Source organism: Thermodesulfobacteriota bacterium (assembly GCA_040757775.1).
Classification (GTDB): Bacteria; Desulfobacterota; UBA8473; order UBA8473; family UBA8473; genus UBA8473.
Genome location: JBFLWQ010000010.1, coordinates 57,672 through 102,650, shown reverse-complemented (window position 1 = coordinate 102,650; position 44,979 = coordinate 57,672). Strand labels below are relative to the sequence as shown.

The following is a 44,979-nucleotide window of genomic DNA, read 5'->3' as shown; positions in this document are numbered from 1 at the left end:
CTCAAAAGAAAAGTTTCCATTATATTTAAAAGAACTCGAATTCCGTTATAATAATAGAAAAGAATCTATCTTTAATCTGATAACAAAATATATCACAAATTTGGTGCCAAATCTTTTATAATCACCATAATTTGTAATAACACGACAAAAAACAAACCAAAAAGGAAATAAATGGAAGAATCTTCATGGTCATCCAAGTCCCCTGAAAAGTCCAGCCCTCTGCGCATCCTTTTGGCAGAGGACAACGCTACCGACCAGATCATTACCCTGGAAATTCTGAAACAGCTAGGATGCCAGGCCGACGTGGTGCACAACGGGCTAGAAGCTCTGAAGGCGCTGCAGTGCCAGGACTACGAATTGGTGCTGATGGATATTATGATGCCCGAAATGGACGGCATGGCTGCAGCACGTGAGATTGTGCGCCGTATTCCGGCGGAAAGACGGCCGTGGATTGTCGCCATGACAGTCGATACGGGATACGAAGACCGCCGTAAATATTTTGAGAGCGGCATGAACGATTTTATCGCAAAGCCTGTTGCCAAACAGGATCTGGCAACAGCACTTTCGCGGATACCTTCAAAATGCATGGCCGCAACTCCCGGACAACCCCTGCTGGATACAACCGCGCTCAAACGCCTGAAAGAAACCCTAGGCCGTCAAGCCGATAACATGTTCCCGGCCTTGGTGGACGATTTTTTCAAGGACGGGGACAGGCTTTTAAAAGAGGCTTGTCTTGCGCTGGAGCAGAAAAACATGGAGGCGTTGCGACGGGCGGCGCACACGCTCAAATCGAACAGCGCCACCTTTGGCGCAATGGCGCTCTCTGCCGCGGCAAAGGAGACGGAATTACTTGCCAAACAGGGAACCTTCACGGGCGCACAGGCGCTTATCGAACGTTCGCAGCAGGAATTCCAAAAGGCAAAAACCGAACTGGAACGGTACCGGAAGGGCATTTGACATGGCACCTTGTAAAACGCTACTGGTCGTTGACGACGAAAAACTCCCACGCACCCTCCTTTGCGTCAACCTTAAGGAAGCCGGCTACCAGGTCTTGGAAGCCGAGGACGGCCGGGCCGCTCTTTCCCTGCTCCGCGAACAGGCCATAGACGTTGTTCTGCTGGACCTGGTCATGCCCGAGATGGACGGCTTTCAGGTGCTGCGTAAAATGAAAGCCGACAACGAGCTCAAAGACATTCCCGTGGTCGTGGTATCGGCCAGCGACGACATGAACAGCGTGGTGAAATGCTTAGAAATGGGGGCCGTTGACCACCTTTCCAAGCCGTTCGACCCGGCCCTTTTGCAGGTGCGCATCCGCTCGGCGCTAGCCATCAGCCAAGTAGAGGAAATGCGCGCCTCGGGAGAGGCGCCTAAAAGATCCATCCCTGGCCCGGGCCGGCACTGGGGTATGGAAGCGGCAGCAGACAAAAAAACAGAACCGGGAATGAAAATATCGGGTTTTTTAAAAGCCCTGTTGGGATGGAGCAGGCCGTACCGCAATCAGATGAGAGTGTTTCTGCTGTTGATCCTCGCCTGCCTGGGCGTTGAAGCAGCGCTGCCCCTGGGATTCAAGTTCATTACCGATGATGCGCTTATCCCGCACAATTTCCGCGTCCTGATGCTGACGCTCGGCATCCTAGTTTTTGCCATGGTTGCTGCGGCCCTGATGCAGGTGGTCACGGACTGGCTGTATGCCCGCCTTGCGGTAAAAATCCTCAACGATCTCCGCTTCAGTATGTACCGCCACCTGCAGAGCCTTTCCATGAGCTTTTTTGGCCGGATCTCGGCAGGTGAAATCACGTCGCGGTTCACTACCGACCTGGCTGCCGTTGAAAACACGGTCATGCTTTGCCTGCCCCTGGCCATCAGCCAGCTGATGATGGTCCTGTTCACACTGGGTCTTTTGTTCGCCCTGGAATGGAAGCTTGCGATGTTTGTCATCTTTGGCATTTTTGTAAGCTACCGCGCCGAACAGCGCATCGAAAAGCCCGCCGCGCAGGCCGATGTCCGCATGAAAAGGGAACAGGCGCGCATTACGGCCATACTTCAGGACGTGATAGGCATGCAGCAGGCGATCAAGGCGTTCCGGCTGAAAAACATGGTGGCCGAGCGCTTTAAGTTGCAGATGGTGAATTTCTTCCATTTAACCATGCGAGCGTGTTTTCTTTCCTACCTCACGGACCGGGTGCCCGGCCGGTGCGCCGCCATATTCGGCATGCTCACCATAGCGGGCGGCAGTCTGCTCACCTTTTTCGGCTACCTGACCATTGGCGGTCTTGTTTCGTTCCAGGTACTGCTTTCGGGTCTGGTTATCGCTATCAACGAGCTGACCTGGAGCATACCATACCTGGTGCGCGCCACCGGCGGCATGCAGAAAATCGAGCAACTCCTTCAAGAAAAGCCCGATATCACGGACGCGCCAGACGCTGTTCCGCTGCCCCGCCCTGGCCACGAGATATCATTTAACAACGTGTCGTTCGGCTATACGGAAGGCCAGGTGCATCTTAAAAATGTGACCTTTTCCATTCCCATAAAAAGTTCGGTGAATTTTATAGGACCGAGCGGAAGCGGCAAGAGCACGGTGCTCAATCTTCTGATGCGGTTCTACGATCCGCAGGAAGGCACCATCTGCATCGACGGGGTGGACCTGCGGAAGGTGACGCTGGATTCCCTGCGCCAGCACATGAGTATTGTATTCCAGGACACCGTGCTGTTCAATACCACAATCCGCGAAAATATCCGCGTGGGCAAGCAGGGTGCCACGGACGAGGAGGTCGAAGCAGCAGCCAGAGCAGCGGGCATACATGAGACCATTACTGGCTTTCCCGGGGGATACGAAACAATTGTAGGGGAGCGCGGCGGAAAACTTTCCGCGGGCCTGCGCCAGCAGCTGGCCATTGCCCGGGCCATTCTACCCGACCCGGCCATTTTGCTGCTTGACGACGTAACCTCTGCCCAGGATACCACCACCACCTCCCAAATAGACCGTCTGCTCGAACAACTCGGCAGGGACAGGACTGTAATTTCGGTCACGCACCGTCTGGAGGCTGCCCCCCGCGTTCGTTCAGTATTCGTTTTTAACGAAGGCCACCTGGTGGAGCAGGGTCCGCATACAGAACTGCTACGCAACGGCGGAACCTATGCGCAGCTCTGGCAGAAACAGACCCCCGCCGGCATATACAAAAAATTCGAAACAGGGCACCATGCCCCCTGAACCAGAACCCGGAGTAATACCATGAAACAGAACATCCGCAAACTCATTTTATCCCTGCTGGGCGAGGTAAAAGACGCCGAACCGCTGCGAAGCCTAAATTCCGTTGAGCAGAAGGAATTTTCCCGGGATGTTGCCCACATGAACCTTGCCCGCATACGGATGCTTTGTTTGCTGGTTGCTATTGTTGAATCGCTGGCACTGGTGCTTAGCATGTTCGGCCTTATGAAATACGGCGCGGGCGTATTGAGCCAGAAAGGAATTTTGATGGCTCTTTCCGCCAACATTGTTGTTTCGCTTGTATTTCTTCTTGCCGTAAAGCGGCCGGCACTGCCGGCAGACCTGCGGCCATGGCATGCCATTGCAAGCTTTGGCGTTGTCTTTGCGTTGCTGTCAATCTTCGGGCTGATTTCCGTGTTCCGCCAGGCCATGAGCTCCAATATTTCCCCCTACATGATTGCGCTCCTTGTCTGCGCCACGGCGCTGTGCCTGTACCCGTGGCAGAGCCTGGTGCTTTTTACAGGATCGTTCTGCGTGCCGGTGGTCACCCTTTTGCTGATGACCCGTTTCCGCGTCGATGTCCCCATGCTGTTCAACAACACAGCAATGGTTGTGTTTGCCTATGTAGTCTCGCTTGCGGTGTTCCAGAAGGAAAGACGCGACTTCAAGCGTAAATGCCTGCTGGAGGCCACCAACGAAAAGATGCGTCTTTCGGAGCAGAATTTCCGGCAGATGGTCGAGAACGCGCCCGTGGGGATCTTCCGCACTACCCCGGACGGGAAAGTGCTTGAGGCCAATCCCGCGCTGCTAGCCGCGCTGCATTTTAAAAACGTAGAAGGGATTAACCGGTACGGCCTGATAAACCTGTATACCGACTACAAGGAGCGCGAGCGCCTGCTTTCCCTTGTCCAGCAAGGTCCTGTTTCGGCGTTTCATACATGCTTTCGCCTGCCAGATGGCGAGGTTATTGTTGTGTCCCTGGGTGCGTACCTTGCGCGCGACGCCGAGGGAAAACCGAAATACCTGGAAGGGACCCTGGAAAACGTGACGCAGCAGAAAAAATCTGAGCAGGCAGTAAAAGAATCCGAGCAGCGGCTTGCCTACGTGATAGATTTTCTGCCCATCGCCACAGTGGTCATCAATACCGAGGGCATCGTGACTGCATGGAACCATGCCGCCGAGCAGATAACCGGGGTCAAGGCAAAGGACATGCTGGGTAAAGGCAACCAAGAATACGCCATTCCCTTTTACGGCGAGAGGCGGAAAATTTTAATAGACCTGGTGTTTGCGTCGCCCGAAGAGCTGAAAACAAAGTACATGCATATCGAGCAGAGCCATGGAGTGATCACCGCAGAAGCTGTTTGCCCTGCCCTTCCCGGAGGCGCACGGCACCTGCTGGGATTTGCAACGGCCCTGTATAATTCGCAGGGCACGGTGGTGGGGGCCATTGAATGCCTGCGTGATATCACCGATTTCCGGCAGACCGAGGCGCAGCTCAAGGAGGCCAAAGAGGTTGCCGATGCGGCCAACCAGGCAAAGAGCATCTTCCTGGCAACCATGAGCCACGAAATCCGTACACCTATGAACGCCATCATCGGGATGACCGGGCTGCTACTGGACAGCACGCTCACGCCCCAGCAACTGGATTTTGCCCAGACTATCCGCGACAGCGGCGAAGCCCTCCTGACGATCATCAACGACATCCTTGATTTTTCCAAAATAGAAGCGGGAAAGCTTGACCTGGAATGCCAGCCCTATGACCTGCGCGGATGCGTGGAATCCACCTTAGGGCTTCTGGGCCACCGGGCAACGGAAAAGCACCTTGAAATGGTATATCTTATCGATCCTGGGGTTCCCGGTATACTGATCGGCGATTCCACGCGCGTGAGCCAGGTGCTCACCAATCTGATGAGCAACGCCATCAAGTTCACGGAAAAAGGAGAAATCGCGGTCATGGCAAAAGCACGCATGCTGGAAGAGAAACCCTCATATGCCAGCAACCATTGCGAAAACTTACCGGAATCGGTCCGCTCGGGCCAGTGGTACGAAATAGAATTTTTGGTGAAAGATTCCGGGGTCGGTATCCCGGCCGACCGCATGGACCGCCTTTTCAAATCGTTCAGCCAGGTGGACTCCTCCATGGCGCGCAAGTATGGCGGCACCGGCCTGGGGCTTGCCATCAGCCGGCGCCTGTGCGAAATGATGGGCGGAAAAATATGGGCCGAAAGCGAACTGGGCAAGGGATCTACGTTCTATTTTACCCTGCAGGCAGAAAAGGCAAAGACCGAAAAAAAGCAGGCGTACCTGAGCGAGGAGCAACCAGATCTGCAGGGCCGGCGGCTTTTAATCATTGACGACAATCCCACCAATAGGAAAATCATTGCCTTGCAAACCAAGGCCTGGGGCATGCAGCCGCAGGAGGCCACCTCGGCAACCGAGGCTCTGGCCATAATCGGCCGCAATGAGCCGTTTGACCTTGCCATTCTGGATATGCAGATGCCCGAAAAAGACGGGCTTGCGCTTGCCGAGGAGATCAGAAAATACCGCGACGCGCAATCCCTGCCGCTGATTATGCTGTCATCTATTGGCACCGCTTTTCGGGATGCGCGCGCCAAGCATTTTTCTGCGCAGCTTTCAAAACCCGTAAAACCTTCCCAGCTTTACAATACGATCATGGAGGCGCTGGCGCCCTCTGTGCCGAAGACGTACCAGAAGGAATATGATATTGAGAAAAAAGTAGACTATGATGCGGAAATGGGCAGGCAATACCCCCTCCGCATTCTGGTGGCCGAGGATAACGTAATCAACCAGAAACTGATCCACGCGATATTGGAGCGTATGGGGTATTTGCCGGAAATCACAAGCAACGGAAAAGAGGCCATTGCCTCCCTTAAACGGCAGCACTACGACGTGGTGTTGATGGATGTACAGATGCCGGAAATGGATGGCCTGGAGGCTACCGGCCATATCCGAAAGGGCTTCAGCCCAGAGCTGCAGCCCTACATTATTGCCATGACCGCCAATGCCATGCAGGGAGACCGGGAACAATGCATTGCCGCGGGCATGGACGACTATTTGAGCAAGCCGGTCCGGCCCAACGAGCTGGTTACCGCGCTGAAAAAGGTTAAGCCGAAAGCGATAAATCATCCTGCCGGAAACCAGCCCGAGAAGGAAAGGTGCAGTGCTGTTCCTGTTTTTGACCCGGGGGAATTTGGCCGCCTGAAATCAAGCCTGGGCGACCAAGCCCTCGCATTGATTCCCAGGCTCGTGGATCAATTCGCTAAGGATGGACCCGGTCATATTGCACGGGCGCGCGCGGCGCTTGTCGCAAACAAAATGGCCGACCTGCGGCGTGAGGCCCATACGCTTAAATCAAACGCGCTCAATTTCGGTCTTGCGGCTTTGGCCGAGGCATGCAAAACGCTCGAATACCAGGCGCGCGAGAACAAGGCAGAAGGCGCAAGCACGCTTATCGATGCCATGGAAATGGAATTTAAAAAGGCAGCAGCAGAACTTGAAAAAGCACGGGCAGAATTGTAGCATCGACTGATAGGTAATTGCTTTTTTCGGGAGCGATCGGGTATATATAATATTTTTCTTTTACACCCGGCATAATTATTCGCTCTTTTCAAGCTTCCGCCGACCGTGCTTGCGATGTTCCCGTTAAGAAAAATATGCATTTCGTCTGTTAAAAACCAACAGTAATTTCCCGACGGTTTGGACTGTAAGAGAAATTTCGTCCGTCTCTTCGCTTGAAACCAAGCCAGGGGATCGCTATTTTTTTCTGGTGTTATGAAACTTCCTGGGTGTATCTTAAAGAAAGCGAAAGCAAATAAACCCATGCCTAACACTTATAAGGCCTCCTCTTGTCAAGAGAAAAAAGGGTATTAATCGGTAATAAAGAGACTTCCCTTTTTTCTGTTGTTAATCATACCGCTTTGCGGCCTCCTAAGGGAGGCCTTAATGAGCATCAAATCGATGCAGCTGACTCATTAACAAAAATATTCTTAAAATGGTTGAACAAATAAAAACATTACAAAAAATAAGAAAGTTAATTGGTTGGTCTACTAAGGAGTTAGCCGATAAGACACGATTGTCTCGTAATGTAATTTTGCGATTAGAGGCTGGCAAACCTCTTGAGAATGAAAATGATTTTATATGGAATATAATTACTGCATTGAAACGAGAAATAAGATATCGTAAGAAGAAAAACAAAATGAATTATGACCAGAAGAATGAACAGGAAAGAGTAGATTTGAAAGAATATTTCCCAAATCTATCTAAAGGCGAGATCAAACATTTGTTTAGTAAGGAATGGCTGCAGAATAATGCGAAAGGCTATAAAGGAGCTAAATCTAAATCTCCAGACGATATTAGAGCGGCCATAATCGATTTGAAAAACCAAAGTTCTGAAATTCAGTCAGATCAATTAAGTAGAAAAATTTGCCAGAAATACGGTCATATCATCTATTACTTGAAATACTCTAAAAAGGAAGCTGATGACAGATTAGGTATAGCCATCTCATATGCAAAAGGATTGATGGATTCAATGTCTGATACTCAGCGTCAGAAATATTTTAAAGGCGATTTTCAGCCTCAATATAACCCTAAAGCATGTAGATGGTTTGAAATATTTGATAAAACAAACAATACGAAAGGCATGTATGCTACAAATGGTGGGGAATTTTTCATTGAAACACTTGGTTATTTCCTTGACTACATTAACCATGATTTGAAATTAATAATGGATTGGGATGAGGAATTTCACTATGATATTAATGGGTCTTTATATGAACGTGATAAAATCAGACAACAGAACATAGAAAAATATTTCCCGAATTACAAATTCATAAGAATAAGAGAAAAGGAATTCGAAAAATATCTATAATACTTAAAGTATAAAAATGAATGTTGGCCATTAAGAGAAGAACATGAAGCCGTGTTTTCCATTCCTGACGGGGAATTAATTGATGGCGAAATACCTTAAAACAAGGCACAGCTTGTTCAAGCATGGATAGAAATACATAAAGAGGAGTTAATGGCGGACTGGGAACTTGCTTCATCAGGGCAAGAAATGTTCAAGATAGAACCTCTCAGGTAATAGGGGTAATAAAATGAATCCAAGAATTAAAGAAGTACATCCAAATGATGATTATACATTGAGTATTGTATTTGAAAATGACGAAGAGCGAATCTTTGATGTAAAGCCTTATCTGGACAAAGGCATTTTTACTCAACTGAAAGACCGCCGCATATTTAATTCTGTTAAGCCATTTCTCGGCAGCATACAATGGCAGAATGGGTTGGATTTCTGCCCCGATACATTATATTTAGAAAGCAAAAGAGCTAACAAATCGCCAAAGTAGACACGATATAAAGTCGCTGTGCCCTTTAGCTTTGTCGTTCCCTCCCTTGCTCCGCATTATCCTGATAACTCCCTTTTTATCCATTTATGGTAGGAAATAGCAAATAGTCAACCATCTCACATATGGTATGACCGATGGTTATATGTACCTCCTGGATACGAGGGGTGCTGTCCGAAGCAACGTTTAATGAATAATCTACTATCTTTGCAATCTTTCCCCCGTTCTTGCCGGTTATCCCGACTGTCTTAATCCCCATCTCTTTTGCAATCTGGAAAGCTTTGATGACATTAAGCGAATTGCCGCTTGTACTAATGCCAATAGCCACATCTCCCTTTACTCCCAATGCTATTATCTGTTTATAAAAAATATCAGAAAAATCTGCGTCATTACCTATACTTGTAATTATAGAAGTATCCGTAGTTAAAGCCAATGCCGGCAATGGGGGCCTCTCAATTAAGAAGCGATTTACAAACTCGGCAGCAATATGCTGAGCGTCAGCAGCACTTCCGCCATTACCAAAGAGGATGATCTTGTTACTCTGTTTAATAGCATTGGTAATCACTTCGACTACAGAGATTATCCTGTCCACATTCTCCCTGGCAAATCTGACCTTTAAATCAGCACTGTCCAAAAAGCTCTGGATGATCTTATCCTTCATATAGTACCTTCTAATATGCTTCCGTATCTATGTCTTAGAATTCTAGGATAATTGAAATTTATATACATCTTGATAACCCATGTCAAGCAAATTTGACGGCTTCGTAAAAAGTCCATCTGTCAGCCTGAGGCGGATTGCACTGCATCCTTCGTCGTTGCGGCGTACAGGCAAGTACGCCTCATTCCTTCGGATTTGCGCGCCTTGCATCTGGAGCTTTTTACTGTGCCGTCTGATTTTTGACTTTTTACGACTTCATCAAATTTAACCCAACCTAGAAATGCCTTGACACAGGATTTTTAATTGGGTATTTTTATTTTTAGGACAGATTATTTAACCGGCAGATTGAGGTTCCAGCCTAGGATTTGGGAGTTAGGAAAAGAGATGGAAGAGGTTAAGGTTCAGGTAAAAAGGGTGAGAGAGGGTATGGATGACGATGTACCTCTACCCTGTTATATGACCGAGCACTCAGCAGGTATGGACCTTTATGCCGCAGTTGGCGAGGATATTCTTATCAAACCGGGAGAAAGAAAGCTAATACCTACAGGTGTTGCTGTTGCAATTCCTAAAGGCTTTGAAGCGCAGATCCGCCCCCGCAGTGGAATAGCTTTCACGAATGGGATAAGCTTGATAAATTCACCTGGCACTATAGATGCAGATTATCGAGGAGAGATAGGGGTTCTGCTTATAAACTTTGGAACTGAACCATTTGCCATAAAAAGAGGTGACCGGATAGCTCAAATGGTAATAAATAGGGTTTACCGCGCCTCTCTCGAGCTTACCCGGGAACTTGATACGACAGAGAGAGACTCCGGAGGGTTTGGGCATACTGGAAGGTAATTATATATGGTTTATCTCCCAAAGAGTTGGTCGATGAAAAGGATTCAAGGGGTCAAGGGTTCAAGGATTCGAGCGAAATACTTAAGTATACTCAGAGAGGCTGGTAGTGAAAGAGATATATAAGAGGATGATGAGGGAGTCAAAAAGAATAGCCTCCAGTTCGAAGTGCCCCAGTTTTTATATAGAACACGAGAGCCTTCTTTTAATTTCAAAGGAGATATATAATAGCAATGCAGAAGTGTTAAAGTGCCGGGACATTGTGATCAAAGAATTAGTAAACAACATTGGACACGGTATGAAACATGCCGAAAAGGTAACGATTGATATTGGTGCCATTGTCCTTATTGAGGGAGAGAGGCAATCCTTAAAATCAGACCAGATCAAAAACGCAATTGTCATTGCCCAACTTTCAGGGTTACTGCACGACATCAAGAGAAAGGAACCAGATCACGCCAAAGCCAGTGCCAGAGAGGCAAGGAGCAAACTCAGGGATTTTTCATTAAAAGAGAGAGAAAAGGAGATTATAGTTCAGGCTATCTCCAATCATGAGGCATTTATTGAACCAAAAAAAGTCTCCACTCTTCTGGGACAGTTGATCAGCGATTCTCTTTACGATGCGGATAAGTTTAGATGGGGGATAGACAACTTTACGGAAACCCTCTGGTACATGGCAGATTTTCGCAAGACCCCCATTGAGTCGATAATTGAGTACTTCCCCAAGGGATTGAAAGGGATCAGGAAAATAAAAGACACTTTTAGAACTGACACCGGTAAGAAGTATGGTCCGGAATTTATTGACCTGGGATTGGAGGCAGGAGAAAAGATTTATGACCATTTATTATCACATGCTTCCTCCCTATAACTCTTTATCTTATGGATATTTCTAATAATAACAAATCGATTGATAATATGAAGGACAGGATTAAAAAGGTCCTATCTCAGAGAACAAAAAAGACCATCGTCGATGATAGCTTTAAGCCTTCAGGGGTACTTCTTCCCCTCTTTTACAAAGATGATAAGTACCACATTTTGTTTACAAAGAGAACGGAAGACGTGGAACATCATAAGGGGCAGATTTCTTTCCCAGGAGGGGCTTATGATGAGGGAGATGAGACATTAATGACTACTGCCCTTAGAGAGAGCTATGAGGAAGTAGGCATCAAGAGTGAGGACGTGGAGATACTGGGTGAATTGGATGATATAGTGACTACGACAAAATTTATTATCTCCCCATTTGTGGGTTTTATCCCGTATCCCTATGAATTTGAGGTAAATACCCACGAAACAGATGAGCTCATAGAGGTACCCATACAGGCGTTGCTGGATAAAAAAATATACAGAGAAGAGCTTATGATTCATGAAGGTGAGACTTCCCCGGTTTATTTCTACCACTACAACAGTCATGTTATCTGGGGGGCTACTGCCAGTATATTGAAACAGTTTCTGGATCTGGTCTTTTAAGTCCCTACCCATTTAATTTTGACTGACTGACCAGCTCATTGAATCTCTTATCCACATCATTCTGTATCTCTGCTATCTGTTCCGATGTGAGGTGTGAGAACCTTCCCTGTTTTGAGAGATATTCTTCTACAGGTTTCCTCCTCTTTGGCATCCTGCTTATAGTTCTCTTTCCATCTTCATATTCATAGAGAACGAGAAAACCCGTCTCCACGGCAAGACGGGCAACCTCTATGGTTAACGATGCATCGAACTCCCATCCCGTTGGGCAGGGGGCGATAACATATACAAAAGACGGGCCTTCATGTTCCCGCGCTTTTTTGATTTTACGCAATAAATCCTTGGGATAGGCAGGAGAGGCTGTAGCAGTATATACATTTTCGTGGGCTTCTACTATCCTCATTATATCCTTCTTACGAGTTCTTTTCCCTGATGGTGTTGTTTTTGTACGTGCCAGGTAAGGGGTGGCGCTGCTCCTTTGAACACCTGTGTTCATATAGGCTTCATTGTCATACAGGAGGTATGTTATATTATGACCCCTTTCCAACGCCCCAGAAAGGGTCTGTAAACCGATATCAAGGATGCCTCCATCTCCTCCATAGAGAAAGATATCCGTATCCATCCCCTTTCTCTTCAATGCAACCTCTACCCCGCTTGCTGCACCTCCAGCGCTGCTGAAGCTAAAAAATGCTCCGGGGACCTTAAGACAGGTTTGAGGAAAAGCCGCAGGTATGACCCCGAGACAGCCGGCATTCGCAGTAACAAAAGTATTTTTATCGAATACACTCAATGCCAGTTTTATGCAGATTAGCCCCCCACATCCAGGGCAAAATGGGTTTCCAAACGCCTGTATATGCTCACCTTCCTCAATCTGCCTGTCAACGTCCTCAGATCTCTGCAGCCTCTCATAATTATCATACCCAATAACATCGAGAACCTCCTCTTTGAATCCCTGGTTATACCATTCAACGAATTCATCATCTCTGTTCAAAGTGGTATCCACGATAGTTGCAATATCCCCCTGAAGCATATCCTGGCTCCCTATAATAAAGTTAGATACAATAGCAGGGGAATGATGCAGGGCTGCCTTTGTCTCCAGATACGTTATGCCGTCAGAGCCAGGAGAAGTTGCCCTGTCCAGAACTAATATCTTTTTGACACCTTTCAGCGCTTCAATAATTTCTTCTTTAGGAAAAGGTCTAAAACATCTTAGCTTCAACATTCCTATCTTTTGCCCCTTTTCTCTGTATTCGTCTACCATATCTCTTGCCACACCCGCTACAGAGCCCATAACTATTACTGCCATTTCTGCATCATCAATCTTATAGGATTCGGTTAACCCATGGTAGTTTCTACCAAAAAGACCAGCAAATTCCCTGCAGGTTTCTTTGATGATTCCTTTTGCTGCCTGCAGCGCCATATACTGCTGATACTTCAAGCTATCAAAAAGGGATGCCGAAAGGGCTGGTCCTCCCTGCATTATAGGATATTTTGGATCTATGAATGCATGCTTTGGGTTATACCTGGGTAAGAATCGATCCACCACCTCTTGATCAGGAACATCTACCAGTTCATAGGTATGGGATAAACGAAACCCCTCTATTACCACGAAACTGGGAAGGAGGACTTGTTCATTCTCACTTATCTTATATGCCATAATTATAGAATCAAGGGCTTCCTGGGCATTTTCACAATAGAATTGAAGAAAGCTTGCATCCCTTTCGGATAGTGAATCAGAAAAATCCGACGCAAAGGTCTGAGGGGAACCGATTGCACGACTGGTAACGGCTACAACCACGGGTAATGCCATCCCCGAAGCCATCCATAGCATCTCTTTCATATATGCTAAACCCTGAGCACAGGTGCATGTAAAGGCTCTGACTCCAGCTGCAGTTGCCCCAGCACAGATATTCATAGCTCCCATCTCTGATTCAGCATTAACAGAGTCAGCATCTAATTCCTTGTCATCAATCATGTTTGACAATGCCTCTAAAACGAGGGAATTTGGTGTAATAGGATAAGCAGATACAACATCTACCCTCGAGAGCCTTACACCATGGGCTACACTTTCAGAACCTGACAAATACATTCTCATAGTTTTTCCCTTTCCATTTCAATTGCATCTTTCGGACATTCATAGGCACAAATACCACAACCTTTGCAGTACTCATAGTTTATTGCAATATTATCCTTTTCCCATATTACCGAATTATCAGGACAGTACCAGTAACACAGCTTACAGTTATTGCACTTAGATTGGTCAAGAATGGGTTTAAAGACCCTCCATCCACCGGTCTTATAAACTACAGAAGTTCCCGACTTATGAATGCTTCCTCCTCTTATGTATTCTTTTCGCATCATCTTATTACCTCATTAAACGCAGCTTTAACGGCATTTATATTGTTGTTAATAACTTCCTCCGGAAATTTTTTCCCGAGTATTTTTCTGACTCCCTTTTCAGCAGAATCCAGGCTTACGAGTCCTGAAACTCGTGCAAATGCTCCCAACATTGCAGTATTCGTTATAGGAGCCTTCAGCTTATCGAGAGCGATAGATGTTGCATCGACACAGAACGATGGGTTCTTAAACTTGAGATTAACAGGTGAATTGACAATAATCTTCCCATCATCCTTTAAACCTGCCTCCAGGTTCACTCCGCCTACTATTGTTGAGTCTAATACGACCACATAATCAGGCTCAATAATGAAGCCTCTCTCTGATATAGGCTTATTTCCTATTCTGGCGTATCCCTCCATAGGAGTACCCCTCCTATCCCAACTCTGTCCCTGGGAAGACTGCCCAAACTTGCCCTCCTCAGTAGCAGCCAAACATAACATATGGGCAAAGGTAACGGCACCCTGTCCACCTCTCCCGTGGATCCTTATTCTAATCATTCTTAGATTAACTCCTTTCTCTTCAATCTTTCCCTGTCGTCTTTGTCAGAGATATGAAAACCTTAGTGAGTAAAGCAATGCGCCTTTTTACAAAACCTGTATGACAGCAAAATTACTACAATGCCGTTATATTACCTTTTCCTCCTTCAGCTTGGCAAGGTCGTCCTTGGAAAAATTCATCATAGAAGCGTATATTTCCTCATTATGCTGACCAAGGAGGGGAGCGGGCTGGATTTTTATCTCTGATTTTGATAACTTGATGGGTGACCCAAGGATAGCGACTTTACCTCTGGTAGGATGTTCAATCTCGGTAACCATACCCCTCTCTCTGAGATGAGGGTTATTTAAGAGCTCTGTCATGTCCAGAACGGCACCACACGGGACACCTCTCTCAGCTAAGTACGACATAGCCTCCATCTTCGACCTCTTTGATGTCCAGTCCTCGATCATACTATCCACCGCATCACAATTCGCCCCGCGGATTAATGGATCAGCAAACCTTGGGTCTGGAAGGGCATCTTCCCTCCCTATAGCTTTCAGGAGGTTTTCCCACAGGGGGTTTGTCAAAAGCCCTATAACTACGTATCCATCTGTAGTCTTGTAACTGTTCCACGGTGCTATCATCTTCGTCTTGTTACCGGTTCGCTCTATGGGTTTGCTGCCACCGACATAATAAAAGTTGTAAACTGGTCTTAAGGTATTGAATATGGCATCCTGCATAGCAACCTCCACCTCCTGGCCTTCACCGGTCTTCTCCCTCTGGTACAACGCACCAAGTATACCCACAGCGAGGTTAATAGCACCTATACTGTCGCCTAGACCTGTCCCGACCTTGGTAGGAGGATTCTCAGGGTACCCAGTTACACCCATCAGCCCCCCGGTTGCCTGGGCCACTATGTCAAAGCAGGGAAAGTCCTTATAAGGTCCATAGGTTCCGAATCCGGTAATGGATGCATATATAATCTTGGGATTTACTTCCTTCAGCACCTTATAATCTAGACCGAGATTCTCCATGGTTCCGACGGTAAAGTTGTTGACCACTATATCCGCTTTCTTAACCATCTCCTTGAATATCTCTTTCCCTTTCGCACTCTTTAAATCCAGGGTTGTACTCTTCTTGCTCAGGTTTAAAAGGATAAAGTAGAATGAGTCAATCCCTTCGGCTCGCTTCTCTGAAAAAGAAAGTCTCCCCAAATCTCCTGTTGCCGGGTTTTCAACCTTTATTACATCTGCTCCCAGGAACGCCAGTAATACTGTGCATGTAGTCCCTGCCTCGAATTGGGTTAAATCCAACACCTTAACGCCTTCTAACGCCTTTTTCATACTCTCCTCCTTCTTTAATTACTCTTTTGATTTGAGTATTGTTCTGATGTATTGACCAGACTTTATTTCCGTGCTCAGAATAATACATATTTTGACTTATACGGTCAAGAAAAAAACAATTTATTGACAATGATTAATCGATAAAATAAAATCGATCTGGTTTTGCGTTTTCTGTTATGCAGGGGCTATATGACGCATAGAGACCTTGAAAAATGCCCAATTTGTCATTGCGAATCCGCCAGAAGCGGATGAAGCAATTTCATAACATGTTGATTATCAAAGAGATTGCCACGGCGTGCACACGCCTCGCAATGACTGAAAGCGAGTTTTTCAAAGGTCTAGCATAGAGAAGAACAACAATATAAAGAGTTTTGTAGATAAACTGTTTTAATGGAGACTTTGTATGGATTTCTTTTTAACAGAAGAGCAGAAGGCTGTAAAAAGACTGGCACGAGATTTCGCTGAAAAGGAGATCATACCAGTAGTGGCTGAAGATGATTGCGCCCACAGGTTTCAGAGGGAGATTATACTGAAAATGGCAGATCATGGTTTTTTTGGAGCGGCGTTCCCTGAGAAGTACGGAGGTTCCAACCTTGGTTTTGTAGCTCATGCCATAATAGTAGAGGAGATTTCCAGAGCAGAGTCCTCTCTGAGACACTTCTTTAACATGCAGGCACTTACCTGCCCTTTGACTATCCTCAACTGGGGTACAGAAAAACAAAAGGAGAAGTATGTACAAAAGCTGATCCGATGCGAGATATTTGGTGTAAATGCCATGACAGAGCCAAATGCAGGTTCTGATTTTGCATCTATCCAGACAACTGCCACAGAGGATGGTGATTCTTTTATCATCAATGGCTCCAAGATGTGGATCAGTAATGCCCCTATAATGGATGTAGGGGTGGTTTATGTAAAGACTGATCCCATGATTGTACCCAAACACAAAGGGATCTCGTGTTTTATTGTTGAAAAGGAGATGCCCGGCATCACAAGAAAAGAGATAAAGGATAAACTGGGGCATCACTGTGCACCTACAGGCGAACTTATATTTGAAGATTGTAGGGTGCCAAGAGAAAACCTGGTTGGAGAGTTGGGGCAGGGTTTTAAAATAGCAATGAATACCCTGGACTACGGGCGTATAAGTGTAGCGGCAGGTGCTGTTGGGGTTGCCCAGGCATGTATAGATGAGAGTATCAGATACTGCAATGAAAGAGAGGCATTTGGCAAGAAAATCGGCGAGTTTCAGATGAATCAGCAAAAGATCGCCGATATGATAGCCGGCACAGAGGCTGCCAGGATACTCCTATACAAGGCTGCCTTTCTGGCGGATAAGAAAGTCAGGAATACCCTTGAGAGTACTATAGCAAAGCATGTGGCATCAGAGACCTGTGTGAGGGCAGCTCGATTTGCAGTAGAGATATTTGGCGGTTACGGATATTCAGAGGAGTATCCGGTAGCCAGGCTCTATCGTGATGCCATCCTTTACCAAACAGGAGAGGGGTCTTCCAATATTACCAGTATGATCATTGCATTAGACAGTTTGGGGTGGAAGAGGGTAAGGGTGGAGTATTAAGTTAGAAAGGGCATTGGTTTATGATACCCATAGTCTCAATAGTAGGCAAATCAAATAGTGGAAAAACAACTCTGATAGAGAAAGTAATCCCTGAGTTAAACAGGCGGGGCTATAAGGTTGCCACCGTTAAGCATGATGTTCATGGTTTTAATGTTGATAGAGAGGGAAAGGATAGCTGGCGCCATAAGATAGCAGGTGCTCATACTACTATAATATCCTCACCGCAAAAGATAGCCATAGTCAGGGATGTGGAACAGGATTTGCCGCTGGACGATCTCAGAGGAAGATTCATCAGTGATGTGGACATAATAATATCAGAGGGATACAAGAAAGATCGGCACCCAAAAATAGAGGTTTGCCGAAAGGATACCCATGAGGAACTTCTATGCTCAAAGAAGGATATCCTTATAGCTGTGGCAAGTGATAAGGAGTTCGATGTTGGTGTTCCATGTATAGATATAGACGATGTAGAAGGTATAGTAGATATAATAGAGGATCGGTTTCTCAAGAAGAAAAGGAAATCTTCCATCATTCTCAGGGTCAATGGGAAGAATATAGTCCTCAAACCCTTTATCAAGGACATGATGATTCGGTCAATAACAGGGATGATCTCTGTTCTTAAGGATTGCGAAGACCCAAAGGAGGTAGAGATAAGGATATCCTCATAACCTTTAGCTTTCAGGAGAAACTATTGACAGGCGTCATTCTAGCAGGTGGTAAGAGTAAAAGGATGGGAATGAACAAGGCGTTCCTGGAAATCAACGGTCAAAGGATGATAGATCAGATAGTTGGTATCTTCAAGGATACTTTTGAAGAGGTAACCCTGGTAACAAATTCCCCCAGTCAATATCTATATCTGGATCTTCGAATAGTAACTGACCTTATCCCTGACAAGGGTGCTTTAGGTGGGGTTTATACGGGGCTTTTTTACGCCTCTTCTCAGCATATCTTTGTAACGGCCTGTGATATGCCATTTTTAAATAAAGGATTCATCCATTATATGGTATCAAATGCGGACAATTTTGACGTGGTTATCCCGCATTCTAGTGATGGTCTTCAGCCCCTTCATGCCATTTACTCAAAGAGGTGCATAAAACATATAGACGCCCTGCTTCAGCTAAATGACTTAAAGATTACCAGCTTTTATCCTAAAGTAAGGGTAAGAGAAGTTGGTCCCCGTGAAATAGTTTCCTTCGATCCGAAGCAGTCTCTCTTCTTCAATATAAATGCACCCGAGGATATGGAAAAGGCTAGGGGAAAAAAGATGATTTCGCCGGAGTGACGGCTTTGGGGACTTTTTACGAAGCCGTCAATCTTGAAAGGAAAAGAACGTGGAAATAATGAAAAGGATTTACCTTGTGCGTGTTCCTGTTCCCTTTGTTCTGGAATTCGTTAATCTCTATCTGATAGAAGGAGACTCTGGACTTACACTTATTGATTGTGGACCAAAAACAAAGGATACCTATGAATATCTGAATAACTACTTGCAGGGTATCCATCGGAGCTTTCGTGATATCAAAAATGTGATTATCTCCCACTATCATGTTGATCATTATGGTTTTTCAGGGGAACTGAAAAAGCTTTCTGATGTCTCCATTATCATGCATGAAATGGAAGTTCCCCTTGTGGATTCTTACGATTCTACCTTTACCTACTGGGTGGATGAGGGGTTGAAATATGGGATGCCGGCGGGTTTTGTTAAAGATATAAAGAGACTGTATAAGCTTGTTCCTGGCATGATTTCCCATGCCAGGGTTGATGAAGGAGTAAAAGATGGCCAGAAGTTCTCAAATAATGGAGATTCTTACGAGGTTATCTGGACCCCAGGCCATTCACCTGGACATATATGTCTCTATAACAGGGAAAAGAAGATAGCATTTACCGGTGACCATCTCCTCGGGGACATTACCCCTAACCCGGGAGACCCTGCCTTCGGGAGTGTTATGAGAGAAAACTCATTAGAATATTTCATGGACTCTCTGAATAAGTTGAAGAAATATGATATTGAGCGCGCATTCCCTGCTCATGGAGGGATAATTGAGGATCCAAAAAAACGGGTGGATGAGATCCTGGCACATCATGAGGAGAGATTGGAGCACGTTTTGGATGTTATGGGAAATGATTATAAAACAGCATACGATATATCCCTTAAAATGAAGTGGATTGAAGATACTGTCCTGGGGAGTAAATTACCTGATTCCGAAAAACCTCTGGCTCTTGTTGAAGCCGTGATTCATCTTGAGCTTCTGAGGAAAAGAGGAAGAGTGGAGAGGATATATGAAGCTCCTCATCTACTTTTTAAAAGGGTTTAACGTCTACGTTGGGGTTTTTAGCTTCAAAAGTTAAATTCTGTCTGCTATAGGAAAGGAAATTTGCCAATGGAGGCGGCACCCGGATTCGAACCGGGGAATAAAGGTTTTGCAGACCTCTGCCTTACCACTTGGCTATGCCGCCTGTATATATGGAGCGGGAAACGGGATTTGAACCCGCGACTTCAACCTTGGCAAGGTTGCACTCTACCACTGAGTTATTCCCGCTAAAAGACTTTTTTAACTTTTTGTAAAATTATAACAAATCCTTCTGCCTTGTCAAATAAAAAACAGGACTATCCATTTATAGTAGATTGAGCCTCCTTGAAAAATCTGTAAAAGTAATCAAACCCTGACCATAATGTCACTATTAATGCAACCCACAAGAAAAACATTCCAACTGTATGTAAATCTACATATATGTATTCATAGTGTAAAAGTAGGGCAATCAGTGCAGTGTCCTGAAAGATTGTTTTGTATTTCCCTAAATTGGAGGCACTTATAATTGATCCTTCCATAGCGGTAACGCCCCTTAACCCTGTCACAGCAATCTCCCGAGAGATGATTATTACCGCCATCCATGCCGGAACCCTCCCAAGAGGTATAAGCATAACTAAGGCAGCAGTAATTAAGAGCTTATCAGCCAGGGGGTCAAGAGCCTTTCCTAAAAAGGTTACGGCATCTTGCTGACGGGCTATATAGCCATCCAAAAGATCGGTAATGGCTCCTATGGAGAAGAGCAATGCAGCAAAAAAAGCCGCCAACTTTCCAGGGAAAAACAGAAATATCATCACAAAAGGGATTACCGTAATTCTCAGGATGGTCAGATAATTAGGTAAGTTTAACATTATTTAATACCTTGAATTAGTAAAAAATTCTACTTCTTGTATTCTTTGAAATATTTCAGTACCTGTTTAACATATTTCTGAGTTGAGTCGAAAGGTGGAATGCCGCTATATCTTATCACTGCATCTCCTCCAGCATGATAGGCAGCGATAGCCAGAGGTAAATTGTCTTTGAATCTGTCCAGGAGCCATTTAAAATACCTGACCCCCCCTTCTATGTTCTCTTCGGGGTCAAAAGGGTTGTTAACATCCATATCCTCTGCTGTTCCAGGCATCAGCTGCATCAGACCCATTGCTCCCTTATTTGAGACTGCTTTATGATTAAAATCAGACTCTGCTTTTATAATTGCCCTTACTAGCGTATCGTCTACCATATATTTATCCGATATTTTTGATATAAGGGATCCGTAGTTTATAGATCGAGAGTCGAAATGTTTTTCCTTTATGATTAATTTGTATCTGGGATCAGTGGGGACATTGGTAAAATGAACCACACCATTTTTATCTGTGAAGCTGTAAATATCTGCCAGGGATATAGAATAGGATATCGATAGAATCCCTAATACTAGAATTAAATTAAATAGATTTGCCTTTTTGGTAGAGCACTTCTTAAACATTTTTGTTTGAGGCTTTTTCCTGTTTATATTTTTCAAGGCATTCGTTACTGCAAAAATATAAAGACTCCCCGTTTATCTTTGCTGAATAAGAATTTCTTATGGGTACATATGTCTCGCAATAGGGGTCCTTTACCATTTCATCTTCATCAGGTCTTTCTTTAGAAGGTATGGTGTCGATATTTCTTTCCTTAGAGGAATAGAAAAGTCCCCTTATAAGTCTGTATAAAAGGTAAGACAGAATAATCAGGAATACAAAACGCATAAAAAACTCTCTTTATTAATCTTTTTTTTCTATTCTTATAACCTCTTTGTCATCTTTAGTTTCTTCTAGCAGCTCCATTACAGATTTATTTAATACTGGATGGATTAGTTCAGGACAGATTTCACTAAGAGGCACAAGCTCAAATTTTCTAGCCTGAATCATGGAGTGGGGAATACGAACCTCTGGTTTGTTTATCACCTCATTGTTAAAAAACAATATATCAAGGTCAATGGTTCTGGGACCCCATCTGTCTCTCTTAACCCTTTTTAATTTTGTCTCAATTTTCTGCAGTACCTTGAAAAGCTCAGGTGCACCTAAAAGGGTTTGGAGTTTAATTACACAGTTGATAAACCAGTCCTGGTCTTCTTTTCCCCATGGTTCTGTTCTATAAAAAGAAGACCGGTCTAAGATTAGATTTCCCTTGTATTTAGAAATCTCCTTTATCGCCTCATTACAGTACTTGATTTTATCACCCTGGTTAGACCCAAGCCCGATATAGGCAATATTCTTCATTTTGCCCTGTTAAATCCCCACATCTTTAAGCCGTTTAACTCCTTTGATAATTCTATCTTTGGATACAGTTAATGCCATACGTATATACCCCTCTCCTTCTTCACCAAACCCGCTCCCCGGGGTAGTTACAATCCCTGCTTTGTTTAGTAAATGTGCGCAAAATGCAGTAGAGGTATATCCGTCTGGAACCGGAACCCAGAGGTAAAAACTCGCCTTTGGCACTTCTGGTTTCAAACCAACCTCCATAAGCCCATTAACCAGTGCATCTCTTCTCTCCAGATATATCCTTCTCATTTCTTCTACGGGTGATTGATCACCCTCTAATGCCTCAATCCCGGCTTCCTGGATTGCCTGAAACAGACCAGAGTCAATATTTGTCTTAATCTGCCCTAACCCTTCCAGGACATTGGCATTGCCAACTGCGAACCCTATCCTCCATCCAGTCATGTTGTATGTTTTAGAGAGAGAGTGGAATTCTATTCCCACCTCCTTTGCCCCTTCTACTTCTAAAAAACTGATGGGCTTATCACCATTATAGTATACTTCTGTATAAGGGGCATCATGGCAGACAATTATGTTGTACTTTTTAGCAAACTCAATAAGATCTCTGAAAAAATCTGTATTAGCTATTGCAGCAGTTGGGTTATTAGGATAATTTGCGAAGATCATTTTCGCTTTTTTTGCAATGTCTTCCGGCACTTTTCCTAAATCGGGTAAAAATTTATTCTCTTTAAGAAGAGGCATAGTGTAAGGTTCTCCTCCTGCAAATTTCGTTCCTATGCTGTAGACAGGATAACCCGGACTGGGAACCAAGACCATGTCGCCTGGATTAACGAATGCCAATGGAATATGGGCTATTCCCTCTTTAGACCCGATTAAAGAGAGAACTTCTGTAACAGGGTCCATATCTACATTGAATCTCCCTTTGTACCAGTTGGATACAGCTTTTCTAAATTCAAGCATTCCCTCATAAGAAGGGTAGCGGTGATTTTTTTTATCTTCTACTGTCTTTTTCATCCTGGCTATAATATTTGGAGGGGTAGGAATATCAGGATCACCGATGCTAAGGTCAATAACATCTACTCCTTTAGCTATTTGTTCGGCTTTCATCTTATCGATTGTTGCAAACAGATAAGGTGGTAATTCCTTAATGCGATCGGCTTTCTCTATTCTAAACATATCTAATTATTGCCTCCTCATTTTAACCCCAACACATCCTGCATATCGTACAGTCCGTTTTTTTGATTAACAATCCATTTTGCAGCTCTAACAGCCCCCCTGGCAAAGGTCTCTCTACTGTGTGCCCTATGAGTAACCTCCAGCCTTTCACCTAAACCTCCAAAGATAATAGTATGGTCACCTACAATATCCCCGGCTCTAATGGCCTGGACACCAATCTCTTTTTGTGTACGTTCTCCAACAATACCCTTTCGTCCATAAACCCCTACCTCATCCATGTCTCTTTTCAGGGTTTGAGCAAGTATTTGTGCAATCCTCATAGCTGTTCCGCTGGGAGAGTCTTTTTTAAACCTGTGATGAGCCTCAATAATTTCAATATCAAACTCGTCTCCCAGAACCGTTGAGATATCCTTTATTACCTTAAATACCAGATTAACTCCTACACTCATATTTGGAGAGAGGACACACCTAGTATTCTTGGATAATCTTTCAACCTCCTCCATCTCTTTTGCCGAAAACCCCGTGCTACCTATTACTATTGATTTCTTACCGTTAGCAACAATCTCTAAATTAGTTAAGGATGCAGTATGGTTTGTAAAGTCTATGATTACATCCCCTAGACTGAGGATTGTGCTCAGATTATCTTTTAATTCTATGTTTAATTTGCCTAGTCCAACAATATCGCCTGCATCTTTGCCTATCGCCGGATGGTTCTTATATTCCACCGCACCAACAAGTTCAATTCCCTCGGTTTCATTTATTGTATTGATTATTCTGCTACCCATTCTACCTGCGGCCCCGACAACAATGGCATTTATCATCCTTTTTCCTCCTCAAACTATATTATACACAAAGCCTCATCCATCACGGTTAAAGGTTCTGGATTGTCCTTATTAATTAGCCAGGTATTTTCGATACAAACGGCCCCAATGCCTGGAAAGATAATCTTAGGTTCAATGGCCACGGTCATTCCTTCCCCAAGGGGCATATCAAATCCCTTGGCAAATATTGGAAGTTCGTCCACCTCTATGCCTATCCCATGTCCCACAAACCGCACTCTATCCTTTCCGTATCCCATGAAGTTATCGCCGTATCCAAGGCTCTTGGCCATTTCTTCAGCAATCTGGTACAGTTCCGAACATGTCTTACCAGTTACCAGTTGCTTTATTAATTGCTCTTGTATCTTGAGGATTGCTTCATATGCATTGCTCAAATGCGAAGACACATTACCAACAGAAAACGTTCGAGTCGTATCCACTGAATAGCCATTGTATGTTGCCCCAATGTCAATTACAATTGGTTCGTGTGCCTCTATTTTTTTGTTAGACGGACCAACAGGAATAAGGGAGTTTACTCCTTTACCCCCGAATGGGGCATCGTTGGACGATGCCATAGCCCCGTTTCCTCCTGAAAGAACAAAGGGAAGAGGAGATAGTGCTTGATTCCACCCTCGACTGGCCGTAAATCCCTGCGATCCAAGTCTAAAAGCAATGTCGGAAATACATGAGGCGATTTCCACTTCAGTTCGTCCCACTTTTAACTCGTTTTTCGCCTCTTTCAGAATAGCATCAGAAATCTTACCAGCATTACGCATCATATCGATTTCATAACCCGACTTGGCCATTCTGATGTTTCTTATGTCCATTGATATATCTCCAAAACTAGCCTTTGGGAACATCCTCTGGTATGTGAAAAAGAGAGACGTGGGTATAACATCAAATTCCATGCCAATATGATCTAGATTCGTAATCTTATGATTCCTGAGAAAGAGTGGCAACTCTCCAAAGGAAGGAAGATATACGATATTTTCTAAAGCTGACTCTTTGCAGGCTCGTTCGTAGCTTTTCCTTACTATTAATAAAGGAGAACCTTCGGCTGGAATGCAAAGTACTGAAGACTGACATGTTCCTGCAAAATAGAATAGATCAGCCTTCTGGATGATGAATACTGCATCCAGACCTTTTCCCATCATGACTTTCTGTAACCGATGTGTTCTAGAACTCAATTCTTCTTCAGGTATGCTGTCCATAAATTATTCGCTTCCCTTTATTTAGTTACTGCCTCTTGCCAGAGCCGTCCCTCGTATATAACTCTGGCATCCCCTTCCAGGAATACCTCCTCAAATCTGTCCATGGCGTATTTAAAATGAACAGTTAAGATTCCTCCACCTCTGGTCCTAACAGCTACTGGAGATGAAACCATATCTTTTAGATATGCAATCAGGACTGAGGCTACAGCTCCGGTCCCGCAAGCCAGGGTCTCATCCTCCACGCCTCTTTCATAGGTACGAACAGCCATACTGGACCGACCATTGACATAAGCGAAATTTGCGTTGGCCCCTGCCGGCTTGTATTGGTCATGATAACGTATCAGCCTTCCTGTTTTAAACACTTCACAGTTGTCTATATCGCCAACAAATTTCACAACATGGGGTACCCCTGTATTTATGAAGCTGACAGTATGTTTTTCTCCCTCGATTAACAGTGTTTGATTGCAAATAATACTTTCGGGAGAAGGCATCTCGAGCTTAACCCTGCCATCCAGGATTTCAGCTTTAATCAATGCAGCCGTGGTTTCAAAAGACATCTTTTTGCCTGCAATTCCTTTCAGATAAGCGAACCTGGCGGCACACCTGCCACCATTTCCACACATCTCAGCCTCACTTCCATCAGCATTGAAGAACCTCCACTTAAAATCAGCCTTATCTGATTTCTGAAGCAATATAAACCCATCAGCCCCCACTGATATTTTTCTCTGGCAGATCTTCTTAACAAAGTCGCTGATGTTATCTCCCGTTATGATACCGTTACGGTTATCTACAATAATAAAGTCGTTTCCAGTTCCGCTCATCTTGAAAAAATCTATGTTGTACATATATGTATACCTTGTAGGATGTTCCCTTAAACAGCGCACTTAAGTGCGCTGTTGTAACTATGCGCTGTTGTTGCTATGGATTGCTACAGTCCCTGTTTAAGAATTCAGGGATATTCTCTCCCTTTATAAGGTCGTCGTATTCTTCTCTTTCCCGGATTATATGAAATTCATCCCCAGCTACCATGACTTCAGGGATACGGGGACGGGAATTGTAGTTAGATGACATAGTAAAACCATATGCCCCGGTACTCATAACGGCCACTAAATCTCCCCGTTGAAATTGAGGCATCTTTCGATCCTTTGCCAGGAAATCACCAGACTCGCATATTGGGCCTACCAGATCAGCTACAAACTCACCTTTCTTCATTAACTTTACGGGTTGAACCCCCTGGAAAGAATCATAGAGGGTAGGACGGGTTAGATCATTCATGCCCGCATCTACAATGACAAAGTTTTTCTCTTCACTCTTTTTTGTATAGAGTGCTTTTGTTACCAATATCCCGGCATTCCCCACAATTACCCTACCAGGTTCTAAGATAAGCGTGCAATTGAGATTAGAAACCTCCTTAATAATAGCCTGTGCATAGATATTTGGATGCGGGGGGGTCTCCTGGTCATAGGTAATCCCCAGGCCACCGCCCAGGTCCAGGTAGTTTATATTTATTCCCTCTTTTTGCAATTCAACGACCAGTTCCTTTATCCTTTTGAGGGCATCAACAAAGGGTTCAACATCCGTAATCTGAGATCCAATATGGCAATCTACCCCCACAATATCAATATTTTTGAGCCTCATGGCATGTCTGTACTCTTCCAGAGATTTTTTTATATTGATCCCGAATTTATTCTTCTTAAGCCCTGTAGAGATATAAGGATGGGTCTTAGGGTCTATATCGGGATTTATCCTGAATGAGATTCTGGCTCTATTACCAAGTTTCTCTGCTACAGAATCTATGACCTTCAATTCCTGGGTCGACTCGATATTAAACATCAGGATGCCTGTCTGAAGAGCGAACTCTATCTCATCGACTCTCTTACCCACACCGGAGTAAACTATCTTTTCAGGATCAGCTCCAGCCATTAATGCCCTGAATAACTCTCCTCCCGAAACGATATCCACCCCGCCACCCTGATTGATAAATGTTTTAAGTACAGCAATATTTGAGTTGGCCTTTACGGAAAAACAGACTAAGTGCTTTACTGAAGAAAAGGCAGAGTCAAAGACCTTAAAGTGGTTCAGAAGAGTATTGTGGCTGTAGAGATAAAAGGGGGTTCCAACGCTATCTGCAATAGCTGAAATAGGTATATCTTCGCAATAGAGCTCATCATTCTTGTATTGAAAATCATGCATGGCTTCTATTTTCCCTCTTCACTTAATTGAGATAAATCCCATGAAATCTCAGCATGATTTGAATCTTCACTGAAAACACCGCCAGAATTATATGATAGAACCTTATATGTGTAAATTGTCCTGTAACGCAGGTTTTTGTCTGCAAACTCAATAGTTTTGTTTACTATGTTTACGTCTTTAGGAGGACTCTCCCTGTACTCAATATCAGCCAATTCTTCGAACCTTTTGGGGCAACCATGACATGGCTTGGGGTCAAAAGGAGACTTGCTCCTGAAGACCTTGAAGCCAGCTAGATTAGTGAGTTTTGATCTATCAGTATTCCTATCAGGAATAGTCCAATGGAGTAAAACTTTTCCTTTTATAACGGTAGCTTTTAAATCGTTAACAGCCTTTGGAGCAAAACTTTTAGGAGCAACAGGTAGCGCCTTTTTACCACATCCAAATCCACCGATAACCATTGAAAAGACCAATGCAATTAAGAGAATCGGAATTGGAACCAGAGGCTTCTTAGTTCTCTCGAATAAAAGTTGAATCATAACACCCGATCTTATACTCTCAAAATTTACCAACGATGTCATTAACCTGAAAACATGATCTGTCATTCCGTGCTTGACATGGAATCCAGTAAGCAATTGGTTCTGGATAACTGCTTTCGCAGGCATGACGATTTCCATGTTCCTTTGCAAGCCAAGTGCTCATGTTAATTCCCGTAGAGGCAGGAATAGGAATCCAGATATTTTCAAACTAATTATTTATGATGGGTTCGTCACCCACGAACTATGAAAATTGAACCTTTCTATTTTCAAACTATTTAATGTTATGGCACATGTTACCTAAAGGTTAAGGCTAAAAGAAGTACGGTAGCATTTCAGCAATGCCTTTTGCTTTTGGCCTGTTGTTATGCGCCAGTGGTCACATACTGATTTGCAGCAAAATCATACACGGGCACTTCAATTTTTCTTGTAGGTTTGAATTCATTCCTGGCGAAGCGCAAGAGTTCATCAGTAACTTCAGGGGAATACATTTTTTCCCCGCATCTTTTGCAAACCTCTGCAGGAACATGTTCGATAATGAGATGCTTGTCATCTTCTTCGTAAGTGAAGGTGACCTTGCTTTTCACCAGCTTACCTCCACAGAATATACACTTCATGACATTTACCTCCTTACCTTGCAGTTAACCCATTCTTCCGGGTCCGGCTCATAAACTGTAATGATTACCACAATTGGCGGACGTGATATTTGAATATGTAAATCCCTTCCATTTTCGGTTTTCCCGTAAACGAGGCAACTCGGAGAATATTTATCATCAGGATAATATTCAAGGATTTCTCCTGTGAGTATGGCACTCTCTACCTCTTGACGGGTTATGTTTCTTTTGATCATTCGCTTCACGGAATGATCGGAGAATCTGTACTTCCTTTGTGTTATTTTATTCTGAATTTCTTTAATTGTCATCCGCTTTCCTCATCATGTCTCTAAGGAAATCACTGAGCATATAACGTTGTTCTAACTGCACTTGGTGCTTTTAGCATCCCTATTTTTAAAAAAGCATAGCCTTTAGGTGCTGATCTCAAAACTCTATTATATGCTGTTGCGGGCAACAAGGATCATCTCCTCTATGAAAATTGAGCATTTCTATTTTCAAGGTATTTAATGTTATGGCATATATTGCCTAACGTTCCCAAAGTAAAAGAAGTTTTTGCGAAGCAAAATATTTAGACAAGTCTGCTTGAGTCAGACGAACCTTTTATGCTGTGTTTTATAAAGTTCCGCCATCTTAATCATTCAATTGTCAGTATATTTGGTGAAACTCCAAATTTCTCTAATAGCCGCTTAGTAGAGTTTATGTGACCAGCAGTGCTATTATGTGCTTCTAACCATAACCCATTGGAAAGTTTTTTGGGAGCTCTAAAATTGTCACCGTACTTATGCTTCGGTTCCTTGTTGACAAGGCTCCTTTTACCTTTTCCAATTCCTACTGGGCAGTCCGAGGGTTTCAACTTACCGTTCTTTATGAGCCAATTGGCAGTGTTTAACAAAATTTCAAATGAATTGCGGAGTTCAAAGACCTCACCTTTTAGTTTCATTTTTCGTGGACTTGTACCTCGCCATGATATGGGTTCTATGGGCATCTCAATCGGAGTTACCTCCTCCGATGGACCGGAAATTATTTCCTTGACCCTTTCTTTCAACAAATCCTCAATTTCTGCATCTTCAAACTGATAATCTGGATAACCTTGACTGATAAGCAGCTTGACTACAGGCATTAAACCTTTTATCATTTCTTCAGGTTCATCTAAAAGAGATTGCCAAATTTCATCCAATATTTGAACTTTCTTCACTAAAACTTCTATATGTTCGATGTTAGCTTTTGAGATTGTTGTTATCTTTCTAAGCACCGCTGGCAGTTCTTCATTTTCTAAGTCTGTTTTCCAAACGATTCGTTCAGTTAATGTTGTTCCTTCTTCGAATGACCTAATTAATACCCAGACTGCACCGTTGGTCAATACACCGTATTTTGTGCCTTCGCTAAAAGAGTACTTCGCTAATTGTCGAATAACTTCTCTCCGTTCAATGTCAACACCTAGCTTTTTGGATTCAACAAATAGGAGTTTCTTTCCATTCTTGATTAAAGAGTAGTCTGGTATACCTTCTTCTGTAGATACATTAGGCAGAATTTCCTCCGGATTCTCAGGATTCCATCCCAGATTCCTCAAAATGGGATTTACTATTTGATCCCTCACTGCCATCTCGTTCTGTTCGTACAGGGGACGAAACTTCTTTATTTTCTCTACTATTGGCGCTAACGCTTCGTTAAGATTTAGATTGTTCATTTTTTACGCTCCCTTTATTGGCGTAATTTTAATATAACGTTGTTTTTCTAACCCCACTTGTTGCAATTTGAATGAAGTTAAAAATACCCTTTTACACCGTGTTATACACCTGTGCCAGCCTGTTTAAACTCTCGCTTCTTGTTTAAACTTAATCGCAGGGACGGAGATTCTCGGCGATTTAGCAATTTGTTCAGAGTTTTCAATTAGCTTTGCAATCAGTCGCCCCACGTCAGCTTTAACAACCTTCTCACCACACCGTGGACATACCCCTGCAGGGACATCTTCTACAACAATAAGTTCCCCTCGTATCCAGAAATCTTGTTTGATAAGTTTCTCCTGCATTTGGGTATCACAAATCTCACATTTGCCATAATCATATCCTGTTTTTTCCCTCATCACTTTAATCCTCTAAAGCATAAGTTGTAATTAATAATAGCTTTCCCGTGCTTTTAATTCTACAAATGATTGCTATTTCCCTACCGTCAATTGCAGGACCAATAACCTCATAACGTGTTCCTCTGGGATCCCGTGTAAACTTACGATTTATTCGACCCTTATCAATTGCCATTTCAATATCTGCAAAAGTAAGATTATCATCAGCCATTTCTTCAAAAAAGTGCGGAATAGTAAACTCATATTCTTGCCTTGCTACTTTTTCTCTTATTTTGTGGATGATAGCCAATAACAGTAGCCCCTCTGTCTATTTTTAAGCATAGCATGACCTTTTACAAAGCTGGCATGGCGTATAACGTTGTTCTAACTGCACTTAATGCATTTAGCATCCTATCATCTCCCCTTATTCATAGCGTGGATTCTTAACCTGAGGGCATTTGTTTTGATAAAACCCTCAGCATCTTTCTGGTTATAAACAGTATCCTTCTCAAAGGTAGCAAAATCATGGTGATAGAGAGATTTAGGTGATTTTCTACCCACTACAAGGCAATTGCCCTTGTATAATTTTAGTCTTACTGTTCCAGAAACATCCTTTTGTGTTTCATCGATTGTCTTTCTTAAGAGTTCCATCTCTGGTGAGAACCAGTATCCATAGTAGATTAGTTCCGAGTATTTTGGTATCAAGGAATCCCTGAGGTGCATAACCTCTCTGTCCATTGTTATTGATTCTATAGCCCTGTGGGCATTATGCAATATGGTTCCTCCAGGTGTTTCATATACACCGCGGGATTTCATGCCCACATATCTGTTTTCTACTATGTCAACCCGTCCTATACCGTTTTTACCGCCCAGGCTATTGAGATGCTTCAATAAATTTGCAGGGTTCTTCTTTTTACCGTCAACGGCTATTGGAATGCCTGCTTCAAAATCAATCTCAAGGTAAGTAGCCTTATCCGGCGCTTCTTCAGGAGATACTGAAAGGATATACATATCTTTGCTGGGTTCTACCCATGGGTCCTCAAGAATACCCCCTTCAAAACTTATATGAAACAGGTTTCGGTCACTACTGTATGGTTTCTCTTTTGTTATAGTAACCGGAATTTTGTGCTTCTTTGCATATTCGACAAGTGACTTGCGAGAGTCAAACTTCCACTCCCTCCAGGGGGCGACAATTTTGATTTGAGGATCGAGGGACAGATATGTCAGCTCAAACCTAACCTGGTCGTTTCCCTTGCCCGTTGCCCCATGACATACTGCATCTGCCTTTTCCTTCCTGGCAATCTCAATCTGTTTTTTTGCGATTAGAGGTCTGGCAATGGATGTCCCCAACAGGTATCCACCTTCATAAACAGCATTTGCCTTTAACATGGGGAAGATATAATCACGTATGAATTCGTCCTGCAGGTCCTCTATATAAACTTTACATGCCCCGGTTTTTATTGCCTTCTCTTCTAAATTTTCCAGCTCCTCTGCCTGCCCAAGATTGGCAGTATAGGCAACAACTTCACAACCATACGTCTCTATCAGCCACTTCAGTATGACAGAGGTGTCTAACCCTCCGGAGTATGCAAGGACTACTTTTTTTATTTTCGATTTCATCTTGATGGCCCCGTTTATTTATCTCATTAAAGTGCAGAAAAAACATTGTCTAAAATTCTAACCATTATATCCACTTCCCGTTTAGTGACTATAAGTGGAGGAAGAAAACGAAGGGTCTTACCCATTGTACAGTTGATCAGGAGACCTTTCTTTAGGCATTCTTTGACAATATTACCACCATCAAACCCTAACTCCATCCCGAGGATAAGCCCTTTACCTTTAAGTTCTTTAACAAAGGGATACTTCTGCTTCAATTCATTAAGTTTTTGGAAAAGATAATTCCCCACATCAATACAGTTTTCCAAAACCCCACCATCTATTATAGTATTTATAGTAGCTAAAGCAGAGGCTGCTACTACAGGATTCCCACCAAAGGTTGAGGCATGAGAGCCGGGAGAGAAACTCCTGGCAATTTCTTCCCTTGCCAGCATAGCACCTATGGGTAGTCCTCCTGCCAGTCCCTTAGCAAGGGTTATAATATCAGGTTGGACATTATAGCCTTCATAAGCAAACAGGGTTCCTGTCCTTCCTATACCCACCTGAACCTCGTCGAATATAAGCAGCAAACCGTAATCATCGCAGATTTTTCTAAGCCCTTTCAGATAGTCATCTGACGGACAGTTTACTCCGCCCTCTCCTTGAATCGGTTCAACCATGACAGCACAGGTTGCGTCATCAATGGCTTTCTCTATGGCCTCCAAGTCATTGAATTCTGTATATTTAAAACCTGGGAGTAAGGGTTCAAAACCGTTCCGGAACTTTTCCTGTCCAGTTGCAGTAATAGTGGCTATGGTTCGTCCATGAAAGGAGTTTACCATGGTTATGATTTCGAATCTGTCACGTCCTTTTTTTTCCTTGGTATACTTGCGAGCCAGCTTAATCGCTGCCTCGTTTGCCTCTGCCCCACTGTTACAAAAAAACACCTTGTCTGCAAAGGAATTTTCCACCAGAAGTTTTGCTAAGTTAGTTTGAGGCTCCGTATAGTAGAGGTTTGATACGTGTATAAGGGCATTAGCCTGTTCTTTTATTGCCTTTACGACATTAGGATGGCAATGCCCTAAGTTACATACCGCCAGTCCACCGACAAAATCAAGATACTCTTTACCCTCAGAATCCCATAACTTGCAACCGGAGCCCTTTACGATTACCACAGGTAAACGGGAGTAAGTGGAAGCAATATATTGGTCTGAAAGATTCATCAGTTGATCTGTATTCATGGGGTTAGTTAATTAGTCTCCTCTCAATTGGGTTGAAGAATTTTATGATACAAATAACATAATCTTTGGTGATAAATCAATCAAAATATAGACCAGCATTAAGGATTGACAAGGTCTTAAAAAGTCAAAAATCAAACGGCACAGTAATCCGCCAGAGGCGGACAGATGGACTTTTTACGAAGCCGTCAGGAGAATAAAACTGATAAGGAGTGTGTAACTGGAAAAGCAAGATTATCTACGGGGGTTCAGTTATAATAACAAGAGGGGTATAAGTGTTGATTACTCTACGAAAGAATCGTGCGGCGTGCTTTGTATACACGCCGCACGATTCTAGAGCGCTCTTGTTTTTTAAGTCAAAACATCAACGTCTTGCGCCTGAGGGCCTTTTTCTCCTTTGCCTACAGTAAATTCCACTCGCTGCCCCTCTTCTAATGAGCGATAGCCCTCGCCACGAATGGCACTATAGTGTACGAAAATATCTGTCCCCTGGTCCCGTGTGATGAAGCCATAGCCTTTACTGGTATTGAACCACTTGACAGTGCCGGTTTCACGCTCTGCCACGATAATGTCACCTCCTTTCCGTTCAAATTAGGGCAGGGCGTCCTAAACCAGCCTCAAAAAGAAATCTTACTTTGTTAATTAGAACGACTGCCAGCAAGTCCTGAAGATTACCGCGGTTTCACAGTATTGTGAAGTTAAAAACGAAGCTTACTTATCTAAATTGCCTAACTTTTTGTTCAGTGACAAAAAATCCAGTGTAAACTTATGATTCGATAAAAATCTCAGGACTAGAAAGGGTTAAAAAATATTATATGATATTTTTGACTGCATTGTATGATGAAAGAGTTATAAATTCAAGAGAATAAAAAAACCGATGCATGAAAACCAAAAAATATACCTGATTCGGGATAAAAATTAATGCTATGAGTTTAACATTGACATAATATTTGTTTATTACTATTATTTATTTTACTTGGGAAGCGAAGGTTTTTTATTTGAGACCTTTGAAAAACATGCTCCCCACGTCATTCCGGCGGAAGCTGGAATCCAGAATTGCTTGAAATAACTGGATTCCGCATCAAGTTTGGAATGACGGAAGAAAGTTGCACTGCGGTTGTGCAAAGCTCTCTATCAACATATTTGGAGAAACCCATGTCTTCTAAACCCCGTCTATTTTTGATAGATGGGAGTTCTTATATATACAGGGCATATTTTGCTATAGGTCATCTCTCTACCTCATCGGGTTTTCCCACAAATGCAGTATTTGGCTTTTGTAATATGTTGTTGAAGGTGATAAAAGATCATAAACCTGACCATATGGCTGTTGTCTTTGATGCAAAAGGCCCTACATTTCGCCATGAGATCTACGATCAATACAAGGCAAACAGACCTTTCATGCCAGATGATCTTGTTTCACAAATCCCCTATATCAAGAAGGTTGTCGATGGTTTTAATATCCCTGTTCTGGAAATGGCCGGCTTTGAAGCGGATGACATCATCGGCACTATTGCTAAAAAGAGTGAGGGGAAAGGGGTAGAGGTTGTCATCGTTACCGGTGATAAGGATATGCTTCAACTCATAACAGAAAATACAACTACCCTCGATACCATGAAAGACAGGAAGTATGGGGTCAGAGAGGTTATGGATCGATTTGGTGTTGAGCCATCTCAATTAGTAGAGATTATGGGGCTGGCAGGTGATACATCTGACAACATTCCAGGTGTCCCGGGTATTGGTGAAAAAACAGCTATAGAATTGATAAAAGAATTTGGCACAATTGAGAATCTCCTCAATAATCTGGATAAGGTTACCGGTAAACGCAGAAGGGAAAACCTTTTAGAATTTGGCGGTCAGGCGAGGCTAAGTAAAGAGTTGGCAACAATAGATGTCGATGTCCCTCTGTCCTATGATTTTGATGATTTTTCTCTATCTGAACATGACACGGGAAAGATAAAGAATATCTTTAAAGAATTAGAATTTACTAAATTTCTTAAAGAATTTTCGTCACAAGGGGTACTCCCCACCGAGAATTACAATGTGGTCATTACCGAAGAAGAATTTGGTAGATTGATTGAGGGGTTGAAGAACTCTCACGAGTTTGCCCTGGACTTGGAGACCACATCAAGGGACCCTATGCTGGCCCAGTTAGTGGGGATATCCTTTTCTTATAGACCCCATGAGGCATTTTATATACCTCTTGCCCATAGATATCTGGGAGCCCCGAAACAGCTGAGAATGGACTATGTACTTCCGTTTTTAAAGCCAATCCTTGAAGATGAGAGTATCAAAAAGATAGGACAGAACGTGAAGTATGACTATGTGGTTCTTAAGCGGTACGGCATTGAGCTTTCAGGGATAAATTGTGATACAATGGTGGCATCTTACCTGTTAAATCCATCGAAACATAATCATAATCTTGAGGACATTGCCAGGGAATATCTTGACCACCAGATGATATCTTATAAAGATTTAGCAGGGAAAGGTAAGAATGCCCTGACATTCGATCAGATAGATATTGAAAAGGCTTCAATCTATACATGTGAAGACTCTGATGTTACGTTCCTCCTGTCTAATTTATTATTACCGAGGCTTGAGAAAGAGGGGTTTGCTGACCTCTTTTATAATATCGAGATGCCTTTAATCCGGGTACTGACCGATATGGAGATGAATGGGGTTAAAGTGGACGTGGACTTCCTCGTTAGAATGTCTAAAGAGATGGAGGTTAAGTTAAACCTGCTTATGAAAGAGATATATAGTCTGGCAGGAGAGGAGTTTAATATCAATTCTACTCAACAGTTGGGCAATATCCTCTTTGAGAAACTGAGGTTGCCAGGAGCAAAGCGGACAAAAACGGGGTATTCTACCGACGTAAGCATCCTTAGCAAGTTGGCTTTTGCACATAAATTGCCGGCAAAGATATTGGAATACAGAAGTCTGACAAAATTAAAATCTACCTATCTTGATGCACTCCCAAGACTGATCCACCCGGAAACCGGAAGAATTCATACCTCTTATAACCAGACCGTTACTGCTACCGGGAGATTAAGCAGCAGCGATCCAAACTTGCAAAATATTCCCATAAGGACACAAGAGGGTAGAAAAATCCGCCAGGCATTTATCCCTGAAGAGGGATGGTCTTTAATCTCTGCTGATTATTCTCAGATAGAGCTTCGGCTTTTGGCCCATATTTCAGAGGATAAAATACTTGTAGATTCATTTAACAACGATCAGGATGTCCACTCAGAAACAGCAGCAGAGATATTCGGTATTCTTCCATCAATGGTTACTTCTGAAATGCGTAGACAGGCAAAAGCAATCAACTTTGGAGTTATATACGGGATGAGTTCTTTTGGTTTAGCCCAGGAATTGGGGATAAGCATGAAGATGGCACAGGATTATATTGATAACTACTTTCAGAGACATGAAGGAGTAAAGGGATATATTGAAAGTATATTGCTTCAGGCTAAAAAAGATGGATATGTAACAACCCTGTTGAATCGACGTCGTTACCTTCCTGAGATAAACAGTAAGAATCATCCCACCAGACAATTTGCTGAACGCACCGCCATAAATACGCCTATCCAGGGTAGTGCGGCCGATTTAATAAAAGTTGCCATGATAAACATCTCAAGAAGGACATCACAATTGGAGCTTTATGCAAAGATGATTATGCAGGTTCATGATGAATTGGTCTTTGAAGTACCTGATGATGAGGTAGGTAGTGTGGCGGAGATGGTGAAAGAGGAGATGGAAGGGGTAATGGAACTCCTTGTGCCTTTAAAGGTCGATATTGGGATTGGAAAGAGCTGGGGAGAGGCTCATTAAAAGTAATAACGGTTAAGGAGGATACAAACAATGACGTTACCTTTGGAAGGGATACGGGTTTTAGATTTATCACGGCTTTTACCTGGTCCATATTGCTCTATGCTGTTAGGGGACCTGGGAGCAGAGGTAATCAAGTTTGAACAACCCGGGGTAGGAGATTATGTACGGGAGATGATTCCAGAAATTTTCATGAGTGTTAATAGAAACAAAAAGAGCGTTACCTTGAGCTTAAAATCCGATAAGGGGAAGGAAGTCTTTTATCGGATGGTAGAGAAATCGGATGTTGTATTAGAAGGTTTCAGCCCAGGTGTAACAGAGAGGTTGGGTGTTGACTACGGAAAGGTCAGCAAGATAAATCCTATGATCGTTTATTGTTCCATATCTGGTTTTGGTCAAGATGGGCCATACAGGGACATACCAGGTCATGACATCAATTACTTAGGAGTGGGAGGGATACTGAGTTTACCGGGTCGAGTGGGGGAACCACCTGCAAAGCCCGGTATACCAGTAGGCGATCTTAGTTCAAGTATGTTTGCCACAGTCTCGATCCTTGCAGCCTTAATGGCGCGAGATAAGATTGGAAAAGGTCAGTATATAGACGTCTCAATGACCGATGGTATTGTTTCGTGGATGAGTGTTCGTGCCGGCGGGTATCTTGCCGGGGGAGATATCCCGAAGGTTACTGAGATGGGCCATCTGTCGCCTGCTAATGACTTATTTGAGGCAAAAGATGGCAGGAAGGTTACTGTAGGGGCATTGGAGGAGCATTTCTGGGAAAGTCTCTGCAAGGTGCTGGGTTTGGAAGAGTTTCTGAATAATCCCCGATACAGCACTCATAGAAAGAGAATTGAGAATGGTAAGGAGATCTCTGAGAAACTAAGGGCTGTATTTTTGAGAAAAACCAGAGATGAGTGGCTTCAGGAGATGAAAGAAGCCCGTGTTCCGTGCGGCCCTGTTTATACAATGGAAGAGGTCTTTTCTGATCCCCACATCATACACAGAGGTTTGATACGAGAGATAGATGATCCTAAGTTAGGTAAGATAAAGCAGGTTCCATTTCCAGTTAAATTCTCAGAAACCCCTGCTGAGATTAAAAGCCCCCCTCCTGGGATGGGGGAGCATACGGAAGAGGTGCTACTTACCTTTGGGTACAGCAAGGAGGAGATTGAAGGTTTGAGGAGAGAGAATGTGGTTTAGTTTATAATATTAATATATATTATTGGAGGTACAGGGTGATCTTTAAATTGACAGAAGAACAGGAAGCCGTAAAGAGGATGGTTAAAAACTTTGCAGAGAAAGAGTTAGCTCCTTATGTTGATGAGTGGGAAGAGAAAGAGATTTTTCCCAGGGGAGCCTTTAAAAAGATAGCGGAACTGGGGCTCTTTGGCATGACATGCCCTGAAGAGTACGGCGGTACTAATATGGGATTCCTGTCATCTGCCATAATATATGAAGAACTTGGAAAAACGTACAGGGCTATGAGTTATGTTTCGATTAACAATCTTGTTTGCTTTCTCATTTATAAAAACGGGAATGAAGAACAGAGAAGAAGATGGGTAATACCCCTGGCTAAAGGGGATATGTTCGGGGGTTTTGCCCTCACAGAACCCAATGCTGGCTCTGATGCAGCAGCCATTCAGACCTCTGCAGAAAAGAAAGGTGATGGTTATGTCCTGAATGGGAGCAAAATCTTCATCAGCGCCGGTGGAGAAGCCGATATTTATACCGTGGTGGCAAAAACTGATAAAGAAAAAGGGGCTTCTGGAGCCAGTATTTTTGTCGTTGAAAAGGGGACCCATGGTTTTTCCTTTGGTAAGATAGAAAAAAAGATGGGGATGTGCTCTTACCCTACAAGGGAGCTGATATTTGATGATTGTATCGTTTCTAAGGAACATCTTTTAGGTGATGAAGGTAAGGGTTTCAAGATGATAATGGAGGCCCTCGATGGGGGGAGGATAAACATAGGTGCAATATCTGTAGGTCTTGCTCAGGCAGCCTTAGACAAGGCGTTGAGTTATTCCAAAGAGCGAGTCCAGTTCGGCAAACCCATCTCCGAGTTTCAGGGGATTCAATTTATGCTTGCGGACATGGCTACAGAAATTGAAGCTGCAAGACTTCTCGTCTACAAAGCTGCTTATATGAAAGATCAAGGACTTAAGGTAACGAAAGAGGCTGCCATGGCAAAGAGATTCGCCACAGATGTAGCCATGAAGGTAACAACCGATGCTGTCCAGATCCTGGGTGGATATGGATATATGAAGGATTACACTGTTGAAAGATATATGAGGGAGGCCAAGGTAGGACAGATCGTTGAAGGAACCAACCAGATTCAAAGGGTAGTTATTGCGAGAGAATTGTTAAGGTGATGTGATTTTCTATGAAGATATTGCTTCACGTCTGTTGTGCAAACTGTACTATTTATCCTGTCCAAGAACTGAAGAAAGAGGGTATAGAGGTCTTTGGGTTCTTTTATAACCCGAATATTCATCCTTATCAAGAATACAGAAGAAGGCTTAAAGCTGTGGAAGAATATTCGGACAAGATTAATTTAAAGATGATTTACCATAATGAATATGCACTGGAAGAGTTCTTGCAAAATGTGGTTTTTAGGGAAAATGAACGGTGCTTGTATTGTTATTATACCCGTTTGGAACGAGCAGCTCAGTTGGCAAAGAGAGAAAAATTCGACTTTTTCACCACAACCCTGTTATATAGTAAATTTCAGAAGCATGAAAAGGTAAAAGAAATTGGGGAGGGATTGGCCAGCGAGTATAGGGTTAAATTTTACTATAGGGACTTTCGCGAGGGATGGAATGACGGCATAGAGATATCAAAGGATCTGGGATTATATCGTCAGCATTACTGTGGCTGTATTTACAGCGAAAAGGAAAGGTATCTCAAAAAGAATGCATAAACTATCCTTTTGACCTTGTTCTTTTATCTTTTTAGAAGGTGAGCAAGGAGGATAATCTTCAGACAAAACGCTGTTGTAAAAATACATCAGTTAGCATAAAAGTGTGTTGTTTAATATACATGGTGTCTACTTAAAAGGGAATGTAGTGTAAAAAAAAATGTCTCTACTCCGCAAATTTTAAATAGTGTAGTATGTTGTTTTTGTTGTATTAATAATAAATATATGGAATTAATTTAAGGGAAAGTAGTGTTTGTTTTAGTTAATTGGGCATAAATGTTGCAAGCTTAAGTTATTAAATTTTTATTTAAGGAATCTTTGCTTATGTATCAGAAGACAATTGCTAGACAGATAAGTTTTACGGGTATTGGGCTGCATTTGGGAAAAAAGGTAAACGTTACCATTAGACCAGCAAACGTAGATCATGGAATTATATTTTTAAGGACAGATACACCGGAGCCTGTGGAGATTAAGGCTAATGCGGCAAGTGTTGTTGACACAAAATTCGCTACAACCCTTGGATATAATGGAGTAAAGATATCTACTGTTGAACATTTATTAGCAGCATTCATGGGACTTGGAATAGATAATGTGCTAGTGGAGATTGATTCCTCCGAAGTACCTATTATGGATGGCAGTGCTTCTCCCTTTGTCTATCTTTTGAAAACTGCTGGTATTAGAGCTCAAAAAAAGCCTAAAAAATTTCTAGTAATAAAAAGGGTTATAAAGGTTTCCGATGGAGATAAGAGGGTTATTTTAGCCCCTTTTAAAGGGCTTAAAATTACATATACCGTGGATTTTGATCATCCTCTTATAGCAAATCAATCCTACTCTGCGAAATTCTGTAACGGGACTTTTGAGAGAGAAATATCCAGGGCTCGTACTTTTGGTTTCTTAAAGGATGTTGAAGTTCTCAAGGCAAATGGTTTAGCAAAAGGGGGTTCTCTGGATAATGCAATTGTTGTGGGGGATTTTAGGATTATAAATGAGGATGGCTTAAGATTCCACGATGAATTTGTTCGCCATAAAATACTGGATTCTATCGGAGACCTCAGCTTGCTAGGTGTTCCTGTTATTGGCCATCTTATAGCTTACAAATCGGGCCATTCTCTAAATTATAGGTTGATGAAAAAGGTTATCTCTAATAAAAAGAACTGGAAGCTGATAGAGGTTTATAACGAAGAATTTGACAGATACAATGTTCCCTCTTTTGAATTATTGAAACAGGTACCAGCTTCAGCCTAACTCCCTTCTATATTTTTTATTAACAATCTGCCCATTTTCTCTTTTTCGAATAAGGGGTTGTCTAAAGACTCATCCCTATATGCATCCCTTCTTGAACCGCTTCCCCTATCAGCCTTGGCTCAATACAGTCCCCTGCCCTGTAAACCTCTTTGACCTTACCTTTGATTTCTTCGTATAGTTTGTCATCAGGTTTGGCACCTGCAGCCAGAATAATCGTATCCGCCTCTATCATCCTTTCCTTACCCTTGTTGTCAATAAGAATGACCCCTTTATCTACAATTTCTTTGTAGGTAACCCCTGTCAATAGGTCCACTCCATTCTTTTCAAGTTCTTCCAGAAATGCCTCCCTTATAAAGGGTATCCTCTGGGTTGCCATCGCATCCAATATCTCCGTTATCGTTATCTTTTTCCCTTTGTCCATAAGATGGTGTGCCGTCTCACAACCAACTAACCCGCCTCCTATTATTAGAACCTTTTCCCCGGTTTTTACCTTTCCCAGAAGGACATCGCCAGCAGTGACAATCCTTGACATGTCTATACCTGATATTTCAGGGAGTAAAGGTATACCACCAGTTGCGATGACAACAGCATCCGGCTTTTCCTTTTCAACCAGATCGGCTGTTACATTTGTACCGACCTGTACCTGAATCCCGTGTTTTTTTGCCTGAGTTCTCAAATATTCTAAGTAGGCTTTGAATCTTTCTTTCCCTGGAGGGATACTTGCCTGTCTAATCTGTCCCCCCAGTTCCTTTTCCTTCTCGTATAAGGTGATATCATGACCCCTCAGGGCGGCAACCCTGGAAGCTTCAATACCGGCAGGTCCGCTCCCGACAACCATGACCTTTTTCCTCTTTTCCGCCGGTTTTATCTCGCACTCTTTCTCACGGCCAAGTGAGGCATTTACGGAACACATTAAGGGATTCAGCTTAAAGATCATTTCCTGCAAACACCTGAAACAAGCGATGCACGGTACTATATCTTCTGTTTTTCCTGCTTTTGCCTTATTGGGGATCTCCGGATCACATAAAAAGCCCCTTGCGAATGCGATAAGATCGGCTTTCCCCTCTTCGAGAACCCTTTCTCCTGTCTCAGGCGTCATCATCCCGATGGCTATTACGGGCAGGTTTGTTTCCTTTTTTATGGCATCTGCCAAATAGACCAGACCACCAGGGGTGCTGGTACAATTTATGAAGTTGTCTTTTCCTATACCGTAGCAAGAAACATTCACCGCACTGGCTCCAACCTCTTCCATCATTTTTACCAGTTTCTTTGAGTCCTCTAAGGTAATACCGCCATCGAGGTTAAAGTGACATGCATTTATACGAGACCACACGGGAAAATCAGGTCCGACCTTATCTCTGATGGATTGAAATACTTCCACATAGAATCTTGCCCTGTTTTCCAGAGAACCGCCGTATTCATCTGTCCTTTTGTTGAATGCAGGGGTAAAGAACTGGACAAACAGATAGGCATGGGCACCGTGCAACTCTACACCGTCAAAACCTGCCTTTTTGGCCCTGAGGGCAGCCTCTCCGAAACTCTCAACAATTTCCTTTATTTCAGGGATAGTCAGCTCACGCGGGATCTCTCCCCCTGGCCTGGGGGCAACAGGAGAAGGTGCTACAGGTGTCATACCGCTTATAGCGGAATTCGTCGCTCCTCCTCCATGGGCGAGTTGTATTACAGCCTTTGCCCCATGCTTTTTGACTGTCTCAGCATAGCCTTCCAATATATGAAGAAATTTGTCGTCATAATTACATATCATTCCAGGAAGCACAGCTCCCCTGGGGTCCACAGCTGAAGCCTCAACGATGATCATCCCGGTACCACCCTTTGCCCTTGCCTCGTAGTAAGCTAACCGCCGCTGGTGGGCTTCATTGACGTCTCTTGAAAAAACAGTCCCCATGGGCGACATGACAAAGCGATTCTTGATGGTCATGGGTCCTATATTTATTGGCTCGAATAACCTTTTAAATTGCAATGTATTCATATGTCCTCCTTATAGAAGTTATCTATGCGGTATAATAATAAATATAATATTTGAATCTATATCAGCTCACTATTTTAGTCAAGACTATAATTTATTGTGCTATATAGCTCTGTTTTCCATGAGACTTTTAACGTTGTCCTGTTGTCCCAGGAGTTCATAAATCTTTAATTAACCAAGGATATGCCCGGCATTATACTTTCCAATTTCCCTTACATCCAGAATTGAGTTCATGACTGCCCGGCGGGTCTTTTCGCTTATTAAAATAGCGTTTGGTATGTTCTTGGTGAGTTCCTGCAACCTGAAGACAATATTGACCGAATCTCCGATTACCGTGTAATCCATTTTTTTATCAAAACCAATATTTCCTACTACGGCTTCTCCGGTATGAATACTGATCCCAATTGTCAGGGTAATTTCAATTTCGTTGAATAAATATTTGTTTATAACTTCGAGGGTTTTTTTCATTTCCAGTGCCGCGGAAAGGGCATTATCCGCATCAGAGGTGCTTAAAATCGGAGCCCCAAAAACAGCCAGAAAACCATCTCCCAGGTACTTATCCACGATCCCATTATACTTGAAGACGATGTCTCCCATAGCGGAAAAAAAATGGTTTAAAATCGACACGGTCTTTTGAGGACCGATGCTGCTGGCAAGGGTGGAAAAATTCCGGATATCGATATTGAGTAAAGTTAACGTTTTCAATTCATCGATCACTGGTTTTTCCCCCGAAGAATCATAGGTGATTTTGTCCACAATCTCCTTAGGCACAAACTTCTGAAACATATTGCGAATTGCCCGTTCATGTTCTGCCATGGACAATGTTTCCTGGTAAAGCCGTGAGTTTTCTATGGCAATGCTGACTGAGGTGGCAATCGATTGCAAGAGTTGAAGATCATTGGTATCAAAAATACTGTGCTGCCGGTTAATGACCTCGATAACCCCAATAACCTTTCCCTGGGAGATTATGGGCACACATAATACGGACCGGGTTTTAAAACCTGTCCGCCGGTCAAATTCCGGATCATAATACTGGGAAGTTTGAATATCTCTTACCAGAACCGGCTCCCCGCGAGCGGCGGAATAACCAACAATTCCCTGTCCGAGTTTAGGTCGAAAATTATGAAGTGCATCGAAATCAAGGTTAAAGGCAGCCTTAAATTCGAGTTCGTTTTTATTCAGAAATAACAGAGAACCTGCTTCCACGTCCATAATCTCCTCAATCATTTCCATCGTATGTTTCAGGACTTTATCCATGTCAAAGGTGGAGGAAGCCAGTATCCCTCCGATCTGTTTGATTGCTTCCATTTCCTGGTCTCGCTTCATGATAGAGGAAGTCAAACGGTTTTGCTCTATAGCTAAGGTAAGGGTAAATGCCATCTGGATGATTTGGTATTCTGTTCCCTGCAAAATGCCCGGGCGGAGAGATCCAACGGCAAGTATCCCTATTACTTTCCCTCCCATCTTTAGAGGAGATAAAACAACTGTTTTCAGTCCCTGTTTCCCAAATAGCTCTTGTTCTATAGGGTAGTTTAAATTAGTTGTACCCGGTAAAGACAGGGTGTTTTCCTGTTTGATGACCCGGTCGAAGACAGAACCTATAAAGTAGTATTCTGAATTCCGTGAGAGATTTGTGGGCATAAAGGCAACAAAATCCAGAAGGGAGATTCTGTCCGGCATGTTTTTCATCCGCGTCATCAAAAG

The 44,979-nt window shown here is 43.3% G+C and carries 41 protein-coding genes, 2 tRNA genes and 1 pseudogene (1 of these 44 cut by a window edge); 18 read left to right on the top strand and 26 right to left on the bottom strand.

The window, feature by feature from the left end; genetic code table 11:
• Nucleotides 1–171: 171 nt before the first annotated feature.
• The 6 genes and pseudogenes from AB1401_08190 to AB1401_08165 all read left to right on the top strand — a co-directional run bounded on the left by AB1401_08190 (nucleotide 172) and on the right by AB1401_08165 (nucleotide 8,574).
• A complete protein-coding gene (locus tag AB1401_08190) occupies nucleotides 172–957 on the top strand; it encodes a response regulator (protein MEW6615426.1) in 786 nt (261 codons plus the stop codon).
• 1 nt (nucleotide 958) lies between these two features.
• The gene (locus tag AB1401_08185) at nucleotides 959–3,211 is read left to right on the top strand and encodes a response regulator (protein ID MEW6615425.1); all 2,253 of its coding nucleotides are present in this window, start codon (nucleotides 959–961) and stop codon (nucleotides 3,209–3,211) included.
• 21 nt (nucleotides 3,212–3,232) lie between these two features.
• Nucleotides 3,233–6,748, top strand: coding sequence for a response regulator (locus tag AB1401_08180; protein MEW6615424.1), 3,516 nt, complete (start codon nucleotides 3,233–3,235; stop codon nucleotides 6,746–6,748).
• A 472-nt stretch (nucleotides 6,749–7,220) separates the two neighbouring features.
• Entirely contained in the window at nucleotides 7,221–8,096 is an 876-nt protein-coding gene (locus AB1401_08175; GenBank protein ID MEW6615423.1) for a helix-turn-helix transcriptional regulator, read from the top strand.
• 105 nt (nucleotides 8,097–8,201) lie between these two features.
• Nucleotides 8,202–8,309: pseudogene (locus tag AB1401_08170) on the top strand (hypothetical protein).
• A gap of 13 nt (nucleotides 8,310–8,322) precedes the next feature.
• Nucleotides 8,323–8,574, top strand: a complete 252-nt coding sequence (locus AB1401_08165; GenBank protein ID MEW6615422.1) for a DUF2442 domain-containing protein — start codon at nucleotides 8,323–8,325, stop codon at nucleotides 8,572–8,574.
• 76 nt (nucleotides 8,575–8,650) lie between these two features.
• Here AB1401_08165 and AB1401_08160 read toward each other — a convergent pair whose 3' ends face one another.
• On the bottom strand, nucleotides 8,651–9,232 hold the full coding sequence (locus AB1401_08160) for a D-sedoheptulose 7-phosphate isomerase (protein MEW6615421.1): 582 nt from the start codon (nucleotides 9,230–9,232) through the stop codon (nucleotides 8,651–8,653).
• A gap of 381 nt (nucleotides 9,233–9,613) precedes the next feature.
• Here AB1401_08160 and dut point away from each other — a divergent pair, with 381 nt between their 5' ends.
• From dut to AB1401_08145, 3 genes are all read left to right on the top strand, one after another.
• The gene (gene dut / locus AB1401_08155; protein MEW6615420.1) at nucleotides 9,614–10,069 is read left to right on the top strand and encodes a dUTP diphosphatase; all 456 of its coding nucleotides are present in this window, start codon (nucleotides 9,614–9,616) and stop codon (nucleotides 10,067–10,069) included.
• A gap of 106 nt (nucleotides 10,070–10,175) precedes the next feature.
• A complete protein-coding gene (locus AB1401_08150; GenBank protein ID MEW6615419.1) occupies nucleotides 10,176–10,931 on the top strand; it encodes a hypothetical protein in 756 nt (251 codons plus the stop codon).
• 11 nt (nucleotides 10,932–10,942) lie between these two features.
• Nucleotides 10,943–11,530, top strand: a complete 588-nt coding sequence (locus tag AB1401_08145) for a CoA pyrophosphatase (protein MEW6615418.1) — start codon at nucleotides 10,943–10,945, stop codon at nucleotides 11,528–11,530.
• A gap of 4 nt (nucleotides 11,531–11,534) precedes the next feature.
• Here AB1401_08145 and AB1401_08140 read toward each other — a convergent pair whose 3' ends face one another.
• The 4 genes from AB1401_08140 to AB1401_08125 form a co-directional block, all read right to left on the bottom strand.
• Nucleotides 11,535–13,622 (bottom strand): thiamine pyrophosphate-dependent enzyme, encoded by a 2,088-nt coding sequence (locus AB1401_08140; protein ID MEW6615417.1) that lies wholly within the window; start codon nucleotides 13,620–13,622, stop codon nucleotides 11,535–11,537.
• A complete protein-coding gene (locus tag AB1401_08135; protein ID MEW6615416.1) occupies nucleotides 13,619–13,888 on the bottom strand; it encodes a 4Fe-4S binding protein in 270 nt (89 codons plus the stop codon). The genes AB1401_08140 and AB1401_08135 overlap by 4 nt, the downstream gene beginning before the upstream one ends.
• A complete protein-coding gene (locus AB1401_08130; protein MEW6615415.1) occupies nucleotides 13,885–14,421 on the bottom strand; it encodes a 2-oxoacid:acceptor oxidoreductase family protein in 537 nt (178 codons plus the stop codon). The genes AB1401_08135 and AB1401_08130 overlap by 4 nt, the downstream gene beginning before the upstream one ends.
• A 126-nt stretch (nucleotides 14,422–14,547) precedes the next feature.
• Nucleotides 14,548–15,744, bottom strand: a complete 1,197-nt coding sequence (locus AB1401_08125) for a CoA transferase (GenBank protein MEW6615414.1) — start codon at nucleotides 15,742–15,744, stop codon at nucleotides 14,548–14,550.
• Nucleotides 15,745–16,147: 403 nt separating this feature from the next.
• On the opposite strand from AB1401_08125, the gene AB1401_08120 reads away from it, so the two are divergent.
• From AB1401_08120 to AB1401_08105, 4 genes are read left to right on the top strand one after another with little or no spacing between them, the layout of a single operon-like run.
• On the top strand, nucleotides 16,148–17,317 hold the full coding sequence (locus AB1401_08120; GenBank protein MEW6615413.1) for an acyl-CoA dehydrogenase family protein: 1,170 nt from the start codon (nucleotides 16,148–16,150) through the stop codon (nucleotides 17,315–17,317).
• A gap of 20 nt (nucleotides 17,318–17,337) precedes the next feature.
• Complete coding sequence (gene mobB / locus AB1401_08115; GenBank protein ID MEW6615412.1) at nucleotides 17,338–17,985, top strand: molybdopterin-guanine dinucleotide biosynthesis protein B; 648 nt, start codon at nucleotides 17,338–17,340, stop codon at nucleotides 17,983–17,985.
• Nucleotides 17,986–18,008: 23 nt separating this feature from the next.
• Nucleotides 18,009–18,599, top strand: coding sequence for a molybdenum cofactor guanylyltransferase (locus tag AB1401_08110; GenBank protein ID MEW6615411.1), 591 nt, complete (start codon nucleotides 18,009–18,011; stop codon nucleotides 18,597–18,599).
• A 58-nt stretch (nucleotides 18,600–18,657) separates the two neighbouring features.
• Nucleotides 18,658–19,629: an MBL fold metallo-hydrolase gene (locus AB1401_08105; GenBank protein MEW6615410.1), complete on the top strand. Its 972-nt coding sequence runs from the start codon at nucleotides 18,658–18,660 to the stop codon at nucleotides 19,627–19,629.
• Nucleotides 19,630–19,696: 67 nt separating this feature from the next.
• Here AB1401_08105 and AB1401_08100 read toward each other — a convergent pair.
• The 19 genes from AB1401_08100 to AB1401_08010 all read right to left on the bottom strand — a co-directional run bounded on the left by AB1401_08100 (nucleotide 19,697) and on the right by AB1401_08010 (nucleotide 33,868).
• Nucleotides 19,697–19,771, bottom strand: a tRNA-Cys gene (locus AB1401_08100).
• Nucleotides 19,772–19,779: 8 nt separating this feature from the next.
• Nucleotides 19,780–19,854 (bottom strand) — tRNA-Gly (locus AB1401_08095).
• A 68-nt stretch (nucleotides 19,855–19,922) separates the two neighbouring features.
• Nucleotides 19,923–20,474 (bottom strand): CDP-diacylglycerol--glycerol-3-phosphate 3-phosphatidyltransferase, encoded by a 552-nt coding sequence (pgsA, locus tag AB1401_08090; protein ID MEW6615409.1) that lies wholly within the window; start codon nucleotides 20,472–20,474, stop codon nucleotides 19,923–19,925.
• A gap of 29 nt (nucleotides 20,475–20,503) precedes the next feature.
• Nucleotides 20,504–21,124, bottom strand: coding sequence for a lytic transglycosylase domain-containing protein (locus AB1401_08085; GenBank protein MEW6615408.1), 621 nt, complete (start codon nucleotides 21,122–21,124; stop codon nucleotides 20,504–20,506).
• A gap of 241 nt (nucleotides 21,125–21,365) precedes the next feature.
• On the bottom strand, nucleotides 21,366–21,863 hold the full coding sequence (gene folK, locus AB1401_08080) for a 2-amino-4-hydroxy-6-hydroxymethyldihydropteridine diphosphokinase (protein ID MEW6615407.1): 498 nt from the start codon (nucleotides 21,861–21,863) through the stop codon (nucleotides 21,366–21,368).
• Nucleotides 21,864–21,872: 9 nt separating this feature from the next.
• A complete protein-coding gene (locus AB1401_08075; protein MEW6615406.1) occupies nucleotides 21,873–23,042 on the bottom strand; it encodes an LL-diaminopimelate aminotransferase in 1,170 nt (389 codons plus the stop codon).
• Nucleotides 23,043–23,059: 17 nt separating this feature from the next.
• Nucleotides 23,060–23,863, bottom strand: coding sequence for a 4-hydroxy-tetrahydrodipicolinate reductase (gene dapB, locus AB1401_08070; protein MEW6615405.1), 804 nt, complete (start codon nucleotides 23,861–23,863; stop codon nucleotides 23,060–23,062).
• A gap of 17 nt (nucleotides 23,864–23,880) precedes the next feature.
• Nucleotides 23,881–25,071, bottom strand: a complete 1,191-nt coding sequence (locus AB1401_08065) for a Xaa-Pro peptidase family protein (protein ID MEW6615404.1) — start codon at nucleotides 25,069–25,071, stop codon at nucleotides 23,881–23,883.
• Nucleotides 25,072–25,088: 17 nt separating this feature from the next.
• Nucleotides 25,089–25,916: a diaminopimelate epimerase gene (gene dapF, locus AB1401_08060; protein ID MEW6615403.1), complete on the bottom strand. Its 828-nt coding sequence runs from the start codon at nucleotides 25,914–25,916 to the stop codon at nucleotides 25,089–25,091.
• A gap of 73 nt (nucleotides 25,917–25,989) precedes the next feature.
• Nucleotides 25,990–27,264 (bottom strand): diaminopimelate decarboxylase, encoded by a 1,275-nt coding sequence (gene lysA / locus AB1401_08055; GenBank protein ID MEW6615402.1) that lies wholly within the window; start codon nucleotides 27,262–27,264, stop codon nucleotides 25,990–25,992.
• A gap of 5 nt (nucleotides 27,265–27,269) precedes the next feature.
• Nucleotides 27,270–27,800 (bottom strand): hypothetical protein, encoded by a 531-nt coding sequence (locus AB1401_08050; protein ID MEW6615401.1) that lies wholly within the window; start codon nucleotides 27,798–27,800, stop codon nucleotides 27,270–27,272.
• Nucleotides 27,801–28,162: 362 nt separating this feature from the next.
• On the bottom strand, nucleotides 28,163–28,414 hold the full coding sequence (locus tag AB1401_08045; protein ID MEW6615400.1) for a type II toxin-antitoxin system MqsA family antitoxin: 252 nt from the start codon (nucleotides 28,412–28,414) through the stop codon (nucleotides 28,163–28,165).
• A 5-nt stretch (nucleotides 28,415–28,419) separates the two neighbouring features.
• Nucleotides 28,420–28,719: a DUF4258 domain-containing protein gene (locus tag AB1401_08040; GenBank protein ID MEW6615399.1), complete on the bottom strand. Its 300-nt coding sequence runs from the start codon at nucleotides 28,717–28,719 to the stop codon at nucleotides 28,420–28,422.
• Between the two features lie 326 nt (nucleotides 28,720–29,045).
• Nucleotides 29,046–30,098: a hypothetical protein gene (locus AB1401_08035; GenBank protein ID MEW6615398.1), complete on the bottom strand. Its 1,053-nt coding sequence runs from the start codon at nucleotides 30,096–30,098 to the stop codon at nucleotides 29,046–29,048.
• Between the two features lie 123 nt (nucleotides 30,099–30,221).
• A complete protein-coding gene (locus AB1401_08030; protein MEW6615397.1) occupies nucleotides 30,222–30,494 on the bottom strand; it encodes a YgiT-type zinc finger protein in 273 nt (90 codons plus the stop codon).
• A gap of 4 nt (nucleotides 30,495–30,498) precedes the next feature.
• Nucleotides 30,499–30,780 (bottom strand): DUF4258 domain-containing protein, encoded by a 282-nt coding sequence (locus tag AB1401_08025; protein ID MEW6615396.1) that lies wholly within the window; start codon nucleotides 30,778–30,780, stop codon nucleotides 30,499–30,501.
• Nucleotides 30,781–30,884: 104 nt separating this feature from the next.
• On the bottom strand, nucleotides 30,885–32,090 hold the full coding sequence (locus AB1401_08020; GenBank protein ID MEW6615395.1) for an argininosuccinate synthase: 1,206 nt from the start codon (nucleotides 32,088–32,090) through the stop codon (nucleotides 30,885–30,887).
• A gap of 26 nt (nucleotides 32,091–32,116) precedes the next feature.
• Nucleotides 32,117–33,307, bottom strand: coding sequence for an aspartate aminotransferase family protein (locus tag AB1401_08015; GenBank protein ID MEW6615394.1), 1,191 nt, complete (start codon nucleotides 33,305–33,307; stop codon nucleotides 32,117–32,119).
• A gap of 348 nt (nucleotides 33,308–33,655) precedes the next feature.
• Nucleotides 33,656–33,868 (bottom strand): cold-shock protein, encoded by a 213-nt coding sequence (locus AB1401_08010; GenBank protein MEW6615393.1) that lies wholly within the window; start codon nucleotides 33,866–33,868, stop codon nucleotides 33,656–33,658.
• Nucleotides 33,869–34,459: 591 nt separating this feature from the next.
• On the opposite strand from AB1401_08010, the gene polA reads away from it, so the two are divergent.
• The 5 genes from polA to lpxC all read left to right on the top strand — a co-directional run bounded on the left by polA (nucleotide 34,460) and on the right by lpxC (nucleotide 41,288).
• Nucleotides 34,460–37,132, top strand: a complete 2,673-nt coding sequence (gene polA / locus AB1401_08005; GenBank protein ID MEW6615392.1) for a DNA polymerase I — start codon at nucleotides 34,460–34,462, stop codon at nucleotides 37,130–37,132.
• Between the two features lie 30 nt (nucleotides 37,133–37,162).
• Complete coding sequence (locus AB1401_08000) at nucleotides 37,163–38,329, top strand: CaiB/BaiF CoA-transferase family protein (GenBank protein MEW6615391.1); 1,167 nt, start codon at nucleotides 37,163–37,165, stop codon at nucleotides 38,327–38,329.
• A gap of 35 nt (nucleotides 38,330–38,364) precedes the next feature.
• Nucleotides 38,365–39,498, top strand: coding sequence for an acyl-CoA dehydrogenase family protein (locus AB1401_07995; GenBank protein ID MEW6615390.1), 1,134 nt, complete (start codon nucleotides 38,365–38,367; stop codon nucleotides 39,496–39,498).
• Between the two features lie 11 nt (nucleotides 39,499–39,509).
• The gene (locus AB1401_07990; GenBank protein ID MEW6615389.1) at nucleotides 39,510–40,046 is read left to right on the top strand and encodes an epoxyqueuosine reductase QueH; all 537 of its coding nucleotides are present in this window, start codon (nucleotides 39,510–39,512) and stop codon (nucleotides 40,044–40,046) included.
• A gap of 321 nt (nucleotides 40,047–40,367) precedes the next feature.
• Nucleotides 40,368–41,288, top strand: coding sequence for a UDP-3-O-acyl-N-acetylglucosamine deacetylase (lpxC, locus tag AB1401_07985; protein MEW6615388.1), 921 nt, complete (start codon nucleotides 40,368–40,370; stop codon nucleotides 41,286–41,288).
• Nucleotides 41,289–41,349: 61 nt separating this feature from the next.
• Here the strand turns inward: lpxC and AB1401_07980 are convergent, their stop codons facing one another.
• Nucleotides 41,350–43,278: an FAD-dependent oxidoreductase gene (locus AB1401_07980; GenBank protein MEW6615387.1), complete on the bottom strand. Its 1,929-nt coding sequence runs from the start codon at nucleotides 43,276–43,278 to the stop codon at nucleotides 41,350–41,352.
• Nucleotides 43,279–43,446: 168 nt separating this feature from the next.
• Nucleotides 43,447–44,979, bottom strand: the 3' portion of a protein-coding gene (locus AB1401_07975) for a GAF domain-containing protein (protein ID MEW6615386.1). It continues 1,008 nt past the right edge of the window; 1,533 of the gene's 2,541 nt are visible here — the last part of the coding sequence; its start codon lies off the right edge, out of view; its stop codon occupies nucleotides 43,447–43,449.

What these genes read in the sequence shown, in the direction of transcription:
- AB1401_08190 (MEW6615426.1), top strand. Translation starts at nt 172, where the DNA reads ATGGAAGAATCTTCATGGTCATCCAAGTCCCCTGAAAAGTCCAGCCCT.
- AB1401_08185 (MEW6615425.1), top strand. Translation starts at nt 959, where the DNA reads ATGGCACCTTGTAAAACGCTACTGGTCGTTGACGACGAAAAACTCCCA.
- AB1401_08180 (MEW6615424.1), top strand. Translation starts at nt 3,233, where the DNA reads ATGAAACAGAACATCCGCAAACTCATTTTATCCCTGCTGGGCGAGGTA.
- AB1401_08175 (MEW6615423.1), top strand. Translation starts at nt 7,221, where the DNA reads ATGGTTGAACAAATAAAAACATTACAAAAAATAAGAAAGTTAATTGGT.
- AB1401_08165 (MEW6615422.1), top strand. Translation starts at nt 8,323, where the DNA reads ATGAATCCAAGAATTAAAGAAGTACATCCAAATGATGATTATACATTG.
- AB1401_08160 (MEW6615421.1), bottom strand. Translation starts at nt 9,232, where the DNA reads ATGAAGGATAAGATCATCCAGAGCTTTTTGGACAGTGCTGATTTAAAG.
- dut (MEW6615420.1), top strand. Translation starts at nt 9,614, where the DNA reads ATGGAAGAGGTTAAGGTTCAGGTAAAAAGGGTGAGAGAGGGTATGGAT.
- AB1401_08145 (MEW6615418.1), top strand. Translation starts at nt 10,943, where the DNA reads ATGGATATTTCTAATAATAACAAATCGATTGATAATATGAAGGACAGG.
- AB1401_08140 (MEW6615417.1), bottom strand. Translation starts at nt 13,622, where the DNA reads ATGAGAATGTATTTGTCAGGTTCTGAAAGTGTAGCCCATGGTGTAAGG.
- AB1401_08135 (MEW6615416.1), bottom strand. Translation starts at nt 13,888, where the DNA reads ATGATGCGAAAAGAATACATAAGAGGAGGAAGCATTCATAAGTCGGGA.
- AB1401_08130 (MEW6615415.1), bottom strand. Translation starts at nt 14,421, where the DNA reads ATGATTAGAATAAGGATCCACGGGAGAGGTGGACAGGGTGCCGTTACC.
- AB1401_08125 (MEW6615414.1), bottom strand. Translation starts at nt 15,744, where the DNA reads ATGAAAAAGGCGTTAGAAGGCGTTAAGGTGTTGGATTTAACCCAATTC.
- AB1401_08120 (MEW6615413.1), top strand. Translation starts at nt 16,148, where the DNA reads ATGGATTTCTTTTTAACAGAAGAGCAGAAGGCTGTAAAAAGACTGGCA.
- mobB (MEW6615412.1), top strand. Translation starts at nt 17,338, where the DNA reads ATGATACCCATAGTCTCAATAGTAGGCAAATCAAATAGTGGAAAAACA.
- AB1401_08105 (MEW6615410.1), top strand. Translation starts at nt 18,658, where the DNA reads ATGAAAAGGATTTACCTTGTGCGTGTTCCTGTTCCCTTTGTTCTGGAA.
- pgsA (MEW6615409.1), bottom strand. Translation starts at nt 20,474, where the DNA reads ATGTTAAACTTACCTAATTATCTGACCATCCTGAGAATTACGGTAATC.
- folK (MEW6615407.1), bottom strand. Translation starts at nt 21,863, where the DNA reads ATGAAGAATATTGCCTATATCGGGCTTGGGTCTAACCAGGGTGATAAA.
- AB1401_08075 (MEW6615406.1), bottom strand. Translation starts at nt 23,042, where the DNA reads ATGTTTAGAATAGAGAAAGCCGATCGCATTAAGGAATTACCACCTTAT.
- dapB (MEW6615405.1), bottom strand. Translation starts at nt 23,863, where the DNA reads ATGATAAATGCCATTGTTGTCGGGGCCGCAGGTAGAATGGGTAGCAGA.
- AB1401_08065 (MEW6615404.1), bottom strand. Translation starts at nt 25,071, where the DNA reads ATGGACAGCATACCTGAAGAAGAATTGAGTTCTAGAACACATCGGTTA.
- dapF (MEW6615403.1), bottom strand. Translation starts at nt 25,916, where the DNA reads ATGTACAACATAGATTTTTTCAAGATGAGCGGAACTGGAAACGACTTT.
- lysA (MEW6615402.1), bottom strand. Translation starts at nt 27,264, where the DNA reads ATGCATGATTTTCAATACAAGAATGATGAGCTCTATTGCGAAGATATA.
- AB1401_08050 (MEW6615401.1), bottom strand. Translation starts at nt 27,800, where the DNA reads ATGATTCAACTTTTATTCGAGAGAACTAAGAAGCCTCTGGTTCCAATT.
- AB1401_08045 (MEW6615400.1), bottom strand. Translation starts at nt 28,414, where the DNA reads ATGAAGTGTATATTCTGTGGAGGTAAGCTGGTGAAAAGCAAGGTCACC.
- AB1401_08040 (MEW6615399.1), bottom strand. Translation starts at nt 28,719, where the DNA reads ATGACAATTAAAGAAATTCAGAATAAAATAACACAAAGGAAGTACAGA.
- AB1401_08035 (MEW6615398.1), bottom strand. Translation starts at nt 30,098, where the DNA reads ATGAACAATCTAAATCTTAACGAAGCGTTAGCGCCAATAGTAGAGAAA.
- AB1401_08030 (MEW6615397.1), bottom strand. Translation starts at nt 30,494, where the DNA reads ATGAGGGAAAAAACAGGATATGATTATGGCAAATGTGAGATTTGTGAT.
- AB1401_08020 (MEW6615395.1), bottom strand. Translation starts at nt 32,090, where the DNA reads ATGAAATCGAAAATAAAAAAAGTAGTCCTTGCATACTCCGGAGGGTTA.
- AB1401_08015 (MEW6615394.1), bottom strand. Translation starts at nt 33,307, where the DNA reads ATGAATACAGATCAACTGATGAATCTTTCAGACCAATATATTGCTTCC.
- polA (MEW6615392.1), top strand. Translation starts at nt 34,460, where the DNA reads ATGTCTTCTAAACCCCGTCTATTTTTGATAGATGGGAGTTCTTATATA.
- AB1401_08000 (MEW6615391.1), top strand. Translation starts at nt 37,163, where the DNA reads ATGACGTTACCTTTGGAAGGGATACGGGTTTTAGATTTATCACGGCTT.
- AB1401_07990 (MEW6615389.1), top strand. Translation starts at nt 39,510, where the DNA reads ATGAAGATATTGCTTCACGTCTGTTGTGCAAACTGTACTATTTATCCT.
- lpxC (MEW6615388.1), top strand. Translation starts at nt 40,368, where the DNA reads ATGTATCAGAAGACAATTGCTAGACAGATAAGTTTTACGGGTATTGGG.
- AB1401_07980 (MEW6615387.1), bottom strand. Translation starts at nt 43,278, where the DNA reads ATGAATACATTGCAATTTAAAAGGTTATTCGAGCCAATAAATATAGGA.